Origin of the sequence: Taibaiella soli (assembly GCF_003236175.1) — a bacterium.
Taxonomy (GTDB): Bacteria; Bacteroidota; Bacteroidia; order Chitinophagales; family Chitinophagaceae; genus QKTW01.
Genome location: NZ_QKTW01000003.1, coordinates 1 through 57,671 on the forward strand (window position 1 = coordinate 1; position 57,671 = coordinate 57,671).

Sequence of the window (57,671 nt, forward strand, 5' to 3'; positions counted from 1 at the left end):
CACATGGGAGCGAGATCGGTTGCAACTAATAACGCTGAATTCCGTAACTATTACGAACGCAAAAAAGCCGAAGGCAAACACGATCTGACTATAATTAATGCAATCAGGAATAAAATGGTGCTAAGGGTCGTTGCTGTCATCAAGAATCAAAGAAAATATGTGAATAACTATCAAAAAGCAGCATAAAAAGTATTTCGTTAAGTCATAGCAATCATTGCGAGGAGTGCCCTAATAGCAAAGCTATGGGGACGACGTGGCAACCTGATTTCGCGAAGAGCAGGACGTGCTTCTTGCTAGTTGAAAAATAAATGCACTAAATAAATGGGATTTCGCTCGTTTATTTAAATGTTTGGCAATTTAACGCTGCATTGAAGATGAACGGAGCGTCGCAACGATGTTTAATCGAAGGCCGGCTGCCTGTAACCATATTAAGTTAACACTGGCGTAATGATGGTGTAATATTCCATTTGCACCTTTGCATGAAATTTTCGGGAAACCACCGCCACGTTTGTACCTTCCAGACTCACCATAATGTTTGTTTGATTTAAAGAAAAAGATGGCCGCCTCGTGCGGCCATCTTTTTTGTCTGGCGCGAGAGTTAGCGCAGCGCTCTCGTGTCTAAAATGCTTGGAGGAGTAGGAGTGTACAGCAGGATGGTAGCTAAATTAAGTATGGAGGTATAGCTCCTGGTTCTTCTTTAGTACGGGCTTAGAGGAATTACCAAGCTAATAACAAGCTTTAAATAAAAGCTAAAACAGCCCTTAAAAACGGGTAAATCAGCAAATGACTACTTGCTGGCTGTGTTTTTATTTTAAATTGGCAGCAGATTTGATCATAACTCGTCATGATAAAGCTGAAATATATTCTTGCCCTGCTTGCCCTATTTTTTGTGTTGCACGCAGAAGCTCAAAACCGTCAGGATTCCGTACAGATTACCGAAAGTGACCAGGCTGCAACGTCTACGGATACGCTGTTAAAGAAAGTGGAGCGGATGCATACTTCGCTTAACAGAATCAACAATGTGTCGGAGCGCGGATTTGATACCAGAGATATAGAAAAAAATCTGCCGCAGATACAGGAGAATCTCGCCATTATTCAGGAAAATCTGTCGCAATACAGTAGTGTGCAGAATGCAAGAAATCTGCAGTTGTATAGTGTTTTGGTAAGCGATATGCAGGCACAGATGAATGACTGGCGTACCGCTTTATTTGCCTACAACAGACAGGTGATATCAATGAATGAGCAGATACGTTCGTTTGTGGACGACTCGATGATACAGCATATCAGAAAAGATACCTTGTTTTTTCATTTGTATCAAAGCGAGCTCAGCGATATAAAAAGTAAATGGGAGAAAGCGATTCGTTCCACCGCATCTGATCTGGACAAGATTACCAAACTACAGGCATCGGTCTCCAATACTTACTTTGCGAGTATTGAACTGAAAAATACAATTCGTCGTCAGATCAAGAAATCACAGACAGAAACATTCGGGCAGGAGTATCCATTTATATGGGAAAAGGAACAGGCAAATGCAGCCGCATCAGTTGATCAGGCTAAGGTTTATGAAGGGCAGCGGAAGATTGTGCGGTACTATTTTCAGCGTAACGGCAGCGATTGGTGGTGGTTTCTGATTATTGGTCTGATGTTTTTTGGCTGGGTGGCGAATAATTTCCGAGCGGTTAAAAAAGCAGGTGGCTTGTCAATTGCCGAACAGCCGGAGCTGACGTATGTCAGCGCATTTCCACTGGCAGCGGCTTCAGTTGTTGTATTTAATATAGCACCGTTTTTCGATCTTAATCCGCCGTCGGTTTATGTGAACATGATGCAGTTTTTGCTTTTAATCGGACTTTCCTTTGTACTCTGGAGAAGCTGGCAGCGAAAATTCTTTTGGTACTGGCTGGCGATTGTGGCATTCTATTTGTTTTTTGCTTTTAGCAATGTAGTGACGCATATCAGTCCGGCTTACCGTTGGCTGCTATTGGCTGTAAATGCGGGTTGTGTTGTTTTTGGCTTGTCGCTGTTGCGTTTGCTGCGCACAGAGCTGGCGATGAAAGGCTTTACCAAAACAGTGACCGGCATATTTATCGTTTTGAACATTGCGGCTATCGTTGCTAATATAGCAGGGCGGGTGAGCATGGCAAAGGTGATGTCGATTGCTGGTATCTTCGGTTTGTCACAGGTGATCGGCTTATCTGTATTTATTCATCTGATAGACGAAGCATTTTATCTGCAAATGGTCAAGAGCCGGCTGAAAGATGGTAAGAACATACGGTTCAACTATGGTAAGATACAGGACCGGCTTAATAAAATATTGAGTTTTGTTGCGGTCATCGCATGGGTGATCATTTTTGCATCCAATTTAAATGCGTACAATCAACTTTATAAAAAGCTCTATTTCTTCTTAAACAAACCTTATGAAGTAGGCAGCGTCAGCTTTACGGCGGGACATATCCTGCTCTTCTTTGTGGTGCTGTATATTTCCAATTTACTGCAACAATATCTGGGTTATTTTCTCGGCGAAACGGAAGATGATTTCGGCAGTGAAACCAATAAGAAAAATTCAAGGCTGGCGATTGTAAAATTGGTATTGCTGCTTGGTGGCTTTTTACTAGCCATGACCGCAAGCGGGCTGCCGGTGGATAAGCTGACAGTGGTACTTGGTGCCGTTGGTGTGGGTGTCGGTCTGGGTTTGCAAAATATAGTAAACAACCTGGTGTCGGGTGTGATCCTGATTTTCGAAAAACCGCTGCAACTTGGTGATTACATAGAGCTCGGGGATAAAAAAGGAAAGGTAAAAACCATAGGCATCCGCGCCAGCAAAATGCTTACCTCCGAAGGTGCAGAAGTCATAGTGCCAAATGGAGATCTTATTTCTAACCGGCTTACAAACTGGACGCTCAGTAATGAGCACATCAGAACAGTGCTCACGTATAAACTCCAGCCTATAGCGCAGCTCGAAGAGGCTAAGCAGTGTATACTGGACGTGTTGGCCAATACGGAAAGGGTGATGCAACAACTACCGGCCGAGATTCTGATTACCAATATCAATGATACCTCGGTGGAGCTCAGCGTACGGTTCTGGCTTACTAATCTTAATCAGGAACACGAGGTGAAAAGTGAGGTGCTGGTGAATGTCTACAATGCGCTAAAATCAAGGGGAATTAACCTTCTCTAGCTCCTCCGAAGAAGAGAATAAATGGCGTACGTTTTTTATTGCCCGAAGCGGCAGGACGGCATGGCGAAATAAGGGCGGATACTAAAGAAGAATAACATAAGTCCAGTTGTTCGACATGTTAGCGCGCATGTCGAACAACTGATAAAGTGGATTTCCGATCCACTTCTTTATCGAATAAAATCAAACATCGCATTCACAAACACACCATTCTCTTCAAAATATAGGATATGTCCACCATTGATAAGCTTTACCCGCTGATTAGGAAAATGGAAGCGCTTGTAGTGATCAGGACCAATACTGTGATCGCGGCTGCCTGAAATGATTAATACGGGCACGTTTACTTGTGATGTCTGCTTCGTGAAATCAACTGTATATTCAGGCATCGTCAACGCGACTTGCGCGAAAGCGCTATTGCGTGTTGCATCGTCAATGCTATCAATTTTTGCCACCGATGATTTATTATCCGAAAGCATTTTATAATCCTTGTCTGCCTGCTTTAAAAGCTTTCTTGCCTTGAAAAAATGCGCCATTAAAGAATCGTTTTCCGTTGTGGAAATATGTTTTTTCAAGAGCGTATCAACGTATGCGATCTGGTTAGATAGCGAGTTCCGGAGATCAAGCGTCGCATTTAAAAGAATAAGTCCATTGACATGCTGCGGGTATCTTTTTGCATAGTTGAATGCCAGTACACCGCCAAAGGAATGTGCAATCAGATATACTTTTTCGGAGCCGGTAATTGTGCGGAGCTCTTCGATATCACGGATCATTCTTTCCATGGTGTAATTGCCATCGGTGGGAGATTGAGAGCGCCCGCAGCCGCGCTGGTCAAAGTAATACATCGTCAACTTCTGCTCTAGCGCATTGCCACCCATGTCTTCAAATGATTTACTCCAGGCTCCTGGTCCACCGTGGATAAAAATGCAGGGCGCACCATTTCCGGACACCTTCAGGTAAAGTGCTACACCATCGGAAGTAATAAATGTGTTGTCGTTGATTTTTTTGGCGGTAGTGTTTTGTGCCAGACAAAAATTGCAGGATGTGAAAAGTATAGTGATGATGATAAGCAGTAGTCTCATGGTGGAATAAAGTTAGGGTTTTAGATATTTTCATTGACTCAGGCACCAGAGGGAGAATGCCTGTTTCGACTCGCTGAGTCAAAAATGTAGTATAACCCCATATTTCGCGGGACACTTCCTTTGTCGGTGTGACATGTAAAACAAAATGATCTGCTCACGCTGTTGTGGCTGCGATTAATGCAAATCTTCTAACCCATCAACCATCAACGTTTCGCCGTATCCACATCCCTTGGCTTGCCAATAATGATCTTCCGGTCTCTGTCTAATCCGATTTTCACTTTGCCGTCTTTATCACTCGTGGCACGGAGGAAGAGTACCAATCCTTTCTTTTTCTTCGGAACAACAATTGTATTCGGATCTTCGCTATTTGCAGCGTCTTTCTGCGGATTGCGCAGCGGAAGTTCTAGAGAAATATCCGTATTGTAAGGTGGCGCATATACACCTGCAATAGTCAGGTAGAAAGTGGAGGAAACAATTTGCGTTGGTGGAATAATAAACTTGTTGCCGGCTACTTGCAGATGACCGGAAAGATCCTTGATCATTACATTGGAAAGATCACGTTTTTTGAACGCAAACTTATTGATCTTCGTAAACGGTTCGAAATCCGTGATGGCGCCGTCTTTCAGCTGATAGTTGATTGAACCGTTCATAGAGCCCTGTATAATCTTCGCATCGTCGGTCATGTTGCCGTTCACATCTACATCTATCGAAAGTTTGCCGTGTACATTTTTATAATCGATCGCATCCTGACCGAAGTTTTCAAAAGCATAAAATAACCGCGACACATCCACACTGTTTACGTTGGCTTTTAGCGAAAACGGATTGCGTGCCGCTCCCTGATTGATAACCGCACTCATATCCAGACTGCCGCCTGCGTGCAGCAGTTTTATTTGCTGCAGGGTAATGCTTTGTGTAGAAAGATTAGCGTTGGCCTTGATGTTTGTGGCAGTAAAATGCCGGAAGTTGAGTTTGTCGATATCCACGTTCATCGTCACATTGGCGAGGTCCAGCACTTTGTCGAGCTGGTTGAGGATACGGTGCGCTTTGTTGCGCGGCGCCTGTTGTTGTCTTCTGCGTGCTTCTACGCGTTTACGTTTGCTGACGAATGTGATGAAGTCGCCAAGGTTTACAACCGGTGCTTTAATATTCCAGTTGATCAAAACTTTTTCAGGATTAGAGAAATAAAACCGGAAGATATGTTCTGCCGAACCATTCATTTTCAGTACGCTTTCTCCTTTGGAAGTAACAACGTTTGTAATGCGCATATTATCGCCTTCGAGCGACATGTCTGCGCTGGTATTTTTCATCTCCAGACCACGCGGCAAGTACACAAAATTGGCATTGCGTACGGTGATAAATCCCTGTACACTTGGTATGGTTGTATCACGGCCGGTTATCGCACTGATGGTGCCGTAATAGTGCAGCTTAAAGGCCATGAGCCCGTTCTTGAACAGGAATGGCATGTTGTCGCCGGCAGTATTAAGTGCCGTAAGCGGAAACAAGGACTGCAGATAAAAATTGATAATTGGCTTTTGCAGATTTGATAGATGGAAGGTATCAATCTGGAACGGAAGGCCCAGCCATTCGGCTTTTACACCGGTGAGCTGTATGGTTGAGTTGGGGTCGTTGTGCCCTTTACCCGGAATAAATTCGTTGTAAAATTTTCCCTGAAAAGTACAGTTGGTAAAATCATCAAACGGTGTTTTGAGTATATTGTCGCGCACGTCCCAGGTTACAGCAACTGTTGGTGTGTCACGGTATTTGATACGGCCATTGATAAAGGCTTCCAGCCTAACCGGTTTTACCAGGTCAATACTGTCGAGCTTGCAGGAGATATTTGGCGAAAGCCAGGATATTACTTTATGGAAGTTGGCGTGCTTGCTTAAAAAATGCAGATCAAACGTAGCCGGTGTGTCATTAAAATGGAAATTGCCTGCAAATGATATCTGCTCGCCGTTAAGGCTGAGCGGCTGGTCCGGTACTTCCAGATGTTTTTTGTCGGGGTAATATCTGAAACGCAGTTTGCTTTTCAGGTTTACATCTTTCAGATAACTTCCTTTCTCGGTGTTGAAGCAAAAATCATTGATGCGTGCATCTAAGGTAGATTCGGTCAGCCAGTGATCTTTCTCCTTTTGGGCATGCCCGCTGAAATGGTGCAGATCGATCCTGAACAATTTGTTCTTGATCTTATGCTCCATGGTAAGCTGAATATCATTCAGTGAAAAATCGAGGAATGAAATTTTCTGTTTAGATCCTTTCTTGTCAGGATTTTTCTTCTTGAAGATATAAGTATTGCTGTAACCGCTGCTATCGGTAAACAGGTAAATGCGCCCGTGGCTGGCCGTAATTTTTTTGATTTCGATGCGTTTCGAAACCAGCTTTCGCATGTTGAGATTTACGTAAATGTTTTGTGCTTCCAACAGGCTGTGGTGGTGTTTTTCCCAAAGTGTATCCCGAATGGATACATTTTCCATTTCAACAGCAAGACTCGGAAAACCGCGCCACAATGAAAAACTGATATCGCCGATGCTGATTTTGCCATCCAGCTGATCGTTCAGACTTTCAGTAACGCGTTGCAGCAATTCCTTTTTATGCGTTTCCACATAGGCTACCAGCATAATCCATAATCCTATCAGCAGCAGACAGAATCCGGCAGATGCTTTTAGTAATATGCGCAGCCATTTGGGCATAACGTGATCATTCACATGGTTATACCAAATATAACATGTAAATCATGCCAACGCTTAATTAATTTGACAATTCGGCAAATTGAAAATATGAAAATGGTGTAGGTAAGAGGTGATGTGATAAGGAGTGTTGTTTATCGTGTCATTGCGAAAAATGACGCAAGCTGCGTAATGTAAGCACAGCGTTTGCAATAAAACGCGAAATCGGATCCCGACGTCCTGCGTCCTCGGGACAACCCTGGGAATTGTAGCACACATGTTTTCGCGGACCCAGTTGGGGCAAACACCGAATTGACCTTTCACGTTTGACGTTTCACCACGAGATTGACCACTGATCATTGACCATTGACGCTACATCAGCTTATACATCTTCGCCACCGTATTCTTATATTGTTTCGGGTCGAAGGTATGGTCGAATGTTTCTTTGAGCGTGTTGAGTTTGATTTGCAGCGCTGCCATGCGCGGACCGATTTCTTTATCGGCCTTGTATTTGTTGATAAGTGCGTTGTATTTATCGATATGCTGACTGATACGGCTGGTAATATCGCCATATTGCATTTTGAGGGATTGCACATCCATGAGTTGGTAATAGACAGCCTCCTTCCAGTTCTTAGGATCCGTTGTTTTGAGCAGCGTTACTTCGTTGGCTGATTTATGACGCAGATCGCTGAGGTAAACATATCTTTTGTCGGCATCGCTTTCTTTAGAATAGCAAGTAACGAACGCACCTTTCGGACTGTTGATCATACACAGATTGCGGCTGAGTACGCTGTCGTAATCTTCCCGCAGTTGTCCCAGTGATTTAGTGATATCGTCCCATTCATTGTCAATCTTGTCCTTGTCACTGTTAAACTGACTGAGTGTAACGGTGAGTGTAAACATGCGCTCGGCTTCCGTACGCAATTGTTTTTGATGATGGCTGATGGAACTTACATACGTAGCCATACCATTACACAACATAGCGCCGATGGTTCCTGTAAGCGGAATGCTGGCCGACACACTGCCTGAGAGCGAAAGCATATTACTGATTGCCTGGAACGTTGCCTCTTTTGATTTCTTTTTCTCCACATACTTTTTAAACTTGCCAAACCATTCGCTATAGCCGCTGTAAGTGGCAGGATTACTCGTTTCAGTAAGGCCGTCAAAAAAATCTTCCGTAGCGTGAAACAAAACCAATGGTTTTATCTCGCGTTCCATCGATACCAAATTGATTACTGCACTTTGATAATTCACCTGATACACGTCCGTTTCATTTTGCTCTACCGCTCTTTGTTTGTCTTCGAGCAATTGTACCCGTTCCAGGATCTTATCAAGCTTTTCCTGTTTGTTGGCTGTATAGTGCAGCGTGCTGTCAAGACGCTGAATGCGGCCGTTGAGCTGATAAATAGTAGAGTCAAACGATTTGTTCTTTACTTCAAATCCTGTTTGTATATCGGTAAGGATTTTGTCGCGCATGCTTTGCTCCACAACCGCCAGTTGCATGGAATCGGTATCGGCTGCAAAGACTTTTGATGCCGGCAATGCGGTGAGCAGTAAGTAAAGAAGAGGTTTCATAATCGTGCGGCAATGATTGATGCGGTAAAATTAGTTGCTATTTGTTCCGTTCGCTATCGCTTTTAAAAAGTTTTAGGATTTATTTAATGTTTTAGATTTTGGCCGTAATGGAAGCTTTTGGAGGAATGATATTGGTAAATGAAATAATATTTGTCATTCTGTTTCTGATGCGGCTACCTTTGTTTAGCTGCATCACCTAATACCGACTCACAATGTCCTCATTTAGTAAACTATTGGTAAAGGCCGGCCAGATCCGTTCAAAATATATCCGGCACCGCAATTTTTTAATGCTCATCAGCTGTCTGGTTGGGCTGATTTCAGCACTTGCAGCAGTAGCACTCAAGCGTTCGGTTTCTTTTATCGAACACAAGGCAGATTCGCTCAACGATTGGATCGGCAGTAACTGGCTTACTGCTATTTTTCCGCTGATCGGTGTAGGGTTATCAATGCTCATCATCGTTTATGTGTATAAAAACAGGCTGATGCGCGGCGTTGGCGCCATTGTTACCGCTATTCTGCAAGACAAAAGCCGTATTCCCAAACGCAATATTATCGGACACCTGATTACCGCAGCGGTTACGACTGCATTAGGTGGTTCGGTAGGGTTGGAGGCGCCGATCGTTACTTCCGGTGCAGCTTTGGGTTCCAATACAGCTCATGATCTCCGGCTTTCGCACCGAGATACAACCTTGTTGCTCGCTTGCGGTACGGCTAGTGGGATTGCCGCAATCTTCAACAGTCCGTTTGCAGGTATCATCTTTGTACTTGAGATATTTCTGCTCGATTTCAGCATTCCTTTTTTTATTCCACTGCTGATGTCTACGGCAACGGCTACTGTTGTGTCTCAAATTCTTTACCCGGAGAAATTCGTGTTTCTCGACATTAAAGGCTGGGATATGCACGCTATCCCTTTTTATGTCGTGCTTGGTACCGTATGTGGATTTATATCGGTTTACGTAACGCATGTGGTGGAGTGGGTAGAAGGCTATTTCGCCAAACGCCGGCTTGATTGGAAAACCTGGTTGATGGCCGGCATCCCTTTATGTCTGCTCATCTTTATGTTTCCACGTTTGTACGGAGAAGGATATTCAACGGTGAAAGCGCTGATGCATGGCAATAGTGCTGTATTGCTCAGTCATTCCACATGGATTCATCTCAGTCCCGACTGGTCGATCATCATCATGTGTGTACTGCTTATTTTATTTAAAGTATTTGCCGCTTCGCTAACGGTCAGTGCCGGCGGTAACGGTGGTATTTTCGGGCCTTCATTATTTATTGGTGGGGTAGCTGGCTTTTTATTCGCTTTCGCAATTAATAAATCGGGTTTGTACGAATTAAATACACCCAATTTTATCATTGCGGCAATGGCGGGTGTGCTCGCAGGTGTGATGCATGCACCACTTACTTCTATTTTTCTGCTGGCGGAAATTACGGGTGGTTATAAATTATTTGTACCGCTCATGATCGTGTCGGCGATCTCTTATTTTATGACGCGGAAATATGTGAAACACTCATTGTATCATAAATCATTGTTCGAAAAAAGTATTCTTACGGACGAACATGACCACGATCACGACCATTTTTAAAAATTTAACATTGGCGTAAAAAAAATACAGCGTCTTCCCCAAGACGCTGTATTTACAATTTCTTTCTCCCCCTAAGAGAAAAACTTCCCCTCAATTTTCCTTCCCTCTTGCAAGCCTACCTGTAAGTCAGGAATTTATGACAATAAATATAGCTCAAGTTTTATAATAGTCAAGGCCCTGTAAAAGAATATTTTCCGGATCGGAATAAGGTGCCGCAAAAATATGCGAAAACATGTTTTTCAGCATGTGACGTTTTTGTTACCTTTGCGCCATTATGCCCGCTGCACAATCTACTTCGGCTCCCGCCTGGCTGCTTCTCGAGGACGGAACATTTTTTAAAGGAATTTCATTTGGTGCAAAAGGAACTAGTGGTGGTGAAATATGCTTCAATACCGGGATGACCGGTTATCAGGAAGTATTCACCGACCCTTCCTACGCTGGTCAGGTGCTGATCATGAACAATGCCTATATCGGTAATTATGGTGTGAAAAATGAAGACGTAGAGTCTGAATCTGTAAAGATTAAGGCGCTGGTCTGCAAAAACATCTCCGACCGTTATAGTCGTATGACCGCCAATGATAACCTGGAAGAATATCTGATTAAAAACAATATTGTGGCGATCCACGATGTGGATACCCGCGCGCTCGTGCAGCATATCCGCAGCAAGGGTGCCATGAACGGTATTGTTTCTACAGAACTGAGCGAACTGGAAGCACTCCGTGAAGAACTGAAAAAAGTTCCGGATATGGCCGGTCTTGATCTGTCTTCCGTAGTTTCTACAGACAAAGCATTTACAGTCGGTCGCGAAGATGCCAAACATCGTATCGCGGTTCTGGATTTTGGGGTGAAACGTAGCATGCTGCGCTTCCTTTCTCAAAAAGATGCTTTCCTGAAAGTATTCCCGGCTCGTACTACGGTTGCTGAGATGGAAGAATTCAAACCAGACGGCTATTTCGTTTCCAACGGTCCTGGCGATCCTGCATCTATGGGTTACGCGATCGACACCGTAAAAGATGTACTGGCAACAGATAAACCAATGTTCGGTATCTGTCTGGGTAATCAATTACTCGCTTTGGCAAACGGTGCTACTACCTTTAAAATGCACCACGGTCACAGAGGTCTGAACCATCCGGTGAAAAACCTGCTGACTGGTAAAAGCGAGATTACAACGCAAAACCACGGTTTCGGGGTAGATCCTGAATCCATCAAAAATATTCCGAACATCGAAGTAACGCACGTTAACCTGAATGACGGTTCTATCGAAGGTATCCGTCTGAAAGATAAAAAAGCGTTCTCGGTTCAGTATCACCCGGAAAGTACACCTGGTCCTTTTGATTCCCGCTATCTGTTTGATGATTTCATCAATCTGATTGAAGGAAGCAAAAAATAGATTTAACGGAACGGATTTTGTAGTACTTTGACCAATTACTTTTTATAACTGGTTCACTTAAAATGAAAAAAGAAAAGATCCTCATCGTAGGTGCTTGTGGACAAATTGGGGTAGAGCTGACGCTGGCGCTGAGAAAACTATACGGCAATGACAATGTTATTGCTTCTGATATTCGCGAAGCACATCCGCTGCTGGCCGGAACCGGTCCGTACGAGATACTGAACGCAATGGACGGTGCAGCAATGCATGCGCTGGTAAAGAAAGAAGGTATCACGCAGATTTATCTGCTGGCAGCTTTACTTTCTGCTACCGGTGAAAAAGCTCCGATGCGTGCCTGGGATATCAATATGCAGAGCCTTCTGCAGGTGCTGGATCTCGGCGTTCAGGAAAAGCTGACAAAAATCTACTGGCCTAGTTCTATCGCTGTTTTCGGACCGACAACGCCACGTCAGGATACACCGCAGCAAACGGTTGTAGAGCCACGAACGGTGTACGGTATCAGTAAATATGCAGGTGAACTCTGGTGTCAATACTACAACCAACGCTGGGGACTTGATGTACGCAGTCTGCGTTATCCAGGTCTTATCAGCTGGAAATCTGAACCAGGTGGCGGTACTACAGACTACGCTGTTGAAATTTATCACGAAGCGTTGAAACACGGCAAGTATACCAGCTTCCTTTCTGAAAATACTTATCTGCCGATGATGTATATGGATGACGCTATCCGTGGTACAATAGAGCTGATGGAAGCTCCGGCTGAAAAAATACAAACACGTATGTCGTACAATATTTCGGCAATGAGTTTCTCTCCGAAAGAAATTACGGCAGCAATCCAAAAACATATTCCTGACTTCCAGATCAGCTACGAACCAGATTTTCGTCAGCAAATTGCAGACGGCTGGCCGCAAAGCATCGATGATGCCGCAGCACGCGCACACTGGGGTTGGAAAAATGAATTTGATCTCGCTAAAATGACGGCCGATATGTTGTTCCACCTGAAGGAGCAAACTGTTGTAAGCTAGTTGTTCGAGAAAAAATATAAAACGCCAAAAGACATTGTCTTTTGGCGTTTTTGTTTTTTTGGTTGTAGAGACGTTGCACGCAACGTCTCCATAGAAACGATGGCTTTATATTTAATGTAAGTAGAACATGCGCGCCAGTGATGTGTGTTCACATTTTCTGGAGACGTTCCATGCAATGTCTCTGCATGTTCGTTGTGAATTGAATTCTCTTATTTTTGTTTTTTGACTTTTGACTTTTCAGATGAAACCAACACTAGTAGTCCTCACGGGCGCGGGCATCAGCGCAGAAAGCGGATTGAAAACTTTTCGCGACAGCGATGGCTTGTGGGAAGGATATAATATTGAAGATGTAGCTACCCCGCGTGCGTGGCGTAAAGACCCGCAGCTAGTGCTTGATTTTTATAATTTTCGCAGGCAAAATGTAAGAGACGCGCAGCCAAATGCGGCGCATAAAATACTTGCAGAACTGGAATCCGATTTTAATGTGCACATCGTTACGCAGAACATCGATGATTTACATGAGCGTGCCGGTTCTACTAATGTAATGCATCTGCATGGAGAGATTATGAAAATGCGTAGTGTCCTGAATGATGAACTGACTTATCCGGTAGCTGGTGATATTAAGCTGGGGGATCTTGCTGTTGACGGCGGACAATATCGGCCACACGTAGTTTGGTTTGAGGAATCGGTGCCAATGATCGTGGATGCGGCAGCGGTGATGCATCAGGCAGATTATTTTATTCTCGTAGGAACATCTTTACAGGTTTATCCCGCAGCGGGTCTGGTAGATTATGTGCCGGACCATGTGTCGAAATATATTGTAGATAAAAGAATTCCGTCTGTAGGGCATTACAGCAATATCATTCCGGTAGAGCAATCAGCAACAGAAGGTATGGCAGCAGTGAGGAAATTATTGCTCGACTGTCTTTAAGCGAAGCGAAGAAAGGTCAAGTGACATAATATAGACCGCTGCAGGCACCAGCTGTAAGATCAATCGGTCAACAGATGTTTTGAGATGCCATTCGAGATCATGCGGTGTGTAAATGTATACGAGTATGTATCCACCCATAATGACGAAGAGCATCAGCAGATTTTTGGCCGGGAAACGTTGACGGAATACGCAATCGAGCACATACAAGATCAGGCCGATTTTTATTGCAGAAAAACGTTCGTTTAATTTGTCGGAGATATAACCGAAGATCAGTTTATAACGTTCTTTGTCAAGAATGTTCTGCCATGCTACTTTGTGCTGCCCGTCTATCAGATCATTCGCGGGCGCGTAGACCAGTTTCAGAATTGCTACGCCTAAAATAAACGGCGCTATACCAGCCAGAAAGTAAACAAGATTTTTTCCTTTAGTAAAAGTCCGGAAATAGAACAATCCGAAAATAGCGGCGATCATAATGCCTTCGTTTTTCGTCCATAGACAAGATCCGAGCATCATGCCGCAAAGCAAGATATAAGCTGGTTTTGCTTCCTTCTTATAATAATTGATCGCTACAAAAGCGCCCAGCAGAAAGAACGAAAGATCGATATCCGCGTATTGTACAATACCACAGTTGAGATAATAGCTGTTCGATAGAAACACAAGCAACGTCAACGTGGCCAGCTGTAGATTTTTCTTGTAAAGTTCCAGGTAGATAAGTACAGGTACCAGCGTGCAAAACATTGCAGTCAGCGTAAATGGCACCAGGCCGGGCATAGCAGGGTAGAAGAGTCGCCAGAAGAAAGCAGTTGTGCCGGAGGTGAGCAGCGGATAATCGGAATGCGCGTATTCAGTATAAAGGAATATTCTTTTCCAATGTTCCGGATCACGGAGAAATAAGGCATGAAAATTCCAGATAGTAATAGAATCCCAATCACCATATTTCCTCGAAAGAAAAATTTCGAAAATGCAAAAGAGTACAATGCTGCCGAGCAGAATATACAATGCTTTTGGCGGCATCGGCTCAGCTTCTACTTCTGGTTTCACGAGCCACTGCATCATTTTCCGGTACAGGAAAAAAGAAGCGATGATAATCAGAAGTGTGGTGACGATAACGGGTAATCCAATCGCCAGCGAAAGAAAATAAAATATGCTGATGCAACCGCATAGCAGCGACAACCAGAAAATTTGTGCTGTGATCTTTTGCATCGGCTAGCGAGGGTTGATCAGTAGATAATGATAAAGACTGTCGCGGTTTTCCCAGAGGATTTTTCCCGCACTCATTTTATAGTAGGCAACACTATCGGTGTCCGTCACTGGAATCACCAGTAATGTGGAGTCATGTATTTTGTTGTTGTGATCGAGTTGCAGGAAAACAGGTGCAAGGCAATATTCGGAGCTGGCATAGCGCTGTTTTTTTCCCTGACACATAAGATAATAAAGATGGCTGGTGGGCGGAATGCTCGCTTTCAGCGGTTGCAATGAAGCGCAGACAATGTCCATTTCAGTAGACTTTCTTTCTTCTTTGACATGGTACATCAATGCGCCAACGCCCATACAAAGTAATATCGTTACTAAAACAGGCCATCTCTTCATAGTGACACTGCGATGATGCGTGTGGTTTAAGATTCTTTGGCTTCGAGGCTAAACAGGCTGTCTACAAATTCAGCTTTATTGAAGATTTGCAGGTCTTCCATTTTTTCGCCCACGCCGATATATTTTACCGGAATTTTAAATTGATTGGCAATTGCCAGTACCACGCCACCTTTTGCTGTGCCGTCGAGTTTGGTAATCGCGAGTGCTGTCACATCTGTAGCTGCTGTAAATTGTTTGGCTTGTTCCAGTGCATTCTGACCAGTGCTGCCATCCAGTACCAGCAGTACTTCATGCGGTGCATCAGGCATTTTTTTACTGATCACACGACGGATTTTACCAAGCTCATCCATCAGATAAGCTTTGTTGTGCAGACGGCCGGCAGTATCAATGATCACCACATCAGACTCACGGGCAATACCGCTTGCTACCGCGTCAAAAGCCACAGAACCCGGATCACTGCCCATTTCCTTTTTCACAATTGGCACGCCTACACGGTCACTCCAGATAGTCAGCTGGTCTACAGCAGCAGCGCGGAATGTATCAGCAGCACCAAGCAAGACGTTTTTGCCTGCTTTTTTATAATTATGTGCCAGTTTGCCGATAGTGGTCGTTTTGCCTACGCCATTAACGCCTACCACAAGTATTACGTATGGTTTTTTGCCCGCAGGAACATCAAATGTTTCAAACTCAGAAGAAGGTGCTTCGGTAAGAATGCCCATGATCTCTTCCTGTAAAATACGGTTGAGTTCACTGGTTCCCAGGTATTTATCTTTAGCTACACGCTCTTCAATGCGCTTGATAATGGTAACGGTAGTATCGATGCCCACATCAGCGCCTACTAATGCTTCCTCCACCTGATCCAATACCTCTTCGTCTACTTTGTCCTTACCCGCAATTGCTTTGGTGATCTTCGAAAAGAAGCTTTCTTTGGTCTTTTTGAGTCCTTCGTCGAGTGCTTCTTTTTGTTCCTGTTGTTCTTTGTTGCGTTTAAAGAGTTTATCAAAAAAGCCCATGGCAGAAAATGCGGATTATTAATTATAAATCAAAAGTTGGTGCGAAGTTACTCTTTTGTACGGAATGTGTTTAATGTGGTAAATGTGTTTAATGCGGTAAAAAGAATGTGCTTAATGTGGGGGAATGTGTTTAACGTGTTTTTCGCCCAGAAAAATAATTTTATAAGATGATAAGGTATGACGGGACGCATTCCCGTATTGAATATAGTCATCACGTTATCGGAGGAGGACACATTCCCCATATTAAACACATTCCCCACATTTATTAGCCGTATATTTAAATATGGATCGTGGGAAAATAAAAGGACTGATACATGCCCATACGCACAAGCTGGCCGGGCATGCGGAAGAAATCAGCAAAGGTTTTGACGAAGAAGAAATTCATGTATTCAGGGTAGAAGTGAAGAAACTACGCGCTTTGCTCCGTCTGCTGGAAGTTCATTATGATCATATTCCCACCCGTTTTTCCCAGAAGTTTAGAGAGCTGTATCATATATCCGGTTTTTTGCGTGACACACAACTCATGCATAAACGCTGGGACGAAAAACAGTTTCCGCCGTTGCCTGAGCTCAAAGATTGGCTGAGCAAAGAGATCGGCAAGTTTGAAAAGGACTGGGAAAAACAACATGAAGCGTCAAGTATAGACGGTTTCAAGGAGAAACTGCATGAAATGGACTATGGGCATGTGGATACTGATGATCTGCTGCTGTTCTTTTCCCGGAGACTCAATATTATCAAACGTGCACTGATGCATGCACCGCTCAGCGACGTGGAACTACACGAAATCCGCAAAAAACTGAAGGATATGCAGTACATGGAGGCATTGTGTGCAGACGAATGGAAAAAAGGTCATGAGACCATCGGAATTTTTCCGTTGCAAAAAATCCATGAGACCGCTGATGTAGCCGGAAAATATAATGATCTGCGTATTTCGCTGGAAATGCTGGATAGTTTTGAAGAGGACAACTCAAAATCTGCCGACCGTAAAGTTTTAGCGGAGCTAAAGGAAAACCTGCTGGAACAAAAAATCAGGCAACGAAAGACATTGATGGAAGCCTTGCAGGTGTTTAATCCGCCGCCGCCCGTCGCCGAAGCGTAAATGACTAAAAGGTTAATTGAGCAAAAAAGTTAATTGGTTAAAAAGTTAAAAGGTATTTTGAATCGAGGACTGAATTAACCCTTTGGCCATTTAACTAATTAACTAAAAAGAAATGCCTTGTTTTTTCAATTCCGTATACTGACGGATTTTCTGATATTTTACAAACGCGGCGTAGGCGGAGTTTTTGCACAGCAGATAACCATAATAGCCATCCCGGATGCCCTGCCGCATAATGTACAGTTTGATAAATTCCCATTTCGGCCAAAGCCATAATTTCAGGAAGCTGCAATGTTTGCCACGCGCTACATCAAACTGGGCACCGATTTCGGAATATTGTTCAATTTTTTTGAGATGGTCGGAAATCGTGTAGTAGCTATAATGCAAGGCATCTCCTTTCAGGAAACCGATTTTTCCGTTTTTATCATGCAAGTGCCAGCCTTCATGCACTTTGTCGGTCGTCATACGGCCTTTGGTTTTATTCCACAGACGTAATTTCGGATTCGGATACCAGCCGCAATAACGGATCCATTTGCCACAATAATTAGTGAGGATATTGAATTCGTATGCGTCAAACTGCGGATTGTTGCGCATTTCCCGGATACTCTTTTCTAATTCCGGAGAAAGCGCTTCATCGGCATCCATATTGAGTACCCAGTCATATGTTGCCTGCGTTTCTGCAAAACCTTTCTGTTCGCCGTAACCGTTGAATGGATGCTGGATTACCCTGGCGCCCATTTTCTCTGCGATAGCAACCGTGCCATCTTTCGAGAAACTGTCCACAACAATCACTTCATCGGCCACTTTGCGCACAGATTCTATGGCACGGGCAATGTTGCGTTCCTCGTTGAAAGTGATAATTACGGCACTGATTTGAATCATTATATCAGAAATTGGGGCTTTTGGCGCAAAGCCAAATACGGGTTGCAAAAATAAGAATAGACGTGATAGTTATAACGATCCTTGGATATTTGTTTGAAAATACCCAAAAACGAGGGATAAAGGGAAATCTTAGCATCTTTGCAGCAAAGAATAATATATCTGATGCGTTTTCATTGGCTGCTGCCTTCAATAAAAGGAATTCCTGTACTGATGTACCACAGAGTGTGGCCTGGCCTGAACGACGGGCTGACGGTAACACCTGAAAAATTGCGCGAGCAATGGAGTTTTCTCCGGAAAGAAGGGTACCACACGCTTTCGCTCACCGATTTTTTAGAAATAGCAGAAGGTAGAAAGACCGCACCCGAAAAGGCTATGTTGCTCACTTTTGATGATGGCTACCGTAATAATCTTACCTATGTTTATCCACTGCTGAAAGAATTTGGTTGGTGTGCAACGATGTTTATTATCACGGATACGCTTGATGGAACGGCGCAATCAGAAACAGAAGCATTGAACGAAAAGCTAACAGTCGAAGAACTTCGAAGTTTTGATCCTGCAGTGATGCAGCTTGCTTTGCATGGACATCATCACGAAAATTTCAGCAATACGCCGCTCAAAAAACTAAAAGAAATCATGCTGCAATCGGCCGCTGTATTCGATGCGGCGGAATTGCCTTTTCATAAAGTACTCGCGTATCCTTATGGCGCGCGGCCCAAAGAGACAGCGCAGTTTGACGAGCTGAAACGATGGCTGAAACAAGAAGGTTATCCGGCTGCATTCCGCATCGGTGGCCAGGTAGCTAAAATGCCAGCGCCAGATATGTACGAGATCCGTCGGATTGATATTCGTGGTACAGACAGCATGGAAGATTTTCGTATCAAACTGAAGAAAGGAAAACTGAAACCGTTTTAAGCAACTGAGCTTTATTTTATTTAAATTTATACTAGATAAAATAAAGCTATGGAGGATGTTGTACGGCGCATTGTACGTTTTAACGAAACACGCCTGCCAGATATTATGCAGCGGAAATATGCTGCCATGAGCGTAGATGCTTTTCGGTTTTTCAGAGGCAGTGCTCATTTATTCTACGAAGATCTTCACAAAGAATCTCTTTTTAAAAAGCAGCCATCTACCTGGCTTTGCGGTGATCTGCACATCGAAAATTTTGGAAGTTACAAAGGCGATAATAAGCTCGTTTATTTTGACGTCAATGATTTTGATGAGGCGGTACTGGCGCCTTTTACCTGGGATGTGGCACGTATGGTGACGAGTATTTTGATTGGCGGTAAGGTGTTGAATATACCTAATGACGGCATCCGTAAAATGGCTGGCATGTATCTCGATACCTATTTTCTTTATCTGCAGAAAGGTAAGTCGAAACACGTAGAAGCGGAAACTGCCAAAGGCACGTTGAAGCAATTTCTTGAAAAAGTGGAGCAGCGGAAAATGAAGGCGCTGCTGGCGCAGCGTTGCGAACTAAAAAAGGCTTCGCTAAAGCTTGACGACGAAAAGCAGCTTTCATTGCAGGAAGATAATAAAGGGAAACTCGTAGCAGCGTTGGCAAAATGGATCGACAAATCGAAAGATAAACGGTATCAATATGCGTTGAAGGATGTTGCATTCCGTATCGCGGGAACCGGCAGTCTGGGTTTAAAGCGTTATGTTTTTCTCGGTGAGAATATGCAAGGCAAATCGACGCTGATCGATATGAAAGAATGTGCGCCATCTTCGGCTGTCAGATGGATTAAGAAGGAGCAGCCGGAATGGAGCAGCGACGCTGAACGGGTAGTATGGGTGCAGAGGATGATGCAGGATACACCGCCGGCGATGCTTACGGAATATAAATTCGGAAACGACTGGTATATGCTGAAAATGCTCCAGCCTACGGATGATAAACTGAATTATCAACATCTTGCCAGTGATGTGCCCTCATTAGAGCAATTGATGAAAGATATGGGCATGTTGACCGCATCCGCTCATTTGCGTATGACGGGCCGTAAAGGCGCCGATACAGCAGACGCACTGATGGAAGCGGCATCCGGCGAGGGTTTGAAGAAAGATATTCTGAAGTTGGCCACTGATTATTGCAAACAAACTTTTACGTACTTTCAGCACTTCGCCGATGCTTATCAGGCAGGATATTTTAACTCAAAAGAATAATAGTTCATGGAGCCCGTCGGGATTCTTACAAAATTAATACTGGCAGTACTGGTTGGTGGTGTCATTGGCGCTGAGCGAGAATACCGCAGTAAGCTGGCTGGTTTTCGTACGTTGATTATGATCTGTCTCGGGTCTACGTTGTTCACCATTTTCTCACGTTTTATTGCCTCACCTACCGAAGTGTCTCGCGTTGCTTCTAACGTAGTAGTGGGTATTGGTTTTGTGGGTGCCGGTGTTATTTTTAAAGGAGATAATAACCGGGTGAACGGGATTACTACCGCTGCTACGATCTGGGTTACTGCCGCATTGGGCGTAGGGATTGGCGCGGGCTATTATGTGATTTCATTTCTGGGTTGCGCGTTTGTTTTACTCACACACATTGGCTTTCCTTATCTCGAGGGTTTGATTGATAAAGCTAACCGTGGTCGCACATACAAGATCGTTTTCCCTTATCCTGAATTTGACGAACAGAGCTTCGACAAAATTTTCAAAGAATACCATCTCAAAGCGAAAGAAGGATATCAAAGTAAGAAAGGTGCCTGGATAGTAGGCGAGTGGCTTGTTTACGGCCGCCAGAAAAATCACGATCGTTTTATTCAGCACATTTTACAGGAATCGAGAATTGAGCAGTTCGATTTTTAAAATAAGATTCTGCTGTCCTGAAATTTTTAAAAAAAAGTCTTTTCACGGAGCGAAGCCATTCTGTAGTTTTCGTAGAAATTTAGTCTTTACCAATTGATTTGAAATTGATACAGGCGGATATTCTTTTTTGTTTGGTAATACAACAATGCTTTACTTTACGCTATCCCCCCTCATAAATGAATTGGAAAAAGATCTGAATTCTTCCTTTCAAATCTTTTCTGTTTCGGTAAAAAATCTTGCTCCAGAGCGAGCTTAAAATTTTATTAACTGCGTGTACGTTTTCTGTCTGGTTTTAGGACAGGGCATGCTGCTGTCCATAATTAATAACAAGTAGATGAAACGAACAGTTATTTGTTTCCTGGTCTGCGGTATTTTTTTGGGTAAGCCTCTCTTTGCACAAACCCCGGCAAAAATGCTGGCAGCTCCTGAAGGCTCCTACACCGCTTTTTTTAATTATTTTGATCCGAGTGCTGCGGGCATGCCCGCAAACGCTGCTAACGCTTCAAAAGGAGTAGCCGGTATTGAGAATTTTAAGTATAGCTCCGGAGATATAAGTCTTGGAAGTGGTTTCATTATAAGAACTAGTCGCAGTGATGGAAAGGTGTGTCTGTTGACCGCGGGACACGTGGTTTCTATGATAAAAGATAATCCACAGGCAGGGGACAAAATTCCGATGGACCTGTATTTTCAATACCTGGGACGTGATAATAATGGCTACGCACAGACAATTTCCGGTATTAGTGCCAGTGTCCCGAACGCGATGCTGGCAGCTTATAGTAACGAACGTATCTTTTTGCCCGAAGCACAACAGACCTTGCCACTCGATTATGCGATTTTGCTAATCGACAAAAAAATGCTTCCCAAAAAAAGCATTACTACGCTCGGGTATAATCTTAACACAGTAGCATCTTCAGGTGGTCAATATTATGCTTTGGGACACCCAAATGCTATGCCAATGTGTATTGCGAACGGCCTCAATTATCAGGGTGGCTTTAGCCTACTTGCTCAGTTCAGTTGTACTGGTAATAATAATATTGGGCATGGATTCTCGGGAGGGGCTTTGTTTGCGGCCAGCACAACACAAAATAATGATGCGGTGATAGGTTTGCTAATGAATGGATCCACAGCGGATTTTCCCATTCCGAATGCTCAACTAAAGGGGCGTGACGAAGAATTATCTTATCTTACCGGTGGTGTCTTTTTACACCTGCAATATATTGCCGACAAGATCAGGCAGTACTGCCAACAGGCGAGCGCAGGTGCGCAAGTAGTTACCGATCCTTATCTGGCTCCTGAAGATGTGGATAACATGACTAACTGGAATGCATTCCAGGTGAATGTCACAGCAAGTAATTTGTCTGGTTTGGCAACAGTGTCCAGTGCAGATTACACGCAAGAAAATCCGAACTCAAAATTGTTTCGGGGTAATGTTTTGACGATGAATTTTAATTACCTCGCATCGACGGCATCGCAGAATCTGGTCACATCATGTATTGCATCAGAAACGGATCTTGAAAATGGATTTGCTTTTACCGCAGATAATAACACGGAGTTTTCCGTTTACTCGGTTGTACCGGAGCGTCCGACTTCCACAAGCAGAGTTGCTCCAGCATCATTTGCCAGCGGAGCTATTGCTCAGCCTACTTCTTTTGCTGTTATTTATCCCAATCCAAGTTTTACAGGAATTTTTTCTATTGATATTGAGCATAATGATGCGCCGCAACTTCAATACTATTTGCAAGTGTACTCGTTTGAAGGAAAGGTCATTTCCCAAAAAAAAGTGCTGGCCGGTATGCACAGCGAATTAAACCTTCAGGGCAATGCAAATGGAACGTACATTGTCATTATTAAAGATGAACAAGGAAATGTACAATTTAGTAAACAGGTGAATTATCTGGGCAACTAAACACTTCTTTACATCAGCGATCTATGGCCTTAAATACAAATCTGGTGTTGTAATCCTGTTACTTTCGTGGCCGGCAACATCTTTAATGTAGATGATGAAATGCAGCGTGTCGCCGAGTGTTTGGTGAATACTGTCCGGACGAGAAGCGATGAACGCACTGTTGATAAACACCGTGCAATCTCCTTCCATGCCGGTTGATGCATTTTTCAATTCACCGGGGATATTCGGGAAAAAGGAAGAATAGAAAAGTTGGGTTGTGTCACGGCTGTCGTAGAAAAAGATATCCTTATTCTGCCCGGATGGGTTATTGCCGAGATCTGCATCGCCGTCTGTCAAATGGAATGTAATAAATACACTATCTTCGCCGGAGGCTGCTTTGAGGCTGTCAGGCGTCATAGATTCAAACCGGATGGCAGGTATAGGGCTCATTGAATTAGAATTCTTTTTACAGGCTGCAAAAAGAAAAACGCCCAATACCGTAAGTACGACCAGTTGCCATTTCATACCATCAAAGTTAATAAAAGTGAAACATATTTTTGACCCGGTATCACCGGCGTATATACCGGATATCAACGCTGAAAACTTCGCTGATATTGCGTTGTCTTTGTTCCGTTTCCAGTATTATAACAATTCTTTGTATCGTCAATATACGGATGCTTTACATATTGATCCCGTGTCAGTAAAAACACTGACGCAAATACCATTTTTGCCCATCTCGTTTTTTAAGACTTATCAGGTAAAAACCGGTGACTGGACGGATACCGCACTTGTTTTCGAAAGCAGCGGTACTACCGGAGATATTCCCAGCCGGCATTATGTGCATGACGGTGCTCTTTATGAATCTGCACTGTTAGACGGATTTAAATCTGTTTACGGTGATCCTTCCGAATATGCAATCATAGCATTGTTACCTTCTTACCTGGAACGGGGTAATGCATCGCTGGTACATATGGCCAAAGTGCTGATGGAAAAAAGCGGTCATGCCGATTGCGGTTTTTATCTCAATGAATGGGACAAACTAAAAAAAGTACTGCAAAGGCTGGAAGCGAATGGACAGAAAACTTTACTACTCGGTGTCACCTTTGCCCTGCTTGATTTTGCAGAAGCTGCGCCGATGCCTCTAAAAAATACAATTGTGATGGAAACCGGCGGTATGAAAGGACGCAGAGAAGAGTGGACCCGCGAACAGGTACACACTTATCTGAAGAATCAATGGCAACTTCATGACGTACATTCTGAATATGGGATGACTGAATTACTGTCGCAGGCTTACGCAGTGAAAGACGGTATTTTTAAAGCAACGGCCAGCATGCAGGTTTTGGTGCGCGATATCAATGATCCGCTGGATGTGCAGAAGCAAGGAACCGGATGTTTGAACGTAATTGATCTGGCAAATGTTTATTCCTGTGCGTTTATTGCAACAGAAGATATTTGCAGAATCAGTGCTGACAGTAGTTTTGAAGTACTTGGCCGGATGGATCACGCCGCATTGCGTGGATGTAACTTAATGGTTTTGTAAAATAAATATTTGAAGTTTTTTCGGCAGGGTATTGTGAAAATGGAATCCGACACTTACCTTTGCAGCCCAAAGTTCTTTAAACGACCTGAAGAATTAAATGCCCAGGTGGCGAAATTGGTAGACGCACTGTGTTCAGGTCGCAGCGCCTGCAAGGGTGTGATGGTTCGAATCCATTCCTGGGCACCAACATTAAAAGCCTCGTAACGATTGTTGCGAGGCTTTTTTATTTGCTAGTCATTGGTGTCTGCATGCGCTCTCAGATTTCTAAGTCTTGCCACTGCTTCATTTAAAGTTTGGGTGACCAGTTCCATTTCTTGTTCCAGTTGTAAATTGTGTTGTTTCGATATGTTTCCTGCGATTTGGTGTTTCGCAACCCATTGGTCAATGCGTGTTTTTCTGGCTTGAAAAATGGAATCATCAGACGATTGCTGACGCAGAAATTTCACCCAGGGGTATTCCCGTTTTTCATGTGCATTGCAGGGGCTACATGATAACACACGATTCGAAATATGGTTGCACCTGTTGGCTTCGAGATGATCCATATCGCCTTCCCGTTTTTTTCTATCTAATTGCCGGTCGCAATAACAGCAGCGGCTATCGAAATAAGTCCAGATATCCGTTTTTTCTTTCTCAGTTAATTCGCGGTCGAGAATGGTTTTTAGTGTCCGTCTGATGATATTGTTTGCGTAAGATGGTGTGTTTTTGGCCATTGGTTTTTTGTACGGGTTATCAATAATTTCCAATAAGCCAAAAGTATGCCATTACAGAAATACTGCAGACAAAACCGATCAGTACAATTCCCCATTTCACGATCTCAAGAATCTGTATCATTTTGAAAGACGGAGCAGCGATTTCCGGTTTCGAAAGATCTGGTTTGGGTATCACGATGTTTTTATTGCCTACCATTCTCCAGAAATAAATATTCTCAACATAATCGAGCAATAAGGAAACGAGTTGCGCCCAGCCGAGCATCACAAACCACCATCTGCCGATGGCCGGCGTTTCCACATTTACCGCAACGTGCATACACAGAATATAGATGCTGCCATAAAGTGCCGGTATGAACAACAGGCTGCCAACAAGCAGTTGCCGGTGAACTGCGGTGACTGTTTTGTCTGCTTCATCGGGAAGATCATGGATGCCTTTGATTAAATATTCCAGATCGAAACTTTTGACCGGAAATTCCATCTCTAGTATAGAGAATTTTCTCCTGACCGGGTCTTTCGTAAAAAAGAATTGTGATTGTTTGCGCATCAGCCAGGTGGCAACCAACATAATGACGAATGCAGCGCAAAGTAAAAAGAGGAAATTAGGGATCTGAATCATGGGTTTGGTTTTACAGATTGAAAATAATCTTGCCGTTTGCCTTTGTATTCCTCCCAGTCAAAGGATTCCAGGAATTGTGTAGCAGCTTCGGCACCTTTGGCAAACAGATCAATCTTCTGCTCATTGTTCAGGAAAAAGTTGAGCCAGTTGTATTCTGATACAGGAACCTTACCCACACCGAGATTCATCATTTTATTTTTCAGGCTGAAATCTTTATCATAATAAAAGCGGACGGTGTTAAACATTCTGCCAACATAGCCGGTGAAACTCCAGTCGTCTGGCTGATTGTTCTTGTCCTGCGGTTTGCTGTCATCCAAATCGATGCCGAATGTGGGCAAACGCGGCAGGTTGACATCCTTGTTGTAAAACAGGTTGATGGGAAAATTAGAAAGAATGCCGCCGTCCACAAATCGCACAATGTGTGGTGGCGACTGTACGTTGAATTTTTCCTTCCATAACTGAGCTATTGCATCATTTTCTATGGGGATGTCTTTAATGTAGTATGACTCAAAAAAAATGGGAATCGACATCGATGCTCGGACGAAACCTGCAGGTTGCAGTTCATGCATCGCGTCGTTTGTTCTGAAAAGACCGGCCATTCCGGGCAATTCAAATTTATTCTGGGTGACCAGTTCCGATGCAATGAACACAACATCTCCTTTCAGGTCATCAGTGTTTTCAGTTCTGCCATTGGCCATCTTTAGCGGCGGTGTTGTTTGCGCGCGATTGACAAGATCTTCCACCGTAATGATGTTGTTATCAGTCATGTGTTTTTTGACCCAGTCGTAAAAAAAATCACCGGGATTGATGCCGAAGCCCGCATTTTTCAGCCGCTGCAGAATAGACTGTGCATAGATTCCTGCGAGTATAGCCAATAATGAGAACACGCCGATGAGTATAAAAACCGGCGTAGTTATAAAGCTTAGCTGCGGAAATTTATGTTGCAATCCAAGCAGAAAGAATGCGAGAAGTAGCAGGATTGCCATGGCAACAGCAAACTGTTTTAAAAGCTTTCTAACCCGCTTTATGAAATCCGGTTCTTTCACAAGATTTCTGATAACGAGTTTTGCAAATGGATGGCCATCCACAAGCCGGAACATATCCAGATCGGCCAAGGCTTGTATCAGATAGTCTGATTTTGCTTTCGATTTATCTTCCTGTATCGCCATCAGGGATGTGTTGATTGCGCCTGCACTAGTGCCCGCCAATTTCAGAAAACGGATGCCGGCTTGTTCCAGGATATATACATAACCGACGAGTGCCACACCCAAAACGCCGCCGCCTTTTTGCACCAGGTTTACGTACTGATGGCCATCATTATCGACGACATCAGAAACGGTCAGATCGCTTTTTTTAATTTTTGCTAAACAGGCTGTCACTCGGGGATTATTCAGGAAGTCGGAAACAGTAAGCGATCGCTTGTTGAGGTTCTCTTTTGCATTTTTGGACATGTGTGTGTGGATGATAATACAAATTAAAAAATATAATATAAATAGCCATGTGAAAAAGACCCTTTTTGCTATCGGAAAGTTCCGGTGAGGTATTGCAAGAATGAAAAGTGGCACTTATCTTTGCAGCCCAAAGTTCTTAAGGACGACCTGATTAATTAAATGCCCAGGTGGCGAAATTGGTAGACGCACTGTGTTCAGGTCGCAGCGCCTGCAAGGGTGTGATGGTTCGAATCCATTCCTGGGCACCAACATTTAGAAGCCTTCACAGAAATGTGAAGGTTTTTTATTTTAAGCAAATGGGCAAAAGGCCTTGAGTCTCAGTTAAGATTCGGGGCCTTTTTTATATAGCTCAAGTTGTTTGAGTTTTAAACCTCTTTGAAGGCTGATAAGAAATAAAAAGTCGGATTGGGCTAGTATTCCGTCTGTTCGGTCTGTCTGTTCGAAAATACATATTGGAATTTTGTGTTAGGTAATTCGGGTTTTTCCGATTCGCTCAACTATTAAATTCTTATGTATGGGAAAGTGTTTAATTAACTTTTTACTATGCGCGCTACTGCTGCCCCAGGTAATCTGGGCACAGCAGAGTCCGGATATAGTAATCAGTTCTGTGCAGACGCCTGCACTTACCCCGTGTTCGGGGCAGGGGACGTTTACATTGCGGCTCACTAACTTGACGGCCTCGCCAATTAGCAATATTGTGGTGCGTGATTCCATGCCGCCCAATGTCAGTTATGTGTCGGGTTCGGTATCAGGTACCAATGTGAGCTTTGGAAGTACTGTTGCCTCAAACGTTGTCACATTTAATGTGTCTTCACTGGCAGCCAGTCAGGTATTGGATATTTCATTCAACGCTAGTGCGAATTGTGCAATCTCTACCGATCCTACCATGATTACGAATACCTACAAGGCAAGCTGGGGTACCTTTTTTGGAGCGCCAATCAAGACGTCAACCTATAGCGCTTTGTTTCCTTCGTTGTCTATTACGCCAGGCAGTACCGGTACTTTTAATGCCAATTGTCTGACGCCATTTGTGCGCAGCTTTACTATTTGTAATGGTGGCTTCGGTTCTGTGGATTCTGTGGTTTTTACGGATGCGGAAAACCAGTCGAGCCTTGTCGTGCAGGGATTCAGTCTCGGTACGCAAACGGGTTTGGGTACTTCTAGTGCAAAGACAGTTTTGCATGCGGCAGATTTTATGAGCGTAGGTAATGGTGATGGTAAACTGGACCAGAACGAATGTATTGTAGTTTATGACACATTGAATGTAACCGGTAGCACCAGCCCGATTGTTGGTACTTATAAAGCGACCTGGGGTTGCAGCGGCAGTATTTGTACTAATCCTTCCAGCAATACTTATACACTGAATACAACTATTAATGCATCGAGTCCTTTACAACCTGCATTAACGCGTACTATGTACGTGCTGGGTACGCCCGATAGTCCGAATCATATTTACCGTCAAGGCATGAAGTATATGGAAGTTGTAAAAAACAATTCAAGTGTTACTGCGGTGAATGCTAAAATCATGCCGATTGTTTATGGGTTAAGATATATAAATACGGATTCAATTTGGGCTTCGAAAAATGGCGGTACAAGGTACCATCCTGCCATGGCGAAAGTCGGTAATCCTTATGCATGGAGCGCCGGTGCCCCATCCGATTACGCCAATTCTTTAAACACGTTTACTAATTCTGATAAACCGACCAACGAGGAACTGACCTTGGGCGATCTCGCGCCAGGCGACAGCGTGGTGGTGACATTTGAAGTAAATACCGCAGGGCCGGTAACAAGAGTAAATGTAAGCCCCTTCGATCATTGTTGGGCAGAAGCTTTTTGTGGTGGTTGCGCGCGTGGTATGTATGGTCCTGCCATCTCCGGTGCTGCAGATGCACGGATGACCTGGCAGGGATGTCCTTCGGGAACTTTTTCGTCTTGTGCGCTTCGTTTTGGGCAGAAAATGTTTAACGGAGTAAGTACAACTTTGGTAACTGAAAATGACGTCACCAGTGGTTATGGTCATATGTTGGCTCGTTTTAATGGTTATAGCGGTTTTACAGATAGTACAAATCTAGACGGTAGTCGCTGTGCTTATTTTGAGAATGATACCGTACGGGTACTCATGCATGTGGATAATCTGGATCTTCCGTTTTATACAAGCAAGAGTCAGTTTTATATCAAGATCTATACCAATGGTGGCTCTAAATGGGATGGTAAATTAGCCCGTACTTTTGGTAGGATCACCAGCTGGTCATCTACACCATGGTATCCTGATCATGTAGTGGATAGTTCTGCTATAGACAGCACGATTCGTGTTTATTTTAAAATTGGCAATTGTCCGATTCCAAATTTTACAACGAAAGACGTTAATAATAGTTATGGCGGTGGCGGCTGGGACCTAAGCATTGGCTTTGTCAATACATGTCCGGGGGCTGCGCAGAAGCGTGTTTATATGACACGTGTTTATACTGTCGATACTACTAGTGGTGAGCCAGCTATTGAGTCAGGTACCAATACTTTTCCTTCCAATTATACCTGGAATAGTAAATGTGCGGGGGCCTGTCCTAATGGAGTATCTGTACTGTCATATGGTGAAGCACGAACTACTTTTGGCGCGCCGGACAACGATCAGAATGGTTTGCCAGATGCCTCTGGTAGCATTAATATGAGCAAGGTTGCTACAAAGTTGATTACCTGGGGCGATACGATGCAACTCAGTTATAAAATGGTAGTGCATACGACTAACCCCGGTGGGGTACCTTATTTATACGTAAATAGCTCCATTAACTATTCTACACTTTCTTCTGCTGTAACGATGAACGGTTCGCTCTCTAAAGATTATCCGGTGATTACGCTGATGCGGCCGGGCGTAGGTAGTTTTACCGGCACATCCAGTTCGCTTCCTGTAAATAACAGTAACAGTTTTACCAGCAATCTTTCTTTACAAGGTGCAGGCGGAGTTGCTATTCCGGGGATTACTACTTACCAGGAAGGAGATACGGTATTATTAACGCAGAATATTGTTTATAATAAAGCCCACTCAGGGTGGGGTGTCATAACATGGAGTTTTCAGCACAACCCGTATATATCGACTGTAATCAATCCGACAGCTGCACAGCAAATGAGATGCGATTCTGTGATCTGTAATTTCCAGACGGTAGATATGGATATTGCGGCTAGTACATCTACTACTACTGCCAGCAATTGTAGTGATTCTGTTACTTTCCGTTGGGGTATCCGTGCGCAGGAAACCGGTTCGGGCTGTGGTACTAATGTTTTTCCTTACGAATCACGCAACGTGTATACACCAGTTACTGCTAAAATTGCGATACCGGCTGCTAGTAATTATACGTTCAGAAGTGTAAAGCTTTATTGGACGAGGGTGATTACAGGTAGCGGAAATCAGTGTGGCAGTCCTATTAATGGTGTTATGCTTACACCAAGTCAGTACAGTGTTGTAGGTGACACCCTTTATCTTGATTTTAGGCAGTTGTGTACTTCTTTGGGTCTCGACTATAAACAAAATAATTTGTATTCCATTTTTCAGGTGGATGTAACGGTTAAGTATAATCTTGCCGTAGCGGGTTGTAATAAAGATCAACTTCGCCCAAGTTACAGTTTCCCGGTTGTGTATCGTTTTGAGACTTCCCGTCCGATGGATACGACAGTGAACCCGACCTATTATAATGGTACTAGCAATACTGGTAGTTCGGCAACCATTCAGTGGGCAGGTGCAAATGCTAATACACCTTCACTTTATGCAGGCAGCTCTTCTGTGGTAACGCGAAATGTAATGGTAGTGCCTGTTCGTTATACAGTAAATAATACAACAGGTCTTACTGGTAATTGCTGGATGGCGATTCCGAGTACGGCTGGTGTGATTGTAGATAGTGTAAAGGTGAAAACTACAGGAGCTTTGGTGCCTCAAACGCCGGCAGGCAGTGCTATTTATCAATTGGGTGATCTGGGTGGTAATGGTTCTACAAAAGATTATGATGTTTACACACACCTGATTCAATGTGTCAATACACCGTTTAATATTTATGCCGATCGTTCTCCTTGTAATGGCTATCCGACCAGCTGGTCTGCTTACGCTTGTCAATCGAGTGCTAAGGTGGCGACTTACACGTATACTACGTTTCCTGGTGAATTACAGATGACGGATAGTCTTTTCAGTGCATCAAAAGAGGTTTGTGTGGATGATACTTTACAGTTTGCTGTGGTGAACAGTCAGACGCAAACGGCCAACAGTGTTCGTATTGGTTTCAATATTCCTTCGGGAATGTCATTAGTCCCTGGTGCAACTTACCTCAGCTATGGCAACGGTAGTTATGTACCAGTGAGTGATCCGGTATTGAGTAATGGTAGCTATGTCTGGATACAGCCGGCAAGTGATACATTGGCACCTGTAAGCCAGACGCCGGCTAATATCATGTATTTGCGTGTAGTTTTGAGTACATCATGTGGTTATATTTCCGGATCACAAATCACCAGTACCATCAATGGTAATGTGGCGTGCGGGCCGATCACAAGCCTGTATAACACCAATCCAGCTCCATTGAGCATTATCGGTGCTCCTTCGTTGAGTTATCTGACCAACCCGAAAGCGACCGTTACGCCGCTTGCCGGTTGTGGTATGGGACAATCGATTAAATTGGTACTTCATGTCAGCGGTGGTGTGTCGAGAACTGGTGATACCGCCAGATTCATCCTCCCGAAAGATTATTATTTCGTGAGTTATGATCCCGCAGCTGCCGGTTCGTATAATGCACCTTCCGACCAGCCATCGGTTGGGACACAGGGAGACGGCAGTACGGTGATCAGCTGGGGCAGTCCGGGTGGTGTAGCTGCCGGAGATAGTGTTGTTTTCAGCTTCGTTTACAATGAAAGAAACCTGAGTAATAAATGTAAAACAGACGCATCGCGTCGCGCAATATTTACTACATACATTACCAGTGGCGTATTTTGCGTGAAAACAAATGGTATTTGTCCCGTGTCTATTGCAAATGGATCAGATACAACAGCTCCATTGCTATCCATGAGACCTACGCTTTCAGCGAAAACAGACAGCGTTTTCTACGGTCCTGGCGCCGCTCCGAATAATCCATATCATAGTTATTCGAGTCAATTGCATATTACTGGGTCTATCAAAAATGCGGGTCCGGGTGCAGTGGCCGAAGGTACACCTATCTATATGGAAACATTTATCGATGTGGATAATAATGGTGTGATCAGTGCAGGTGATACGCAATACAATTCTTACATCTACAAGGGTGGTATTGCAGTTGGCGACAGCGTTGCAATTGAATTCCTGGATACAACCAGTCATCGTTATTGTCTGCCATGTTACCAGAAAAATGTACTGATCCGCTTTACAGATGCGCCAACGTTACCGTCTTCTGCTTCGCAATGTCTTTGCGATTCTACCACTTCATCGATGGTGCCACAAGCCTTTGTAATGTTGCCATTGGTCATATCAATGAATGATTTTTCTATTATGCAGAAAAACTGTAACACCGCAATCGTGCAGTGGAAGAATATGGATAATCCAGCTCAGGAACTCTCTTATCAGATAGAAATGAGTGAAGACGGAGCGCATTTTACAACGGTAAATACTGTTATTCCTGCAGATCCGATTGGTACTGTTTACTCGAGAAATGTAGTATTGCCGACAGGTGTGTCTTATCTGCGACTGACGCAAATGCTCAATGGTAACAAAGCTTACAGCCCAGTGAAAATGATGCAGAATACTTGTCAGGGACAGGGGGATGAATTGAAAGTAGCGCCGAATCCTTTTGAAGGAGGACCGCTTACCGTTACTGTTACCGAAACAGAAGCAGGTGCCGTTACTGTGAAAGTGATGAGTACAGAAGGAAAGGTTTTGAGCCGATTGGATAAGGATGTAGTTGCTGGTAAAAATGAGTTTGAAATTTCTGATCTCGATCATCTTGCTCCCGGCGCGTATATCGTGTGGGTGCAGCATGCCGATGGTACCGTTGGTACACAGAAATTGATCAGGAAATAGCGTGCGTACATAAATAAGGTTTAATAGTTGAAATGCAAAAGCTGCTTCAGTCTTGGAGCAGCTTTTTTTATTTTCTGGTTGTTCTTAAATGCTGCATTCCGCAAATCAAAAATCGCAAATGAGAAACATTTCTCCACTCGCAGGTGTCAAACCATCTGTTCTGTCTTTGAAATAGCGTTGTTTCATGTCTTTTGTGGAGATAATCCGGCTGTTTTTTAATCCAGCTTCATGTGCCATAATCAGTACTTCTTCTGGCGGGAAAAAACTTACAAATGGGGTGCCTGCTTCCCTTGCTCCTTTTTCTCCGATCATTTGCAATTGCTGATCTGCTTCATCCATCAATGCCAACGGCAAATAAAAAGTCATAGCCAGCACAGAGCCCTGCGCCATTTGCGCTATTTTGTGAAGCGTATCCATAATAGCCTCTTTTGTAAGGTATAGGGTTACACCCGTACAGGCAATCACCGCAGGTTTGTTGATGTTAAAACCCGCTTTTATCAATTCATCAAACCAGGATGTTTGCTCGAAATCAACCGAAACAAAATGTAACCAATCTGGAATGCCATATCCCAATGTATTCAGACGTTGTTGTTTCCATTCCTGTGTTTCAGGTTGGTCTATCTCAAATATTTGCAGTTTGGAGGCTATATCAGGTCTGCGTTGTGCAAACGTGTCGAGGCCAGCACCAAGCAATACATATTGTGCGATTCCTTTTTCGCTTTGATCGATGATCAGGTCTTCAATAAAACGTGCTCGTGCTACAATAGAAGCCCGGAGTCTTTTGGTGAAGTCTGCATGCATGTCCGGCCGTTGTTGCCAATCTTCCTGCGGCGCAATTAATTTCAGCCCAATCTCATCCTCAATCACTGCAGGTTTCGCATCAATCTCTAAGTGTATGGCACGCCACAATGCAGTGCGGACGGCAGTGTTGTCTGGTTCGGGTGATTTCTTATTTGGTTCCATTTATGCTAAAGTTAAGGTTAAACCCTCAACCCCTAACGGGGAGTTCTGGTGTGAGTGAATTGTGAGGATTAGCAACAACTTAAAACCTATAACTTACAGCTTAATACTTACGTACAACTATGCAACTAACCACAGACCGCCTTATTATTAAACTGGTAACGGCAGATGACCTTGAAGATATACATGCGCTGCATTCTATACCGGAAGTGGACCAATACAATACTGCGGGTATTCCGGAAAGTATAGCGGTGACCAAAGCCTGGATCGGGGAATGGCTGGTCGAACATCAGAAGGAAAAAGTTGAGAAATATTTTCTTGCTGTTTTTCTGAAAAATCATCAGACGTTTATCGGAATGATGGGACTAAAACTCAGTGCAGCAAAATATAATAGTGGAGAAATCTGGTATAAATTTTTACCAGCACATTGGGGTAGTGGTTATGCTACAGAAGCTGCCAAAAAACTGATTAGGTTTGGTTTCGAAGATTTAAAGCTCCATCGTATAGAAGCAGGATGTGCAGTAGAAAATATTGGCTCCGTGCGCGTTCTGGAAAAAGCCGGCATGACATTGGAAGGAAGAAAACGACAAACACTGCCACTAAAAACTGGTTGGGCAGATAATTTTGAGTACGGGATTTTATCAACGGATTAAAGCAGCAACTACACGGGATATTAGCATTCATTAATTTAGTTGAACTTCTTCAAAGTCGCGACAGCGGCTTTTTTTATTCCTAAAAAAATTTCCAACTATTGAATCCGCAATAAATAATTGCTCGTATATAAATACAATTCGGTGACAAAAAAGTAGCGTTATGAAAAGGAGAACAGTGAAGCGTGCATTAAAATGGGTTGGTATTACTTTGCTGCTTTTGGTCGTGGTTTTAGCCGTACATATTTATCTGGTGACAAGGCCGCAAGCGCCCACAGAACACACTGTAGCTATGGCTCGGATAGATTTGAAACAAAAAATTGACCAGGCTGATGCTGATAAGATTAACGCATGGTTATCGCAACAAAAGGGTGTAGATCATGTGCTTTGTAATCCTGAGTCTGCTATTGTAGTGTTTACATTTAAGCCAGTGCAAACATCTGCTGATTCTATTGTAGCCGCATTTAAAATCCAGCTTCATTATAAGGCTCAACGATATATGCCTACAGAAGAAGAAATGCAGAGTGGATGCCCTGTAGCGGCCACGTCCGTGACGTTTAAAGTTTATCATTTCTTCCGACGAATTTTCTAATCATTTAAAACCAGAAATATGAAAAAAGGAGTACTACTGCTATTACTGGCAGGTGTCTTCGCCATGTCCGCGATGAACAGCTCGTGTAAGAAAAGCGATGACAACACAACGACGATGACATTGTACGATTCTCTGGGTGGTACCACGATGGTGCAGGACCCGGCGAATACGTCCACAATGATTGAAAAAGGCAGGCTGGGCATACGTTCGGTAGTAGACAGCGCGATATTTGTAATCGCAGCTGACAACCAACTCAACGGATTTTTTACGGTATTGCTGGCGGAGGTAACATCTGGTAACACAACGGGATTTGAGGCGCTGAGCAAGAATCTTACTGATTTTATTTGTGTGGCTGCGGGCGCTAAAAACTTTACCTATGGCGGAAAGAATATGGTTGCGGCACATGATCCTGCACAGAATAGCAGGATGAATGGTAAGGCTACGAGTGCCAATTTTGATCAGTTTCTAAATGATGTAGGTGTTGCCGCAAAAAAATGTGGACTTTCTGATCAGTTGATTGGCCAGGTAGCTGCGCGGTTGAATACTGTACGTAGTCAGGTCGTGCAGCAATAGCTGAACCCCCAACCCCTGAAGGGGAGTCCCAGCGCGAGTAACTACCCTAGCCCTAAAGGGGATCTCAGTACGAAATGCTCAGAATACTCGCGTTGAGATTCCCTTTAGGGGATAGGGGTTAATCCTCCCGGCTTCCATCATCCGCCATGCGCACCATTTTTGGTGTGAACTTCGCCACAACATCGACCAACGCAGTCTGCGAAGCCATCACCATATTAATGTCCTTATATGCCATTGGGGCTTCGTCAAGACCAGCTCCAATTAGCGTTACTCCTGCTTCTTTCAGCGTCTCTTTCATCTGCGCCTTTGTAATGTTTTTAGTAGCAGCAGTCCGACTCATTTGTCGGCCAGCTCCGTGCGATGCAGAATTGATTGCTCCTGCTTCTCCTTTACCGCGTACTAAAAATCCCGGCGCAGTCATAGATCCAGGGATGATTCCCATCACGCCTTTACCTGCCGGCGTGGCGCCTTTACGGTGCACAATCACTTCTTCGCCGTTCCAGATTTCTTTCCATGCAAAATTGTGGTGGTTTTCAATCTTCGCCAATACGACGCCACCCATCGCTTTCACCAGTTTTTGGTGAATGATATCATGACAGGCAGACGCATAGTCACCCGCAAGATTCATCGCTAACCAGTATTCCTGCCCCTCGGCAGAGTTGATATCGAAGTACGCAAGGTTCTTCGCTTCATCCGGCAGTTGACAGATTTCTTTAGCCAACTTTGTATAATGTCCGGCGACTGTCGCGCCAAAGCCACGAGAACCAGAGTGGGAGAGCAGTGCAAGGTAACGGCCAGCATCAATATTTAATAATTCATCACGTTCCGCAAAATCAATGATGCCCCATTCCACAAAGTGGTTACCGCCACCGGATGATCCTAATTGTGTGTACGCTTTATCGTGCAGTTGTTTCACGAACGGCGTAATGTTAAATTCATCGCGTTCCAGTATTTCATGATCCGCACGGTATTGGCCTCTGAATCCGTTGCCGGCACCAAAGTTTGTCATGGCAATCAGTTCGCGTTTATACTTCGCTTCATTGGCATAGAAATGCGTTTCCGGAATATCGAAAATTGTCAATGCCATCCGGCAACCGATGTCCACACCGACACCATAAGGAATGATAGCATTTCGGGTGGCTAATACACCTCCAATCGGCAATCCATAACCCTGATGCGCATCTGGCATCAGTGCTCCCGCTGCAGTTACCGGCAGTTTCATTGCGATGTCCATTTGTTTACGGGCGCCTTGTTCAATATGTGCTTCACCGTAAATCGTATATCGTTCCGGATTTTGGTTGAGCGAAATCATCTGATGTTTCGGGTCGTTCGCATCTTCAATTATGGCTTTTGCTAATGGTTCCATGATTTCATCGTCCAGAAAGTTTTCCGGGTAATCTTTTACTTTTTGCAGCATAGCCAATGCCGTAGTTTTTTCCTGTGCTGCAAACTGCTGCGCCACAGCCAGCGCCACGCCTAATATTTTTCCTTCTGTATAGCCGATCTGTAAAAGATCGGCGCCTGTGATATGATTGTTCATTTGTAAGTAGTTTGTTGTTAGTCAATGAATGGGTACTCGCGATTGTTATCTCTACAATAGGAGCGATCTCGCGACGACATGGGTTATAGTAAAATGAGTGTCATCCTGAGCGGAGTCGAAGGATTGCTCGTGCTTGTTACTCGCGTTTATCAAAAGAGAGCGACAATAAATTAATCCTTCGTGAAATCTCATTGGGACGTTCCTCGCTATGACCCGTGCGAGTTTGTGTAGAATGAACTAACGGAGGTACAACTCAGTTCTCATCTTCACTAGTGTCGCTTCTATTACGCTCATGTCCGGCGTGTCCTGCAACGCACTGTTCGCGAATGCTAAATCTATACGCCCCATAAGGTCATCGGCCATTTCTAATAAGTCTTCATATTCAAAACTGCCTGATTTTATGGCAAGCAATTCGGTTCTGTTGTTTCGTTTTACTGATATAGTGTTACTAGCGCCTATTTCTTCGGCCATTTGCAACAGTCGTATCGTATGCATCATGTTTTTGGCATCGTAATGTTTGCCGTGTGCTTCGTTCAATGCATACCGATTTTCATTTCTTTTCGCTACCCAGTCCCAGTACTCGCGGTAGTCTTTGCAATATACAGAGTAGGCCTCCTTGTTGAAGAATAGATATGCTTTTATCGGTTCCTCTTTTGGTATTGATGAAACAGAAACTTCATTTGCCAACTCACCGCTCATCACGCCACTATAATGCAATTCATTTTTCTCATCGTGGTATAGCGCGTATAATTCCTTAGTATGCGCTATTTTGCTCAATCCACAATGTTCTTGCTTTAAATTGTTTTCGGCTAACCAATCAGTCAGCGGTACTGATCCGGCATCGTTTACAATGAAACAGAAACTCATTATTGACTTACGTTCCGGCGCCACTGGATTCACAATTTTCTTCTTGAATCCTCTTGCTTTTTTTACTTGCGTAGCCGCGTATCCGGCAAATGTTTCCCTGCATAATTTAGAAAGAAACATCCTTACCGGCAATGCGTTCATCAGCGGATGTTTATATAATATGCAATCATCTGATGTTGCCAGTAACTCCAGTATATTCGGATTGTTTTTAGACAATAGTTCTACAAAACGTCCCAGTTCATAATAGGTTTCGTCATTCGTCTCATTGCTGATTTGAGGTATGTATTGAAGCCCGAAGAACTGTTCTCTGGGCAGGTAATACACGCCTTTCAGATCGGTGTCCGATTGCTCTGTTGCCAGTCCGTAAGCCCTGCTGCCACTAACACACTCAAGGAGCAGCAGTTTCTTTTCTTTCAAGTCTTGTATCGTCATAGCGCATTATCGTTTTGAAAAAACAGTCATTCAATTTTTCGGCGTCAAACTGATTGCGTGGAAGATCGCTGGATGCAGTGCTGCAATAATTGTATTCCGTTTTTATGTGCCGTAGCAAGTCATCATTCACTGTTACCATAAGTGCTTCCGCAGCATTTGCTTTTAACGCTATCAGCTCTTGCGTCATAGTCTTCATTTTATCTGGCATGAGCGTTAGCAAAGGTTCTATTGTCATTGGCGCTATACCGTTGCGTTCCAGACACCATTTTGCCGATAACAGCGGACGCAGCACGTAAAACAACGATTTTATTTTTATAGTTCCTTCGTCGGTCAATGTTTCCAGCGCGCCTTTTGCTATGCCGAGATAGTGGTGTATGTTACTGCGCTGACTAAAATATGCGCCACATAGCGACCAAAGCTCATCTCGGAAACCGGCCTCTTCCCTGTATATCATCGGCGACTGCAGCCATTCAAACGGAGTTGTATTTGATTTATACATCAGCTGCAACACTTTTTTCAAATCCCATCCATACACATCGAGTTCCGAATTTATCGGAAAGCTCAGATGGTCTTTAGAATCGTTTATCGACAGATAGGATTTATAAGGGCTGGTGTATATAAAGCGTACATCGTAATCAGAATCCGGTGAGGGGAAACCCCAGGCCCGGCTGCCCGATTCGCAGGCATATAGTATGCGTATGTTATATGCTGCTTCTATTGCAGCAAGTTCATTTAGTATCGTTGTATTCATTGTCAGTGTTTTTAAAATTTTAGGATACCGGCTCGGTTTCTCTATTTAGCATTCGTTGCGTCGCACATTTCAGTGGCAGAATGTCTATTGCTAAGTGTATTTGTCAGCTTGAGCGGAGTCGAACCATTGCGCTCGCTGCAAGCCCAAATCCGGGATTTTGCCGATATTGCAAGTCGCTTCGAGGTCTAGAAGGGTGTTGATACAATGAGTTACTCCACACACCACGCTTTATCTTTTGTAGATTACTTTATTCTGAAATTCGCCCTCCGTCACACGGCCATAAATGATCCTGGTCCAGCCATTCTCATATCCATGATTATTGGCGATCAGATAACCTTTATTCGTGTCTTTCTTCACAATTTTATGTGCATCGATATATCGTCCTTTTACTTTGCAGAATACAATATCCCCGATCTCGTAATCGTCTGATGTTTCAAAGCTGAGTAAACTACCGCTTTTCAGGATAGGTAACATAGAGTTTCCGAAGGCTTTCATTTTTCCGTTCCCTTCCGTTTCTAACGCTCTTTTGAGCCTTTCAAATTTGTTCATTTCGTTTTGGGTTTAATAAATCGTACCCCTGGCGGGAATCGAACCCGCATGTCTCATTGCTGAGCAGTATGGCTCTAAATACGCTTCCCTACTTTGGTCTTCCACATTTCGGTGCATCTGTAAATTCTATCCATATTTTCGCGTAGATAATACGGAGTCATCCATACACACAACGGCCATTAATTTTTCCGCTGGCTTTTTCCGGTTAAGCTACAGGAGTATTTATTGTTTTTTGAAAACGAGGTAATTATTAAAGAGAGCTCTATTCCGGTGCGCTACCAGACTGCGCCACAATGCATGCAATGCAAAGGCGGGATTTGAACCCGCGACCTCCGGGACCTCATCGAAGTAACTCTGTTTTACGACACCCGTTTTTTTATTTTGAGTTTTTATTTTATTGTAAACAAGGCAATAAGCGAGGAACGTGTATTGGTGCTCTGCCATTTGAACTACCACGTTTTGCGTGAGCGGGATTCGAACCCGCAACTTCCCGATTAAAAGTCGAAGTAACGCTCTTCTACGGCACTTGTTTTATTTTTAAATTTAGCTTGATGAGCTGCTTTATACGCTAGGCTTTGCAGCTTTTTTACTTTTGAATTTTTATTAGAATAAACAAGGTGATAATCAAACAGAGTTCTCTCAGCGCTCTACCAGATTGAGCTATCCCGGTTATTGCCGGGAGCAGGATTTGAACCTGCAACCACTGAACCTTGATCGAAGTAGCTCTGTTTTACGACACTTGTTGTATCCAGGGTAATAATTGAGTAAGCTGTTGATCTATCTTTGGACGAAGTAGGCCTACTCTGACGACACCTGAATTATTTTGGATTTTAGATTTAATATTTGTGATTTATGCTACTCGAGCGATCACCATTTTTTGTTTTTGACATTTCATCATTCACCAATTTTCGGGCAATAAATCGATAAGGCTTATTTTGCTCTACCACCTGAGCTACTGCATAAAGCAGACGGGAGTCGAACCCGTGACACAAACGAAGAATTCCTTATCTACGGCACCGGTAATTTATTTAAGATCTATGATTTAATATTTGTGATTGATGCGACACGAGTATTGTTCAGCCACAACGTTTCATTTTGGGTTTTTGATTTTGAAAAAATCAGAGCTACAAACCACCAGCGAACGAGACGGGGAGTCGAACCCCACAGTTTTTTACGCTGCTCGACCGGGACGAAGTAACGCTCATGTACGGCATCTGATTTTATTTAAGATCGAGCATTTGAAATTGGAGACTGATCTGTCATTACTCCATATTCATTGCGCCTTTTTGTTTTTAACTTTTAACTAAAAAAAACAGAGCAAAAAGCGAAGCGAGATCGGGGCATGTCAAGCCGGATTCGAACCGGATAGCCTTACTGCACAGGGCAGCTACGCTATTCCTCCCCATTCTTTGGACGAAGTAACCCACTTCTAACGGCATCTGTTTTCTTGTAAAGATCTTCAATAGCAAGGCGTAAAGTTGTTCGGTATCTGAACGCTTTTGCTTTACGCCTTCAGCTTTTTAATTTTTCACTTTCGATTTCCTGCTATATCGCTATCGCATTGATCATTTCCATTGCATCAGCGCCATTTTCCATAGCTTCCAGTACGCTGAATATTTTGTCAGACCAGCCGGCTATCAGATACACGTCATTTTGAGGTATTCTTAATGGTGCATTACCATAACCCGCCAGATCGAAGATGTATAGTTTAGCCTGTGGCGCTATCTTTTTGTATTGCGCCCACTGATATGCGATCGTATTGGCATTGAGTATGTTCTTTGTAGTACTATCCCACATCTGTACATCTGTAAACATCATCACTTTATCCGCTCTGTATTTTCGTTCACAAAGATCCCGCAATACCAGGTAGCCATTCGTTGAGTAACCTACTTCACCTTCTCTTTTGTAGAATGCATCCACGTTCGCCAATATGCCTTTTGTTGGCAGTGGTACTATCTTCCAGCTATCACCAAACATGCCCGAAACCACATTTTTGCATTTCGATTGCAGCATCATACCCATCAGCAATCCTATATCGTAATACAGAACCTTGCTTTTTGGTGATACCACATGCTGCATTGAGCCAGAGACGTCACATGCTACTACTACACGTTCATTCAATTCAAAGCCTTGCATATTTGCTACACTTTTTTCAAGCGCAGTTTCCAGGGCTGTCATCACATAGCTAGTGTATTCAGATGGAACTGTTTTTAACTCTCTGTATGCTGCCAGGAAGCGGAATGGTAATTGTTTAGAGTGTGCAACCGCTTTCTCATTCATTAGATAGTCACAAACTTTTTGAACATGCGCGGCGCTAACCTGCGCTTCCAGTATATTTCTCAGGTTACGCAATGTGGCCATGTAGCCCATTTTTCCGCTGTCGATCAGCAATTCCCAAACCGTTTTCATAGCCATTTTTCTATCGTGCGGAGACGAATATTTCATTTGTCCGGCTGCAGAAAGTTCCGTTTCCCATGTGTAAGGCGTTGTCAGTTCGTCTTTCGCTATCTTATTGAATAGCGTTTGCTGGGCGTCGTCTTTTGCTTTCGGGTGTACCAGAAATAAAGCATCACGCAGTTTCACTTCAGTCGCTCTGTTGTATTTCGCGAATTGGTACTCGTCAAATTTGTTGAACGAAGCCGCTAATCCTTTTTGCACTTGCTTTGATATTTTAAACAGTTTCTTCTGACCTTTTCTTTCGTTCGTCATCTGATAATACGCAAGTACTTCGGTGATTTCGTCCGGGCGTTGTACGATTTTCTCCAGGGTATTGCTCACCAGGTTATCACCGTTGTGTATTTTGGCAAGTTCTGTCGAAAGCACTACCGGAGCAGAACGCAGATTCATTTGAGTTCTTGCATATACTGCCAGTTTCGCTACGAATGCAGGTGATACTTTTGGCAACAGTTCGATGATTCTTGTCAGTCGTTTGTCTGCGCTTTCATAAGTAGCATCATTAAGCATCGTTGTTGCAACAGCAGTATATAATTCCATCTCCGGAGTAAAGCTGAACGCTTTAGCGCCTTCATAATTTTTAGTATCTGCTTTGCCTCTTAATTTGAAATTGAACTTCATAAAATCGTTGTTTGTTTTCAACGATACAAAGATGGCCGACCTACTACGCAGCAGATTTGCGCAGTAAAAAAATATTTTTATCTCGATGTCGGTAGTGTTTTATAATCAATCTCTTGTGTCGGTAAATAATTTGAAAAAACTTTAAAAGAAAACGAACTGCGCAGTTCTATTGCGTACTTTTATCGCCAACCTATTCAAAGTTGACAATGGACAGTCGACAATCAGTAGTGTCCGGCGTTTTTTAGACCAATCACAAATCGAAAATTTACAATCTTCAATAGCTATGGCTGTAAATAAACTTGCCCTGGTCCGTTATAAAACGATCGATGAATGTCTTCGGAACCGGAGACGAAAATGGACTTTGGAAGATATCATTGAAAAGGTGGCGGATGTGCTGTACGATCGCGAAGGGATTACTACCGGTGTGAGCAAACGCACGATACAAGCCGATATTCAGTTGATGCGCAGCGATAAGCTCGGTTATAATGCACCGATCATCGTTACTGATCGTAGGTTTTATAGTTATGATGATACAGAGTATAGTATCACCAACGTGCCCATCAATGATGCTGATGTAGAAAAAATGAAAGAAATTGTGGGCGTGCTCAAGCATTTCAACGGCTTCAATTATTTCGATGAAATGAGCGACATGATTGCAAGGCTGGAAAATAATCTGAATAAATCAACCCATCAGTCCGGTAATTGCATTCAGTTTGAGAACAACCGACTGTTGAAAGGATTAGCTTTTATCACGCCGCTGTACAGTGCCATTCTGAATAAAAAATCTTTACTGATAGAATACAAATCATTTAAAGCAAAAGAATCACAGCAGGCTATTTACTTTCCGTATTTACTGAAAGAATACCGCAACCGCTGGTTTCTGATTGTAAAACCGAAGAAGAACAGGTTTCTTACCACATTAGCTTTAGACCGTATTGTAGCGTTTCAGGAACTGACAAACGAAAAGTTCATAGCAAACGAAGGCGTCGACTTTGATCGTTACTTTGACGACCTGCTTGGCGTTACAAAAAATGAATCGGACCGTGCGCACAAAGTAATTCTGCATGTTAATAAATATCATGCGCCCTATGTACTCACCAAGCCGCTGCACCATTCACAGCAGGTGCTAAAAGAAGATGAGACCGGAGTATTGATCCGAATTGACGTGGTATTGAATTTTGAACTTGAGCGGGAAATACTCGGCTTTGGTGAATGTATGAAAGTAATGGCGCCACGGATGCTTGCGTCGCGTATTAAAAAGCGACTGGCCCAGGCTGCGGAGCTTTATCAAAATGCAGTACAATAGAACAAAAGACCGGAGAATAGCTCCGGTCTTTCTTTTTTATACGATTGAGGTATGGTGATTGTGTCGTTTGCGGAGCCGCATTGAAAGTGATATAAGCATAATGCCAATCATCACGGCATAGATACCGAATAACATGGTAATAGTAATAGCTCCGGCAATTGGATTGGTGAGTATCAGAATGCCAAACAGAATAGTAAGTGCGCCACCTAGTATATACCAGCCTTCTCCTTTTATCATCCTGGCCAGACGTATTGCCATGGTTATCTCCACCAGGCCGGCTATGAGCGACCAGAATGCAATCATATAGATCACTGCAGTTGCGGTAGCAAACGGATGATAAAAAGTAATGAGTCCAATGACGATGCCCGTAATTCCGGATAACAAATACCAGGGCCAGTCTTTAAGCGTCTTGCGCGCACCAAGGGCAGACAATACTGAAAAGATACCGTCTATGAACAGGTAGGCACCCAGGAATATGATCAGGCTTGTAAACGTGACGCCAGGCGCAAACAATGCCAGCAGGCCTAGCAGCAGGGCTATAACTCCTCTGAGCAGAAACATCCACCAGTACTGACTAAAGAAATTGATCATAGCTATTTGAGATTTGTGGTTTCATATTTGCGATTACCGCTCACATTTAATCACTCGTATTCGCCAGGAGACAGCTCGCGGTGTAGTTTCTCCCAAACTGCGGTAGCCGGGACTTCGTCCATCGATAAACACAATTTAATGAAAATAGTAATAAAAAAGTTAATTCGTTTTCTGCATGTTGAAGAAATAGAAGCGGTTAACTTTAGTCTCCAATTACACAGCATTCATTTATGTCAGCATTATTTTCTCCATTACAGATAAGGGAAGTCACATTCAAAAACAGAATCACCGTTTCGCCGATGTGCGAATATTCAGCAGTTGACGGCTTTGCCAATGACTGGCACCTGGTGCATCTCGGCAGCAGAGCAGTGGGTGGCGCCGGATTGATCATTACCGAAGCAACAGCAGTATTGCCCGAAGGACGTATCTCTCCGGAAGATCTCGGCATCTGGAAAGACGAGCACATTGCGCCGTTAAAGAACATTGTTGCATTCCTCCATGCACATGGCGCTGTCGCAGGCATTCAGTTGGCGCACGCTGGCCGTAAGGCGAGCAGCTATGCACCATGGAGACCCCAGGGCCAGGTTCCGGTAGCGGAAGGAGGCTGGCAGACAGTAGCGCCTTCTGCCGTTCCATACTATGAGACTGATCATACGCCACACGCTTTAACTAAACAGGAAATAACGGACGTAGTAAACGCTTTTGCTGCTGCCGCAGAACGTTCGCTGCAGGCTGGCTTTAAAGTGATCGAAATTCATGGGGCACATGGTTACCTTATTCATCAGTTTCTTTCGCCGCTTTCCAATAAACGCACTGATGAGTATGGTGGCTCGTTCGAAAACCGCATTCGTTTACTGAAAGAAATTATCATAGCGATTCGTACTGTTTGGCCGGAAAGCCAGCCATTGTTCGTGCGTATCTCAGCTACCGATTGGGTAGAAGAAGGGTGGAATGTGGCGGACAGTATTGCCCTGGCTAAAGAGATCGGACCAATGGGTGTAGATCTTATCGATTGTTCTTCCGGAGCAATTATTCCGAAGGTGAAGATACCGGTGGGGCCATTATATCAGTTGCCATTGGCGGAAGCAGTTAAAAAAGGAAGTGGAATTAAAACCGGAGCGGTTGGTTTGATCACAACGGCAGAGGAGGCGGAGTCAATTATTTCATCGGGAAAAGCCGATCTTGTATTGATGGCAAGACAGCTGCTGCGTGATCCTTATTTTCCGCTGCATGCTGCGCAAAAACTCGGTGTGGATCTGAAATGGCCGGATCAATATGAGCGCGCCAAACCGAGGTAAAAAAGGGAGACTTGATACAAATAAAAAAGCCAGCCTGAGAACAGGCCAGCCCCTATAAACCCTATCAGGTGTAAAAGTAGTGCTTCTGATGAGAAAAAGAAATTCTTTGAAAAAAAAATTTTCGAATCTTCTAAATCTTAAGAATGTTATAACAAATGCGGAATATCACTATCTTACTGTAGGTGGCCAATGCGGCTAGCTGCAGCGGCTTTGACGCCAGGGCGTTTTATTGGAAAATTTATAAATCTGCCATCATGAAACACTGCTTCCCATTACTCGTTTTCCTGTTTCTGAATCTTCATTTTTCAGCGAATGCGCAGATAGACACAGCGGGTACCGATTCTCTCCGCGATGCAGCATTGCAGGCCAATGTTCATTATTTGGCGCAATTGGATTCGGCGCACCTTGGCGACTCGCTGAAACGTGTGCAACTGGAATCGGAACTGGCTGCACTCAAAGCGGATGATCATCTTAAAAGGGCTGATTTGCAAAAACAGATAAAGGTGATCAATGCCGATGCTGAGGAACGGATTTTAAAAAGAGCACATCGTATCGATTCCCTGAGGCTTGTAGTAAAAGGATTTCCAGTAGCGCCTTTCGGTGATACCTTGTTTTATGTGTACACAAGACTTGGACCGTTTTCTGCCCACGCCCGCGCCCAGGCCATCGATACCAAGGTGAACAGGATAGTGGACAAGGTTTTCTACAAAGCCGATTCGTTGATCATCATTAATGGCGAAGAGTCTGTAGATCTGGTGTATGAAGACATGATCATATTGAGCATTACGCCCAATGATGCCATGTGGATGAACGCCTCACAGGCCGAACTCGCTAAGCAGTACCGCGATGCGATTATTAAATCAATAGCAACCTATAAAGAAGCAACGAGTCTGCAAACCCGTCTGAAACAAGTAGGAATGACACTGGTGGTGGTTTTATTGGCTATTATAATTATTTACCTGATCAATATTTTGTACCGCAGGGTAAAACATTTCACCATCAATCGCGAACTGAAATATGTGAAAGGAGTGCACATCCGCAACTACGAACTTTTTTCTGTATCTACGGAAAAGCGGTTGCTCCTGGGATTGCTCAACCTGTTGCGCTGGATCACTATTTTAACCTTGCTCTATCTGACATTGCCACTGCTGTTTAGCATTTTTCCATGGACCAAACATTTTGGCACTACACTGATCGGGTATGTAATCAATCCGCTGAAGAGCATACTGGTCGGGGTTTGGGATTATATGCCAAAGCTCATTACCATTATCGTTGTCGTAGTAGTGTTTTACTACGTGATCAAAGCATTGCGGTTCTTTAAAAACGAAATAGAAAGTGGCGCGCTGAAAATTCCAGGATTTTATACCGACTGGGCCAGTCCTTCGTTTCAGATAGCACGGGTATTGATGCTTGCCTTTATGCTCGTGGTCATATTTCCTTATTTGCCTGGTTCCGATTCGCCGGTGTTTAAAGGCGTGTCTGTGTTTCTCGGTGTGCTGTTTACATTTGGCTCGTCTGGCTCGCTTTCCAATCTCATGGCGGGTTTTGTGCTTACCTACATGCGTGCTTACAAGATTGGCGACCGTGTAAAAATAGGAGAGGTTACCGGTGATATTGTCGCGAAGACGCTGTTGGTAACACGTATCCGTACCATCAAGAATGAAGATATCACTATTCCGAATTCCATGATCATGAACAACCATACGGTCAATTATAGCTCTTCTTCCCAGGAGCTGGGGCTGATCTTGCATACCAAAATCACCATTGGTTATGATGCGCCGTGGCGGCAGATTCATGAGCTATTGCTCAGTGCGGCACTTGCTACTGAAGATGTATTGAATGATCCTAAACCGTTTGTGCATCAGGAAAGCCTCGATGATTATTATGTCACCTACCAGATCAATGTGTATACCAATCATGCCAATAGTCAGGCCCATATTTATTCTGCGCTGCACCAGAATATTCAGGATAAATTTTTTGAAGCTGGTGTAGAAATCATGTCGCCACGTTATGATGCGATCAGGGATGGCAACAACGCAGCCATTCCGCCGGATTATCTGCCGGAGGATTACGTAGCGCCGGGGTTTAAAGTGAAACAAACACACCCGACCCCTAAAGGGGAGTCTTAGCGCGGGTATATGTTATGCGTTGTACAAAAACACGGTCATTGCGATTGAGGAACGACGAAGTGGCAACCCGATTTCGTACATAGATATTGAGACGTTGCAGCAGCGTCTTTACCCGTTTCATTTTACTTCCGCTTAGTCTGCTATTTTCAATTCTATATGTAATGTTCATTTTTTAAATGGCATGATAATTGATCAATGGGGAAATAAACTATTGCTCCATTTCCGGTATGTTTCTCTTTTACAAAGAGCGCGAATGTGTAGATCGTGAAGCATTAAATAGCCGTGAATCATTACATAATTTCTTATGATTAAAGTGGCATTCTTCCTGTTAATAGGTTTATTGATCAAAACCCAGGTGCAGGCACAAGCAAAAATTGAAGGTCTCGGTAGATTTAAAATTAATAAAACCAGCGTAGCCTTGCTGGATACATTGGAGACTGAAGGCTTTAAACGAACAATCATCCATACTCGTTCAGAGCAACGTGCTACAGAGCTCGCCAGACACAAAACCATAGCTGAAGTGAAGCCCGTCACTTATGCTTCCAATCCTCGCGTTAGAATTTCAACTTGTAAAGACGTTAAGGTGTTTTTTATTCCCTTTATTGAAATTGACGGATTTCGTGTGAATGACGTGTATCTGGTGTTTTACTGCAACATATTGGCTGGGATACAAGCTGACCGTAGCGTTAAATTGGTTAGTGTGTTTGAATCGGAATATGGCAAGGCACCATTAGTAGTTGAACATAAAGAACATTTCTGCATCAATCCCTCTGCGGCGGTAAAAAAAAATTATACACATCGCGCATATACCCAGCGTTGGCGCAACAATACTATACTCTGTGTATCATCTCTGGGGGAGCCAGGGATAATGATTGTACCCGGCGTGTGCTCAATTATGTAAGAATTATGGATGAAGAAATAATGAGACTTATTAAAAGTTGCAAGTAGAAGAAGAACGGTCACGTTGCCCTGGTTTTCATTAGTGGTGCGCTGGCTTGATGTGCTATAACTAGGGTTGTGTAAGGTGGCGATCTCTCTTTTTATGATCTATCTGTCTTTTCGCTTTAAATACATATACAGTTTCAAAACATGGAATGATGTTTGATTATAGGCAATCAGAAAGCTTATGTTTTCTGATTGTTCAATCACATATAATTCAAAAGATGAAGAAACATTTTTGGCAACTGTCATTTGCGTGCGCGCTGCTGGCAGGTACTACTGCTCAAGCACAAACGCAGCTCAGTCAAGGTAACTTATTGGTGGGTTCTGATATTTCCAATTTCAATCTCAATTTCCAGAAAGAAAATACGGCTTTCAGTATGAGTCTGGCGCCGAAGCTGGGCTATTTTATTAAGGATAATATTGCACTGGGCGGATATCTGAATATAGACTTTGCCACCAGTGATGGCGCTACAGACCTGGGTTACGGACTGGGGGCATTTGGCCGCTACTATGTAAAAAATAAATCTCTGGAGTTCGTAAAAAATTCTCGCTTCTTTATTGAGGCAAATGCAGGTTTGGCAGGCCGGAATATTTCGGTAAAAGATGGAGGAAAGACAAATACCAACGGTTTAGGCATTGGTATCGGTCCGGGTTGGACATATTTCGTAACGCCGAACGTAGGTTTGGAAGCCTTATTGAAGTATGATATCGCTGCCGGTTTTGGTAATGCTCCCACCAGTACATCACTCAATCTCAATGTAGGTTTTCAGATTTATCTGCCAGGCAAAAAAATGCAGAAACAACTGAAATCAGATATCACGCGCTAAGTTTTTTTACGGAGCGCAATCAAACTTAATTCTCAAAACGAAGGCCTGTTTCAAAGTATTTTGAAGTAGCCGTTTCTATTCAAGAGCAATTAGCGGAAACAATAATAATAGTATGGCACGGGTTTTTAGCACCGCCGTGGGTATGAATGGCGATCGCTAAAACTTGTGCGGCAGAATTTTTCCAGCAAATATGCTTGTAGATAAAACAACTAAAATCGGATACAATAGCTCTGGTTATGGTAGATAGGAGAGAAAAAAGGGCCTGGCGATGCCATTGAAAATTCACTTCATAAATGCGTAGAAAACTAAAATTACGATGCACATAAATTTTAAAAAAAGACACGCGCTTGCGGTTACATTTATGCTAATGGGCCACGCTGGCCTGAAGGCACAAAACGTTGTGGATACACTTAAAATGCTCACCGGCGAGATCAAGTATGGTAAAGTGCTTGATTTAACCAATAAAGACGTTCAGTTTATCCATCAGGGAGAAACGCTCGTTTATACAATAGACCGTTTTACCGTAGATAAGATCATATTTGCGAGTGGGCGCACTGAGCGTATAAACAGCACTGCAGCAAATCCAGTGCTGGGAGGTACGGTAGAACCTAATACTGTAGCCGTTTTACCGTTTGTGTATCACGATCAGGACGTTTCCGCTTCCGATGCTGGCACGTTTCGGGAAAAAGTGCAGGAGGAAACATATCAATTCCTTTCTGCCCGCTCCGGCTCATACAAATATCAGGATCCCAACACTACAAACGTCATGCTAAACAGGAAGGGAATAGACGAGCATACAATTAAGAACTATACCTATGCTGATCTTTGCAAGGCTCTGGGCGTTCATTATATTGTGGTGGGGGGTATATATCGGAAATCAAACGATCGCATTGAAGCAAGAAGTTATGGCGCTATGTGGGGCAATTGTGACTGGGGTGTTTCTTCGAGATCCCGCACTACTATTTCTCGTCGTAAGGATTACCGCAACGAAGTAGCAATTAATATATATTCTGTAAATAATGAACGTGTATACACCAGACGGCGTACCGCAATTCTTATGACCGATGAATCTTATAAATATGCACTGCAGTATATGCTAAAAAGAAGTCCGGTTTATAATAAACGGTAACCATAATAAAGTCAGTAGAAATGGCCAGAGCGCACGTAAAGTGCTTCTGGCCATTTTACTTTTTAACGTATCCTTTTCACAAAACGGCACACCATTTGTCATACACTAGGTCAATATTTATAACCTCCAAAACAAAATGGTATGCCGTTAAACGATTTGTTGCAAACCCCGATTGATGAAACTTCACTTGCTGAGCTAAAGCAGCTTACTGATAAGCTGGTTGCGGCATTACAGGCCGCCGGAGTGGTAAGCCATCTCACTCCCGCAGAGCGCAGGCAATACGGTAGTATCAACGAGCAAAACAAACTGCTTGTAAACAAAGTCCACGATTACAATGTTGCTAACGCCAGCTATAGCTCGCCCGATGTAAACTGGGATTTGTTTGAGAAAAACCTGATTGCCCGCAACGGACTGAAGGCAATAGAAAACGGACTGACGCAACTACTGGAAATCTGCAGTGACACACGCATTCTTTACGATTACAGTCTTTACCACAACGCACTTGTCGACTATGATTATACAAAGTACAAAGCAACCAGCGTTGCAGGTGGGGCGGGGTACACTACCAAGTATCAGGACATCAAACAGCTATTTGGAGTGCCTTCGCAGAAGGCCGACAGTAGTACCGATGCCAACGATACTGCCACCACTAAATAGTGATAACTGCTTTCGCAGACATAAAAAAGGAGACCCGCATAGGTCTCCTTTTTCTATTGAACCGGGTGTTCCCCCGTTTGCTAATACCTTTAATGTTTTGAGTACGGCCTTGTACCATTTTCCGGACCGTCTTCTACGTATTGTTGAACCGGGTTGTACCCCGTCTCCGACTGCGTGTCATCCTATTTGTTACCGCCTTTAATGGTTTCCGGAACCGCCTTATATCTATTAATGAACCGGGTTATACTCCGTCCCCAACCGGGTACCACCTTTAAATGAACCGGGTGATACCCGGTTATTTGCACCCTGCAATGCGGTTCTTTAATCCTTACAACAGGCTTATTGACCGGGTTTGATGCGGTTAAAGAATAGTGGAGAGGCGGTTTAGTTGAGCGCTACACCCCGCGGGTCTTTGCGGGGAAGCTTTTCGGCGACGTCGCAAACCTGTTTCGCGGAGTGTCTTATAGGTATAAAAAATGATCTTGCAGCCATCATGGTCGCTTCGGTTGTACTTCGTTGCGTCGCACATTTCATCGCCTGTGCTGCTATTGGGCAGGTTTGTATTTTTGTATTCGCGAAATCAGATCGCCACTTCGTCGTACCTCCTTCGTCGGGAAGACATGGGATTATACACTCATTATAGTTATTAATGGGCCACTCGCGTTGGTCACCCTGACAAAGGAAGGGGCCCGCGGAATTTGGGGTACGAAAACATTAGCCACACGCACGGATCGTTGCAGTGCTGAAAAAACTATTTTGCCACCAGCTTTATTCACTACCGTTAAACTTCGTTGCGTCGCACATTTCATCGCCAGTGCTGCTATTGGACAGGTTTGTTACTCGCGTCATTGTGCGGAGTAAAATTAGGAACGAACAAAGCAATTGCACGCAATGAGTGCTACTCGTGTTGCTGTGCAGGCTGCTTCGTTCCTCGCAGTGACGCGAGTATTAAAATGTTCGCGATGACCCGCGGGAGTGTTGTTACCGTAGTGATTCGTCGCCCTCGCAATAACTGTTTTTTTGTATAACCCACAGCACGCGCCCGCGTTGAGTAACACCCGCGTGGGTCATTGCGAGGAGGAACGACGTGGCAACCTGATTTCGCGGAGTGTGCTATTGGGCAGGCTTGTTACTCGCGTCATTGCGCGGAGTGACATTAGGAACGAACAAAGCAATCTGCACGTAATGTGTGCTGCTCGTGTTGCTGTGCAGGCTGCTTCGTTCCTCGCAGTGACGCGGGTAAAATGTTCGCGATGACCCGCGGGAGTGTTGTTACCGTAGTGATTTGTCGCCCTCGCAATAACTGTTTTTTGTATAACCCACAGCACGCGCCCGCGTTGAGTAACACCTGCGTGGGTCATCGCGAGGAGGAACGATGTGGTAACCTGATTTCGTGGCGTGTGCTATTGGGCAGGTTTGTTACTCGCGTCATTGCGCGGAGTGACATTAGGAATGATCAAAGCAATTGCACGCAATGAGTGCTACTCGCGTTGCTGCGCATATTAATATGGATTGTAGAGATGTTGCACGCAACGTCTCCAGGTAACGTGAGCAAGCATACGCGAAATCAGATCGCCACTTCGTCGTGCCTCCTCATCGCGATGACCCGCGGAAGTGTTGTTGCTGTAGCGATTCTTTGTCCTTGCAATGACACACTGCACACACTCGCGTTGAGTAACACCCGCGTGGGTCATTGCGAGGAGGAACGACGTGGCAACCTGATTTCGCGGAGTGTGTCGGATAGATTTGTGCCTTACTATTTGGGAACTCAGATCACCCCTCGTACTTTGAGAAACAATCTGATTTTCCCGTTTCCCTTTTTACAATTTCTCAATATCCTTTTTCCCCAGTCCAGTCATCTTCTTAATTACAGCCAATTCAAAGCCTTCCTTCTTCATCTTCGCCGCAATAGTGAATCGTTCTTTCTCCGCTGCAATTTCTTCCTTAATCTTTATCTCCAGCAGCTGCATTTCGCTGCGGTCCGTCAGTTCGTATTTGCCGCTGTTAGCGATTTTTTCCATCAGGCCTTTTTCCTGAAAGCTGTAATAGCTGGTTTCGGAAATGACGAGGTGGTCAAGTACTTCTATCAGTACAATCTTGCCGGCTTTGTATAGACGGTCGGTGAGGTCTATGTCTGCTTTCGATGGTTTGGAGACTTCGCCGCTCGGGTGGTTGTGTACCAGAATTACTTTCGTAGCCAGTTTATAAATGCCCATCCTGAAGACCTCCGGCGGTTTCACTTGCACGATGTCTGTGGCGCCGAGTGCCACCAGTTCTGCAAAAAGAATCTTGTTTGTTGTATTCAATCCCACAACCCAAAAGTGTTCCTGATTGCGGCGAATTTTATTTTCGCGCAGCAGTATTTGTTGCATCACTTTGTAGATGTCGTCCTGATTTAGAATCGTTACTTTCTGTTCTTTGGAGAGGCGTACGTTCATGCCCTAAATATAATCTTTAGATACTAGATGTCAGACGGCACGATTAGTCCTGCGTCGCCTTGATAAATTGTCCGTTAGCATCAAACAACAATTCTGCGTTTTTTACCTCCACCTCATATCTGATGTCTCCGTTAGATTTTGTTGTTTTTGAAATGTCTTTTGCAGCTGTTTTATAATGATCCTTTATGTAGGTTGCCGCGTCGGCTGGTAGTGCGGATGCTGGAATTTCGACTTCCGTTTCCAAAAGATTCCCTGATGCATCAAGCAATAGTTCAGCCTCGTCTGTTTCTACTTCGTAAAGAACGGTTCCATCTGCTTTTGTGACTTTTGATGCGCCTTCGGGCTTGCCGGCGTGTTCTTTTACATAATTCAATACAACATCCGGGAGCTCGGTTGCTGTTATTTCTTTTTCCGTTTGCAGGCGTTTTCCTAATGCGTCATAAATGGCTGAAATCTCTTTCTCTTTTTGCACAAAATCCACTTTATAATCCCAGTTTTCTTGTTTCCATTCCACTTCTTGTGCATCAGGGAAATCGTTTTGGAATGCTGCCCGGACAGCGGGTGTGATTTGTATATTTTTCTCCTGAGCAACAGCGGTTACTGTGAGGCTAAAAAATGTAATTGCAAGAAGCGAATAGCGTCTCATAAAAGATAAAATTTTGACGTTGTGAATCCGGCGAATGTACAATTATTCATCGTCCTAAGTTGTTCAGGCCGTTCGCCTCTTCCCAGCGCCGTTTCAGTGTACAGACAAAAATGGTAGGCGATTAAAACGAGCATTGGATAATAATTCCGGCATAGAATTTGATTTAAGGAGTAGGTATGGAAAACTTGCTAAAAATGAATAAAAGAAAACCGCTGGCCGGTGTAATTGCTTTTTCAGTAATCATCTCATGCTTTACATCTTGCATGACTACTAAGACGAATGTTGGTAACTATCGCGAAGCCGCAGGAACTAATTATACCTATTCAAAAGGGAAGCAGTTCTGGCTGTTCTGGGGTGTGCTACCAGTGGGCCGCACCAATGTAAATACGCCGAAAGACGGCAATTGCCAGGTGGTGACTCGTTTTAATGTTGGTGATGTGTTGATCACCGGTGTTACTGCTGGTATTGTTTCCTCATACACTATCAAGGTTAACGCAAAAAAATAAGGACATTTTCGCGCAGCAGTGGAGTATAATATTGTATCCGGAAAAGGCAATCTGTTACGTGCATCAACTTCGTGCAGGTGTAGCAACTTACTTAATCGGCACTACAGACAAACAAAGCCCTCACGATATCGTGAGGGCTTTGTTTGTGTAGTAAGTGTTGTTGCTAAATTTTCGTAAAAGTGAGAAAATCTGTAACGCCGTTTTCTACATCCTGTAATTGGATAGTTGTGGCGTTGTTTTGATTGATTGTCCAGTCATCGTCCAGTGCCTCAAACAAGTTTGTATGGTCGAAGTCAATGTCCATTTTAGCCTGACGGTCGTCGGTCTCAGTACGCCATGCTCCGTTGACAGTGGTTGTGCCGTTTGTTACCACTACTAGTCCGGTAGTTTTAAATACAAACGTGTAGCCGCTAAATTGGCTTGTCTGGTCAACGCCGCCTTGTGTGAACTGAGTGATTTTCCAGCCGCCGGTCTGAGTAGTGGAGCCGCTGGTAGAACCATTGGTGGCACCGGTGGAGGAACCTGTGGTCAGCGTGCTCGCTGTGGTATTTGCCGTAGCATTTGCAGCCTTGTCTTTATTACACGATCCAAATACAGGCAGTAAGAATAGTCCGAAATACGTTAATTTCTTCATCTCTGAATTGATATTTCGGGCGAATGTAGTGAATGTTTTAATTGTTGTTTTTCAATTGGTTAAGTTATGTTTGGCGGCTTTTTTAAATGCCTTCGAAACCTAGTCAGCTGGCCTGTTTTCGAGCGTGATTTTTTTTACACACCCACATTTCATTATTAACAAACACCTAACTGCTTTATGGGGATTTTAGCGCAGATAAGTTTTTTAGTTTGTGGGATACTTTTCCCGTAAGTGTGACATGCTGGGGTAGGTGAGCGTTCTTTTGTTTGCCATCCGACGGTAGAAGGGATCGCGCGCGACACTGGTGCAGGCGCGAGTAAATAATCGCAATCGTCATGCCCTCGCGTCCGTTGCGAGAGAAAAAAAGAGACGCTTTGTTGCGTCTCTTTTCTCAAACAATAAGTAGCTAATCTCGAACTTCGAGTATGAGTTTATTTTTTCTTAACGAGGTATGCGGAAATCAGAATAGCGATACCGCGTGCCAGGTCTACGATGGCGAGGTCGTAACGTTGTATTTCCATGATTACGGTGAAGCCGCCAATAACCATCCACCAGCCAATGAACTTGGACAAAAAAATCGCTTCCGGTTTACTCTTCCTATTGTAGCCGATAGCGACTACGCCGAGTGAAGCAAAAATGAAAAGACAGATACCGAAAAATGTAGAAAACACTTTAAGGTCTTCGCTGAAACTCATGTGTGTGGCGCGTAATAAACTGTCCAGGCCGAAGAGAATCCATGCGCCCAATCCGAATTGCATGAATGCCGTAAGGCCCAGAAAAAAGATCAAAAATTTTCTCGCGGTTTGCATTTTTTAAAATTTAGGTGACATTATTTTGCTTCAGTCGAAAAAGGGAAATTGCGTGATAAGCGAGTTTACGGGCGCGGGCGATGCCGCCCAGCGGTTGATGTGTTGTCAGACAATGCCAGGGGGAAAATGTAAGGTTTTCACCAAAGGAATCACGGCTTTCATTCGCAAAATCCTGTTTAGGTATTGTAATCACAGCTACTTTCTGAAAAGGCGAATCCCAAGCTACACAAGGATCTTCAATTGGCATACGAACTGCATCCTCCTGCATTTGTATCATAAAATGGAAACTGAAATCCTGGTTGTCCAGCGTCTGTTGCAAGTCTGCTCTCAGAAAGTTTTTGTCGCTTTTGTCTGTTCGGGAATTGACAGGTGGCGTGACGGGAATAACGGAATATTTCACAGCCTGGTCTTTGGTTCCGAGGCGCGATGGGCTGACGCTCCAGAATTGCAGACTCAAAAGGCTGTTGGTTTTTTTCATTGATTGTAATGTACGGATGAGCACTGGCCAGTTGCCTGGATTGAGCGCAAACAGCGCCATACCGGCCATTCCTCCACACACCGCTTTAATGCTTTTCTTGAAAGCGGCCACATTGGGCGCCATGAGGGTAGGGTAACTCACCAGCAAGAAATCTTGTGACTGCGGCATCCGTTCGTCTTGTATCAGCATTTCACCTGGTACATCCAGCAGCTTAATGGCCATACCGCGCAGGTCTGCTTTGCGGTCGTCTACCACTTTTGTGTT

46 protein-coding genes, 2 tRNA genes and 1 pseudogene (1 of these 49 running past the window's edge) are annotated in these 57,671 nt (G+C 43.8%); 26 read left to right on the top strand and 23 right to left on the bottom strand.

Annotation, left to right across the window (positions count from 1 at the left end):
• Both DN068_RS22210 and DN068_RS01810 read left to right on the top strand, forming a co-directional pair.
• A pseudogene (locus DN068_RS22210) lies at positions 1 to 186 on the top strand (hypothetical protein); the annotation flags it as partial.
• 658 nt (positions 187 to 844) lie between these two features.
• The gene (locus DN068_RS01810) at positions 845 to 3,175 is read left to right on the top strand and encodes a mechanosensitive ion channel family protein (protein WP_110997178.1); all 2,331 of its coding nucleotides are present in this window, start codon (positions 845 to 847) and stop codon (positions 3,173 to 3,175) included.
• 167 nt (positions 3,176 to 3,342) lie between these two features.
• On the opposite strand, the gene DN068_RS01815 is transcribed toward DN068_RS01810, so the two are convergent.
• The 3 genes from DN068_RS01815 to DN068_RS01825 all read right to left on the bottom strand — a co-directional run bounded on the left by DN068_RS01815 (position 3,343) and on the right by DN068_RS01825 (position 8,492).
• Complete coding sequence (locus DN068_RS01815) at positions 3,343 to 4,251, bottom strand: alpha/beta fold hydrolase (RefSeq protein ID WP_110997179.1); 909 nt, start codon at positions 4,249 to 4,251, stop codon at positions 3,343 to 3,345.
• A 203-nt stretch (positions 4,252 to 4,454) separates the two neighbouring features.
• Positions 4,455 to 6,941 (bottom strand): AsmA family protein, encoded by a 2,487-nt coding sequence (locus tag DN068_RS01820; RefSeq protein WP_110997180.1) that lies wholly within the window; start codon positions 6,939 to 6,941, stop codon positions 4,455 to 4,457.
• 348 nt (positions 6,942 to 7,289) lie between these two features.
• A complete protein-coding gene (locus DN068_RS01825; RefSeq protein ID WP_110997181.1) occupies positions 7,290 to 8,492 on the bottom strand; it encodes a hypothetical protein in 1,203 nt (400 codons plus the stop codon).
• 212 nt (positions 8,493 to 8,704) lie between these two features.
• On the opposite strand from DN068_RS01825, the gene DN068_RS01830 reads away from it, so the two are divergent.
• The 4 genes from DN068_RS01830 to DN068_RS01845 all read left to right on the top strand — a co-directional run bounded on the left by DN068_RS01830 (position 8,705) and on the right by DN068_RS01845 (position 13,421).
• On the top strand, positions 8,705 to 10,078 hold the full coding sequence (locus DN068_RS01830; RefSeq protein ID WP_110997182.1) for a chloride channel protein: 1,374 nt from the start codon (positions 8,705 to 8,707) through the stop codon (positions 10,076 to 10,078).
• Positions 10,079 to 10,352: 274 nt separating this feature from the next.
• Positions 10,353 to 11,468, top strand: coding sequence for a glutamine-hydrolyzing carbamoyl-phosphate synthase small subunit (gene carA, locus DN068_RS01835; RefSeq protein ID WP_110997183.1), 1,116 nt, complete (start codon positions 10,353 to 10,355; stop codon positions 11,466 to 11,468).
• A 62-nt stretch (positions 11,469 to 11,530) separates the two neighbouring features.
• Positions 11,531 to 12,490 (top strand): NAD-dependent epimerase/dehydratase family protein, encoded by a 960-nt coding sequence (locus DN068_RS01840; RefSeq protein WP_110997184.1) that lies wholly within the window; start codon positions 11,531 to 11,533, stop codon positions 12,488 to 12,490.
• A 241-nt stretch (positions 12,491 to 12,731) separates the two neighbouring features.
• On the top strand, positions 12,732 to 13,421 hold the full coding sequence (locus tag DN068_RS01845; protein ID WP_110997185.1) for an SIR2 family NAD-dependent protein deacylase: 690 nt from the start codon (positions 12,732 to 12,734) through the stop codon (positions 13,419 to 13,421).
• On the opposite strand, the gene DN068_RS01850 is transcribed toward DN068_RS01845, so the two are convergent.
• The 3 genes from DN068_RS01850 to ftsY are packed head-to-tail and all read right to left on the bottom strand — an operon-like array spanning position 13,401 to position 16,024.
• Positions 13,401 to 14,624, bottom strand: a complete 1,224-nt coding sequence (locus tag DN068_RS01850; protein ID WP_110997186.1) for a hypothetical protein — start codon at positions 14,622 to 14,624, stop codon at positions 13,401 to 13,403. The genes DN068_RS01845 and DN068_RS01850 overlap by 21 nt on opposite strands.
• Before the next feature lie 3 nt (positions 14,625 to 14,627).
• Positions 14,628 to 15,011: a hypothetical protein gene (locus DN068_RS01855; protein ID WP_123985200.1), complete on the bottom strand. Its 384-nt coding sequence runs from the start codon at positions 15,009 to 15,011 to the stop codon at positions 14,628 to 14,630.
• 26 nt (positions 15,012 to 15,037) lie between these two features.
• Positions 15,038 to 16,024: a signal recognition particle-docking protein FtsY gene (ftsY, locus tag DN068_RS01860; RefSeq protein ID WP_110997188.1), complete on the bottom strand. Its 987-nt coding sequence runs from the start codon at positions 16,022 to 16,024 to the stop codon at positions 15,038 to 15,040.
• Positions 16,025 to 16,307: 283 nt separating this feature from the next.
• Between ftsY and DN068_RS01865 the strand changes: the two genes are divergently transcribed.
• Positions 16,308 to 17,123, top strand: a complete 816-nt coding sequence (locus tag DN068_RS01865; protein ID WP_110997189.1) for a CHAD domain-containing protein — start codon at positions 16,308 to 16,310, stop codon at positions 17,121 to 17,123.
• Between the two features lie 102 nt (positions 17,124 to 17,225).
• On the opposite strand, the gene DN068_RS01870 is transcribed toward DN068_RS01865, so the two are convergent.
• Positions 17,226 to 18,002, bottom strand: coding sequence for a glycosyltransferase family 2 protein (locus DN068_RS01870; protein WP_110997190.1), 777 nt, complete (start codon positions 18,000 to 18,002; stop codon positions 17,226 to 17,228).
• A 138-nt stretch (positions 18,003 to 18,140) separates the two neighbouring features.
• Between DN068_RS01870 and DN068_RS01875 the strand changes: the two genes are divergently transcribed.
• The 4 genes from DN068_RS01875 to DN068_RS01890 all read left to right on the top strand — a co-directional run bounded on the left by DN068_RS01875 (position 18,141) and on the right by DN068_RS01890 (position 22,710).
• Positions 18,141 to 18,914, top strand: a complete 774-nt coding sequence (locus DN068_RS01875; protein ID WP_123985201.1) for a polysaccharide deacetylase family protein — start codon at positions 18,141 to 18,143, stop codon at positions 18,912 to 18,914.
• Positions 18,915 to 18,962: 48 nt separating this feature from the next.
• Positions 18,963 to 20,162 carry a DUF2252 domain-containing protein gene (locus tag DN068_RS01880; protein WP_110997192.1) on the top strand — a complete coding sequence of 400 codons (1,200 nt, stop codon included), beginning with the start codon at positions 18,963 to 18,965 and terminating at the stop codon, positions 20,160 to 20,162.
• 6 nt (positions 20,163 to 20,168) lie between these two features.
• On the top strand, positions 20,169 to 20,804 hold the full coding sequence (locus DN068_RS01885) for an MgtC/SapB family protein (RefSeq protein ID WP_110997193.1): 636 nt from the start codon (positions 20,169 to 20,171) through the stop codon (positions 20,802 to 20,804).
• A 334-nt stretch (positions 20,805 to 21,138) separates the two neighbouring features.
• Entirely contained in the window at positions 21,139 to 22,710 is a 1,572-nt protein-coding gene (locus DN068_RS01890; RefSeq protein ID WP_110997194.1) for a T9SS type A sorting domain-containing protein, read from the top strand.
• A gap of 21 nt (positions 22,711 to 22,731) precedes the next feature.
• Here DN068_RS01890 and DN068_RS01895 read toward each other — a convergent pair whose 3' ends face one another.
• A complete protein-coding gene (locus DN068_RS01895) occupies positions 22,732 to 23,214 on the bottom strand; it encodes a hypothetical protein (RefSeq protein ID WP_110997195.1) in 483 nt (160 codons plus the stop codon).
• Positions 23,215 to 23,233: 19 nt separating this feature from the next.
• Between DN068_RS01895 and DN068_RS01900 the strand changes: the two genes are divergently transcribed.
• Positions 23,234 to 24,229, top strand: a complete 996-nt coding sequence (locus tag DN068_RS01900; protein ID WP_243630061.1) for an acyl transferase — start codon at positions 23,234 to 23,236, stop codon at positions 24,227 to 24,229.
• Between the two features lie 99 nt (positions 24,230 to 24,328).
• Positions 24,329 to 24,415, top strand: a tRNA-Leu gene (locus DN068_RS01905).
• A gap of 44 nt (positions 24,416 to 24,459) precedes the next feature.
• Here DN068_RS01905 and DN068_RS01910 read toward each other — a convergent pair.
• The 3 genes from DN068_RS01910 to DN068_RS01920 are packed head-to-tail and all read right to left on the bottom strand — an operon-like array spanning position 24,460 to position 27,006.
• Positions 24,460 to 24,939 (bottom strand): hypothetical protein, encoded by a 480-nt coding sequence (locus DN068_RS01910; RefSeq protein ID WP_123985202.1) that lies wholly within the window; start codon positions 24,937 to 24,939, stop codon positions 24,460 to 24,462.
• A 19-nt stretch (positions 24,940 to 24,958) separates the two neighbouring features.
• Complete coding sequence (locus DN068_RS01915; RefSeq protein ID WP_110997197.1) at positions 24,959 to 25,555, bottom strand: hypothetical protein; 597 nt, start codon at positions 25,553 to 25,555, stop codon at positions 24,959 to 24,961.
• Positions 25,552 to 27,006, bottom strand: coding sequence for a patatin-like phospholipase family protein (locus tag DN068_RS01920; protein ID WP_110997198.1), 1,455 nt, complete (start codon positions 27,004 to 27,006; stop codon positions 25,552 to 25,554). The genes DN068_RS01915 and DN068_RS01920 overlap by 4 nt, the downstream gene beginning before the upstream one ends.
• A 161-nt stretch (positions 27,007 to 27,167) precedes the next feature.
• On the opposite strand from DN068_RS01920, the gene DN068_RS01925 reads away from it, so the two are divergent.
• Positions 27,168 to 27,254: transfer RNA gene (locus DN068_RS01925), tRNA-Leu, on the top strand.
• A gap of 266 nt (positions 27,255 to 27,520) precedes the next feature.
• The gene (locus DN068_RS01930) at positions 27,521 to 33,028 is read left to right on the top strand and encodes a T9SS type A sorting domain-containing protein (protein WP_110997199.1); all 5,508 of its coding nucleotides are present in this window, start codon (positions 27,521 to 27,523) and stop codon (positions 33,026 to 33,028) included.
• Between the two features lie 105 nt (positions 33,029 to 33,133).
• Here DN068_RS01930 and DN068_RS01935 read toward each other — a convergent pair whose 3' ends face one another.
• Entirely contained in the window at positions 33,134 to 33,991 is an 858-nt protein-coding gene (locus tag DN068_RS01935) for a class I SAM-dependent methyltransferase (RefSeq protein WP_110997200.1), read from the bottom strand.
• 119 nt (positions 33,992 to 34,110) lie between these two features.
• Between DN068_RS01935 and DN068_RS01940 the strand changes: the two genes are divergently transcribed.
• The 3 genes from DN068_RS01940 to DN068_RS01950 all read left to right on the top strand — a co-directional run bounded on the left by DN068_RS01940 (position 34,111) and on the right by DN068_RS01950 (position 35,803).
• The gene (locus DN068_RS01940) at positions 34,111 to 34,641 is read left to right on the top strand and encodes a GNAT family N-acetyltransferase (protein WP_110997201.1); all 531 of its coding nucleotides are present in this window, start codon (positions 34,111 to 34,113) and stop codon (positions 34,639 to 34,641) included.
• A gap of 160 nt (positions 34,642 to 34,801) precedes the next feature.
• The gene (locus tag DN068_RS01945; protein WP_110997202.1) at positions 34,802 to 35,230 is read left to right on the top strand and encodes a hypothetical protein; all 429 of its coding nucleotides are present in this window, start codon (positions 34,802 to 34,804) and stop codon (positions 35,228 to 35,230) included.
• 18 nt (positions 35,231 to 35,248) lie between these two features.
• Positions 35,249 to 35,803 (top strand): globin family protein, encoded by a 555-nt coding sequence (locus tag DN068_RS01950; RefSeq protein WP_110997203.1) that lies wholly within the window; start codon positions 35,249 to 35,251, stop codon positions 35,801 to 35,803.
• A gap of 118 nt (positions 35,804 to 35,921) precedes the next feature.
• Here DN068_RS01950 and DN068_RS01955 read toward each other — a convergent pair whose 3' ends face one another.
• The 5 genes from DN068_RS01955 to DN068_RS01980 all read right to left on the bottom strand — a co-directional run bounded on the left by DN068_RS01955 (position 35,922) and on the right by DN068_RS01980 (position 43,017).
• The gene (locus DN068_RS01955) at positions 35,922 to 37,343 is read right to left on the bottom strand and encodes an RtcB family protein (RefSeq protein WP_110997204.1); all 1,422 of its coding nucleotides are present in this window, start codon (positions 37,341 to 37,343) and stop codon (positions 35,922 to 35,924) included.
• A 237-nt stretch (positions 37,344 to 37,580) separates the two neighbouring features.
• Entirely contained in the window at positions 37,581 to 38,642 is a 1,062-nt protein-coding gene (locus DN068_RS01960) for a DNA polymerase beta superfamily protein (RefSeq protein WP_110997205.1), read from the bottom strand.
• The gene (locus DN068_RS01965) at positions 38,599 to 39,393 is read right to left on the bottom strand and encodes a nucleotidyltransferase domain-containing protein (RefSeq protein WP_110997206.1); all 795 of its coding nucleotides are present in this window, start codon (positions 39,391 to 39,393) and stop codon (positions 38,599 to 38,601) included. Before DN068_RS01965 ends, DN068_RS01960 begins: the two co-directional genes overlap by 44 nt.
• Positions 39,394 to 39,621: 228 nt before the next feature.
• Entirely contained in the window at positions 39,622 to 39,942 is a 321-nt protein-coding gene (locus DN068_RS01970; RefSeq protein WP_110997207.1) for a S24 family peptidase, read from the bottom strand.
• A gap of 1,545 nt (positions 39,943 to 41,487) precedes the next feature.
• Positions 41,488 to 43,017, bottom strand: coding sequence for a TROVE domain-containing protein (locus tag DN068_RS01980; RefSeq protein WP_110997209.1), 1,530 nt, complete (start codon positions 43,015 to 43,017; stop codon positions 41,488 to 41,490).
• 283 nt (positions 43,018 to 43,300) lie between these two features.
• Between DN068_RS01980 and DN068_RS01985 the strand changes: the two genes are divergently transcribed.
• On the top strand, positions 43,301 to 44,323 hold the full coding sequence (locus DN068_RS01985) for a helix-turn-helix transcriptional regulator (RefSeq protein ID WP_110997210.1): 1,023 nt from the start codon (positions 43,301 to 43,303) through the stop codon (positions 44,321 to 44,323).
• Between the two features lie 36 nt (positions 44,324 to 44,359).
• Here the strand turns inward: DN068_RS01985 and DN068_RS01990 are convergent, their stop codons facing one another.
• Entirely contained in the window at positions 44,360 to 44,914 is a 555-nt protein-coding gene (locus tag DN068_RS01990) for an HdeD family acid-resistance protein (protein ID WP_110997211.1), read from the bottom strand.
• Positions 44,915 to 45,144: 230 nt separating this feature from the next.
• On the opposite strand from DN068_RS01990, the gene namA reads away from it, so the two are divergent.
• The 6 genes from namA to DN068_RS02020 all read left to right on the top strand — a co-directional run bounded on the left by namA (position 45,145) and on the right by DN068_RS02020 (position 51,896).
• A complete protein-coding gene (gene namA, locus DN068_RS01995) occupies positions 45,145 to 46,212 on the top strand; it encodes an NADPH dehydrogenase NamA (RefSeq protein ID WP_110997212.1) in 1,068 nt (355 codons plus the stop codon).
• A gap of 254 nt (positions 46,213 to 46,466) precedes the next feature.
• Positions 46,467 to 48,341: a mechanosensitive ion channel family protein gene (locus tag DN068_RS02000; protein WP_110997213.1), complete on the top strand. Its 1,875-nt coding sequence runs from the start codon at positions 46,467 to 46,469 to the stop codon at positions 48,339 to 48,341.
• A 304-nt stretch (positions 48,342 to 48,645) separates the two neighbouring features.
• Positions 48,646 to 49,242 (top strand): hypothetical protein, encoded by a 597-nt coding sequence (locus DN068_RS02005; protein ID WP_110997214.1) that lies wholly within the window; start codon positions 48,646 to 48,648, stop codon positions 49,240 to 49,242.
• Positions 49,243 to 49,504: 262 nt separating this feature from the next.
• Positions 49,505 to 50,110 carry a porin family protein gene (locus DN068_RS02010; RefSeq protein ID WP_110997215.1) on the top strand — a complete coding sequence of 202 codons (606 nt, stop codon included), beginning with the start codon at positions 49,505 to 49,507 and terminating at the stop codon, positions 50,108 to 50,110.
• Between the two features lie 316 nt (positions 50,111 to 50,426).
• Positions 50,427 to 51,239, top strand: coding sequence for a hypothetical protein (locus DN068_RS02015; protein ID WP_123985203.1), 813 nt, complete (start codon positions 50,427 to 50,429; stop codon positions 51,237 to 51,239).
• A gap of 141 nt (positions 51,240 to 51,380) precedes the next feature.
• The gene (locus DN068_RS02020) at positions 51,381 to 51,896 is read left to right on the top strand and encodes a hypothetical protein (protein WP_110997217.1); all 516 of its coding nucleotides are present in this window, start codon (positions 51,381 to 51,383) and stop codon (positions 51,894 to 51,896) included.
• 1,820 nt (positions 51,897 to 53,716) lie between these two features.
• Here the strand turns inward: DN068_RS02020 and DN068_RS02025 are convergent.
• Both DN068_RS02025 and DN068_RS02030 read right to left on the bottom strand, forming a co-directional pair.
• Positions 53,717 to 54,334, bottom strand: a complete 618-nt coding sequence (locus DN068_RS02025; RefSeq protein WP_110997218.1) for a JAB domain-containing protein — start codon at positions 54,332 to 54,334, stop codon at positions 53,717 to 53,719.
• Between the two features lie 43 nt (positions 54,335 to 54,377).
• Positions 54,378 to 54,980, bottom strand: coding sequence for a PepSY-like domain-containing protein (locus DN068_RS02030; RefSeq protein WP_110997219.1), 603 nt, complete (start codon positions 54,978 to 54,980; stop codon positions 54,378 to 54,380).
• Between the two features lie 194 nt (positions 54,981 to 55,174).
• On the opposite strand from DN068_RS02030, the gene DN068_RS02035 reads away from it, so the two are divergent.
• Positions 55,175 to 55,486, top strand: a complete 312-nt coding sequence (locus DN068_RS02035; protein ID WP_110997498.1) for a hypothetical protein — start codon at positions 55,175 to 55,177, stop codon at positions 55,484 to 55,486.
• Positions 55,487 to 55,649: 163 nt separating this feature from the next.
• On the opposite strand, the gene DN068_RS02040 is transcribed toward DN068_RS02035, so the two are convergent.
• The 3 genes from DN068_RS02040 to DN068_RS02050 form a co-directional block, all read right to left on the bottom strand.
• Complete coding sequence (locus DN068_RS02040) at positions 55,650 to 56,120, bottom strand: hypothetical protein (RefSeq protein ID WP_110997220.1); 471 nt, start codon at positions 56,118 to 56,120, stop codon at positions 55,650 to 55,652.
• A 431-nt stretch (positions 56,121 to 56,551) separates the two neighbouring features.
• Entirely contained in the window at positions 56,552 to 56,929 is a 378-nt protein-coding gene (locus DN068_RS02045) for a hypothetical protein (protein WP_110997221.1), read from the bottom strand.
• A 10-nt stretch (positions 56,930 to 56,939) separates the two neighbouring features.
• Positions 56,940 to 57,671: the 3' portion of a catalase family protein gene (locus DN068_RS02050; protein ID WP_110997222.1), read on the bottom strand. Its footprint extends 258 nt past the window's final position; only the last 732 of its 990 coding nucleotides appear in the window; the start codon falls outside the window, past its right edge; its stop codon occupies positions 56,940 to 56,942.

Coding starts and splice junctions, on each gene's coding strand:
- DN068_RS01885 (WP_110997193.1), top strand. CDS start 20,169: ATGGAGCCCGTCGGGATTCTTACAAAATTAATACTGGCAGTACTGGTT.
- DN068_RS02000 (WP_110997213.1), top strand. CDS start 46,467: ATGAAACACTGCTTCCCATTACTCGTTTTCCTGTTTCTGAATCTTCAT.
- DN068_RS02020 (WP_110997217.1), top strand. CDS start 51,381: ATGCCGTTAAACGATTTGTTGCAAACCCCGATTGATGAAACTTCACTT.
- ftsY (WP_110997188.1), bottom strand. CDS start 16,024: ATGGGCTTTTTTGATAAACTCTTTAAACGCAACAAAGAACAACAGGAA.
- DN068_RS02010 (WP_110997215.1), top strand. CDS start 49,505: ATGAAGAAACATTTTTGGCAACTGTCATTTGCGTGCGCGCTGCTGGCA.
- DN068_RS01910 (WP_123985202.1), bottom strand. CDS start 24,939: ATGGCCAAAAACACACCATCTTACGCAAACAATATCATCAGACGGACA.
- DN068_RS01825 (WP_110997181.1), bottom strand. CDS start 8,492: ATGAAACCTCTTCTTTACTTACTGCTCACCGCATTGCCGGCATCAAAA.
- carA (WP_110997183.1), top strand. CDS start 10,353: ATGCCCGCTGCACAATCTACTTCGGCTCCCGCCTGGCTGCTTCTCGAG.
- DN068_RS01840 (WP_110997184.1), top strand. CDS start 11,531: ATGAAAAAAGAAAAGATCCTCATCGTAGGTGCTTGTGGACAAATTGGG.
- DN068_RS01850 (WP_110997186.1), bottom strand. CDS start 14,624: ATGCAAAAGATCACAGCACAAATTTTCTGGTTGTCGCTGCTATGCGGT.
- DN068_RS01980 (WP_110997209.1), bottom strand. CDS start 43,017: ATGAAGTTCAATTTCAAATTAAGAGGCAAAGCAGATACTAAAAATTAT.
- DN068_RS01915 (WP_110997197.1), bottom strand. CDS start 25,555: ATGATTCAGATCCCTAATTTCCTCTTTTTACTTTGCGCTGCATTCGTC.
- DN068_RS01930 (WP_110997199.1), top strand. CDS start 27,521: ATGGGAAAGTGTTTAATTAACTTTTTACTATGCGCGCTACTGCTGCCC.
- DN068_RS01855 (WP_123985200.1), bottom strand. CDS start 15,011: ATGAAGAGATGGCCTGTTTTAGTAACGATATTACTTTGTATGGGCGTT.
- DN068_RS01935 (WP_110997200.1), bottom strand. CDS start 33,991: ATGGAACCAAATAAGAAATCACCCGAACCAGACAACACTGCCGTCCGC.
- DN068_RS01965 (WP_110997206.1), bottom strand. CDS start 39,393: ATGAATACAACGATACTAAATGAACTTGCTGCAATAGAAGCAGCATAT.
- DN068_RS02025 (WP_110997218.1), bottom strand. CDS start 54,334: ATGAACGTACGCCTCTCCAAAGAACAGAAAGTAACGATTCTAAATCAG.
- DN068_RS01950 (WP_110997203.1), top strand. CDS start 35,249: ATGAAAAAAGGAGTACTACTGCTATTACTGGCAGGTGTCTTCGCCATG.
- DN068_RS01865 (WP_110997189.1), top strand. CDS start 16,308: ATGGATCGTGGGAAAATAAAAGGACTGATACATGCCCATACGCACAAG.
- DN068_RS01945 (WP_110997202.1), top strand. CDS start 34,802: ATGAAAAGGAGAACAGTGAAGCGTGCATTAAAATGGGTTGGTATTACT.
- DN068_RS01830 (WP_110997182.1), top strand. CDS start 8,705: ATGTCCTCATTTAGTAAACTATTGGTAAAGGCCGGCCAGATCCGTTCA.
- DN068_RS02015 (WP_123985203.1), top strand. CDS start 50,427: ATGCACATAAATTTTAAAAAAAGACACGCGCTTGCGGTTACATTTATG.
- DN068_RS01880 (WP_110997192.1), top strand. CDS start 18,963: ATGGAGGATGTTGTACGGCGCATTGTACGTTTTAACGAAACACGCCTG.
- DN068_RS01985 (WP_110997210.1), top strand. CDS start 43,301: ATGGCTGTAAATAAACTTGCCCTGGTCCGTTATAAAACGATCGATGAA.
- DN068_RS02045 (WP_110997221.1), bottom strand. CDS start 56,929: ATGCAAACCGCGAGAAAATTTTTGATCTTTTTTCTGGGCCTTACGGCA.
- DN068_RS02005 (WP_110997214.1), top strand. CDS start 48,646: ATGATTAAAGTGGCATTCTTCCTGTTAATAGGTTTATTGATCAAAACC.
- DN068_RS01955 (WP_110997204.1), bottom strand. CDS start 37,343: ATGAACAATCATATCACAGGCGCCGATCTTTTACAGATCGGCTATACA.
- DN068_RS01845 (WP_110997185.1), top strand. CDS start 12,732: ATGAAACCAACACTAGTAGTCCTCACGGGCGCGGGCATCAGCGCAGAA.
- namA (WP_110997212.1), top strand. CDS start 45,145: ATGTCAGCATTATTTTCTCCATTACAGATAAGGGAAGTCACATTCAAA.
- DN068_RS01920 (WP_110997198.1), bottom strand. CDS start 27,006: ATGTCCAAAAATGCAAAAGAGAACCTCAACAAGCGATCGCTTACTGTT.
- DN068_RS01895 (WP_110997195.1), bottom strand. CDS start 23,214: ATGAAATGGCAACTGGTCGTACTTACGGTATTGGGCGTTTTTCTTTTT.
- DN068_RS02035 (WP_110997498.1), top strand. CDS start 55,175: ATGAATAAAAGAAAACCGCTGGCCGGTGTAATTGCTTTTTCAGTAATC.
- DN068_RS01970 (WP_110997207.1), bottom strand. CDS start 39,942: ATGAACAAATTTGAAAGGCTCAAAAGAGCGTTAGAAACGGAAGGGAAC.
- DN068_RS01870 (WP_110997190.1), bottom strand. CDS start 18,002: ATGATTCAAATCAGTGCCGTAATTATCACTTTCAACGAGGAACGCAAC.
- DN068_RS01820 (WP_110997180.1), bottom strand. CDS start 6,941: ATGCCCAAATGGCTGCGCATATTACTAAAAGCATCTGCCGGATTCTGT.
- DN068_RS01940 (WP_110997201.1), top strand. CDS start 34,111: ATGCAACTAACCACAGACCGCCTTATTATTAAACTGGTAACGGCAGAT.
- DN068_RS01990 (WP_110997211.1), bottom strand. CDS start 44,914: ATGATCAATTTCTTTAGTCAGTACTGGTGGATGTTTCTGCTCAGAGGA.
- DN068_RS02030 (WP_110997219.1), bottom strand. CDS start 54,980: ATGAGACGCTATTCGCTTCTTGCAATTACATTTTTTAGCCTCACAGTA.
- DN068_RS01890 (WP_110997194.1), top strand. CDS start 21,139: ATGAAACGAACAGTTATTTGTTTCCTGGTCTGCGGTATTTTTTTGGGT.
- DN068_RS01810 (WP_110997178.1), top strand. CDS start 845: ATGATAAAGCTGAAATATATTCTTGCCCTGCTTGCCCTATTTTTTGTG.
- DN068_RS02040 (WP_110997220.1), bottom strand. CDS start 56,120: ATGAAGAAATTAACGTATTTCGGACTATTCTTACTGCCTGTATTTGGA.
- DN068_RS01815 (WP_110997179.1), bottom strand. CDS start 4,251: ATGAGACTACTGCTTATCATCATCACTATACTTTTCACATCCTGCAAT.
- DN068_RS01960 (WP_110997205.1), bottom strand. CDS start 38,642: ATGACGATACAAGACTTGAAAGAAAAGAAACTGCTGCTCCTTGAGTGT.